This window comes from Rhodococcus yananensis (assembly GCF_020515525.1).
GTDB classification, from domain to species: Bacteria; Actinomycetota; Actinomycetes; order Mycobacteriales; family Mycobacteriaceae; genus Rhodococcus; species Rhodococcus yananensis.
Genome location: NZ_JAIYEP010000029.1, coordinates 1 through 49,592, shown reverse-complemented (window position 1 = coordinate 49,592; position 49,592 = coordinate 1). Strand labels below are relative to the sequence as shown.

General features: G+C 66.1%; 35 protein-coding genes. 12 read left to right on the top strand and 23 right to left on the bottom strand.

Annotation, left to right across the window (positions count from 1 at the left end):
* Positions 1-74: 74 nt before the first annotated feature.
* On the bottom strand, positions 75-818 hold the full coding sequence (locus LDQ05_RS09485) for an SDR family NAD(P)-dependent oxidoreductase (RefSeq protein ID WP_226436682.1): 744 nt from the start codon (positions 816-818) through the stop codon (positions 75-77).
* Between the two features lie 24 nt (positions 819-842).
* Entirely contained in the window at positions 843-1,766 is a 924-nt protein-coding gene (locus LDQ05_RS09480) for a 3-oxoacyl-ACP reductase (RefSeq protein WP_226436681.1), read from the bottom strand.
* A 157-nt stretch (positions 1,767-1,923) separates the two neighbouring features.
* On the opposite strand from LDQ05_RS09480, the gene LDQ05_RS09475 reads away from it, so the two are divergent.
* The 6 genes from LDQ05_RS09475 (at position 1,924) to LDQ05_RS09450 (ending at position 9,087) form a co-directional block, all read left to right on the top strand.
* Positions 1,924-3,087, top strand: coding sequence for a steroid 3-ketoacyl-CoA thiolase (locus LDQ05_RS09475; RefSeq protein WP_226436680.1), 1,164 nt, complete (start codon positions 1,924-1,926; stop codon positions 3,085-3,087).
* A gap of 100 nt (positions 3,088-3,187) precedes the next feature.
* On the top strand, positions 3,188-5,377 hold the full coding sequence (locus tag LDQ05_RS09470; protein WP_226436679.1) for an acyl-CoA dehydrogenase family protein: 2,190 nt from the start codon (positions 3,188-3,190) through the stop codon (positions 5,375-5,377).
* 12 nt (positions 5,378-5,389) lie between these two features.
* Positions 5,390-6,595, top strand: a complete 1,206-nt coding sequence (locus tag LDQ05_RS09465; protein ID WP_226436678.1) for a lipid-transfer protein — start codon at positions 5,390-5,392, stop codon at positions 6,593-6,595.
* A 5-nt stretch (positions 6,596-6,600) separates the two neighbouring features.
* Positions 6,601-7,470: a MaoC/PaaZ C-terminal domain-containing protein gene (locus tag LDQ05_RS09460; protein ID WP_226436677.1), complete on the top strand. Its 870-nt coding sequence runs from the start codon at positions 6,601-6,603 to the stop codon at positions 7,468-7,470.
* Complete coding sequence (locus tag LDQ05_RS09455) at positions 7,467-8,123, top strand: PaaI family thioesterase (RefSeq protein ID WP_226436676.1); 657 nt, start codon at positions 7,467-7,469, stop codon at positions 8,121-8,123. Before LDQ05_RS09460 ends, LDQ05_RS09455 begins: the two co-directional genes overlap by 4 nt.
* A gap of 175 nt (positions 8,124-8,298) precedes the next feature.
* The gene (locus LDQ05_RS09450; RefSeq protein ID WP_226436675.1) at positions 8,299-9,087 is read left to right on the top strand and encodes an SDR family NAD(P)-dependent oxidoreductase; all 789 of its coding nucleotides are present in this window, start codon (positions 8,299-8,301) and stop codon (positions 9,085-9,087) included.
* Positions 9,088-9,105: 18 nt separating this feature from the next.
* Here LDQ05_RS09450 and LDQ05_RS09445 read toward each other — a convergent pair whose 3' ends face one another.
* Positions 9,106-9,753 carry a TetR/AcrR family transcriptional regulator gene (locus tag LDQ05_RS09445; protein WP_226436674.1) on the bottom strand — a complete coding sequence of 216 codons (648 nt, stop codon included), beginning with the start codon at positions 9,751-9,753 and terminating at the stop codon, positions 9,106-9,108.
* Positions 9,754-9,815: 62 nt separating this feature from the next.
* Between LDQ05_RS09445 and LDQ05_RS09440 the strand changes: the two genes are divergently transcribed.
* Positions 9,816-10,997 carry an alpha/beta hydrolase family protein gene (locus tag LDQ05_RS09440; RefSeq protein WP_226436673.1) on the top strand — a complete coding sequence of 394 codons (1,182 nt, stop codon included), beginning with the start codon at positions 9,816-9,818 and terminating at the stop codon, positions 10,995-10,997.
* A gap of 47 nt (positions 10,998-11,044) precedes the next feature.
* Here LDQ05_RS09440 and fdhD read toward each other — a convergent pair whose 3' ends face one another.
* Entirely contained in the window at positions 11,045-11,857 is an 813-nt protein-coding gene (gene fdhD, locus LDQ05_RS09435) for a formate dehydrogenase accessory sulfurtransferase FdhD (protein WP_226436669.1), read from the bottom strand.
* 1 nt (position 11,858) lies between these two features.
* Positions 11,859-14,186, bottom strand: a complete 2,328-nt coding sequence (locus LDQ05_RS09430) for an FdhF/YdeP family oxidoreductase (protein WP_226436668.1) — start codon at positions 14,184-14,186, stop codon at positions 11,859-11,861.
* 232 nt (positions 14,187-14,418) lie between these two features.
* Between LDQ05_RS09430 and LDQ05_RS09425 the strand changes: the two genes are divergently transcribed.
* Positions 14,419-15,048: a hypothetical protein gene (locus LDQ05_RS09425; protein ID WP_226436667.1), complete on the top strand. Its 630-nt coding sequence runs from the start codon at positions 14,419-14,421 to the stop codon at positions 15,046-15,048.
* Positions 15,049-15,076: 28 nt separating this feature from the next.
* Here the strand turns inward: LDQ05_RS09425 and LDQ05_RS09420 are convergent, their stop codons facing one another.
* The 3 genes from LDQ05_RS09420 to LDQ05_RS09410 form a co-directional block, all read right to left on the bottom strand.
* Positions 15,077-15,523, bottom strand: coding sequence for a cupredoxin domain-containing protein (locus LDQ05_RS09420; RefSeq protein ID WP_226436666.1), 447 nt, complete (start codon positions 15,521-15,523; stop codon positions 15,077-15,079).
* A 115-nt stretch (positions 15,524-15,638) separates the two neighbouring features.
* A complete protein-coding gene (locus LDQ05_RS09415; RefSeq protein WP_226436665.1) occupies positions 15,639-17,732 on the bottom strand; it encodes a UvrD-helicase domain-containing protein in 2,094 nt (697 codons plus the stop codon).
* Between the two features lie 176 nt (positions 17,733-17,908).
* On the bottom strand, positions 17,909-18,373 hold the full coding sequence (locus LDQ05_RS09410) for a MarR family winged helix-turn-helix transcriptional regulator (protein WP_226436664.1): 465 nt from the start codon (positions 18,371-18,373) through the stop codon (positions 17,909-17,911).
* A gap of 184 nt (positions 18,374-18,557) precedes the next feature.
* Between LDQ05_RS09410 and LDQ05_RS09405 the strand changes: the two genes are divergently transcribed.
* A complete protein-coding gene (locus tag LDQ05_RS09405) occupies positions 18,558-19,265 on the top strand; it encodes an alpha/beta fold hydrolase (RefSeq protein ID WP_308013179.1) in 708 nt (235 codons plus the stop codon).
* A gap of 185 nt (positions 19,266-19,450) precedes the next feature.
* On the opposite strand, the gene LDQ05_RS09400 is transcribed toward LDQ05_RS09405, so the two are convergent.
* Entirely contained in the window at positions 19,451-20,218 is a 768-nt protein-coding gene (locus LDQ05_RS09400) for a hypothetical protein (protein ID WP_226436662.1), read from the bottom strand.
* Positions 20,219-20,612: 394 nt separating this feature from the next.
* Here LDQ05_RS09400 and LDQ05_RS09395 point away from each other — a divergent pair, with 394 nt between their 5' ends.
* The gene (locus LDQ05_RS09395; protein ID WP_226436661.1) at positions 20,613-21,698 is read left to right on the top strand and encodes an ISAs1 family transposase; all 1,086 of its coding nucleotides are present in this window, start codon (positions 20,613-20,615) and stop codon (positions 21,696-21,698) included.
* Positions 21,699-21,705: 7 nt separating this feature from the next.
* Here LDQ05_RS09395 and LDQ05_RS09390 read toward each other — a convergent pair whose 3' ends face one another.
* The 5 genes from LDQ05_RS09390 to LDQ05_RS09370 all read right to left on the bottom strand — a co-directional run bounded on the left by LDQ05_RS09390 (position 21,706) and on the right by LDQ05_RS09370 (position 27,598).
* A complete protein-coding gene (locus LDQ05_RS09390; protein WP_226436660.1) occupies positions 21,706-22,098 on the bottom strand; it encodes a hypothetical protein in 393 nt (130 codons plus the stop codon).
* Entirely contained in the window at positions 22,095-23,705 is a 1,611-nt protein-coding gene (locus tag LDQ05_RS09385; RefSeq protein WP_226436658.1) for a TPR repeat domain-containing protein, read from the bottom strand. Before LDQ05_RS09385 ends, LDQ05_RS09390 begins: the two co-directional genes overlap by 4 nt.
* Positions 23,702-24,010, bottom strand: coding sequence for a hypothetical protein (locus tag LDQ05_RS09380; protein ID WP_226436657.1), 309 nt, complete (start codon positions 24,008-24,010; stop codon positions 23,702-23,704). The genes LDQ05_RS09385 and LDQ05_RS09380 overlap by 4 nt, the downstream gene beginning before the upstream one ends.
* 197 nt (positions 24,011-24,207) lie before the next feature.
* Positions 24,208-25,404 (bottom strand): McrC family protein, encoded by a 1,197-nt coding sequence (locus LDQ05_RS09375; RefSeq protein ID WP_226436656.1) that lies wholly within the window; start codon positions 25,402-25,404, stop codon positions 24,208-24,210.
* Positions 25,373-27,598 carry an McrB family protein gene (locus tag LDQ05_RS09370; RefSeq protein WP_226436654.1) on the bottom strand — a complete coding sequence of 742 codons (2,226 nt, stop codon included), beginning with the start codon at positions 27,596-27,598 and terminating at the stop codon, positions 25,373-25,375. Before LDQ05_RS09370 ends, LDQ05_RS09375 begins: the two co-directional genes overlap by 32 nt.
* A gap of 128 nt (positions 27,599-27,726) precedes the next feature.
* Here LDQ05_RS09370 and LDQ05_RS09365 point away from each other — a divergent pair, with 128 nt between their 5' ends.
* Positions 27,727-30,321, top strand: a complete 2,595-nt coding sequence (locus LDQ05_RS09365) for an AAA family ATPase (RefSeq protein ID WP_226436653.1) — start codon at positions 27,727-27,729, stop codon at positions 30,319-30,321.
* Between the two features lie 9 nt (positions 30,322-30,330).
* Here the strand turns inward: LDQ05_RS09365 and LDQ05_RS09360 are convergent, their stop codons facing one another.
* The 8 genes from LDQ05_RS09360 to LDQ05_RS09325 all read right to left on the bottom strand — a co-directional run bounded on the left by LDQ05_RS09360 (position 30,331) and on the right by LDQ05_RS09325 (position 46,967).
* Entirely contained in the window at positions 30,331-30,888 is a 558-nt protein-coding gene (locus LDQ05_RS09360; RefSeq protein ID WP_226436652.1) for a hypothetical protein, read from the bottom strand.
* Between the two features lie 25 nt (positions 30,889-30,913).
* A complete protein-coding gene (locus LDQ05_RS09355; RefSeq protein ID WP_226436651.1) occupies positions 30,914-32,608 on the bottom strand; it encodes a hypothetical protein in 1,695 nt (564 codons plus the stop codon).
* A 58-nt stretch (positions 32,609-32,666) separates the two neighbouring features.
* A complete protein-coding gene (locus LDQ05_RS09350; protein ID WP_226436650.1) occupies positions 32,667-33,470 on the bottom strand; it encodes a hypothetical protein in 804 nt (267 codons plus the stop codon).
* Positions 33,467-37,405: an Eco57I restriction-modification methylase domain-containing protein gene (locus LDQ05_RS09345; protein WP_226436649.1), complete on the bottom strand. Its 3,939-nt coding sequence runs from the start codon at positions 37,403-37,405 to the stop codon at positions 33,467-33,469. Before LDQ05_RS09345 ends, LDQ05_RS09350 begins: the two co-directional genes overlap by 4 nt.
* Positions 37,402-40,218 (bottom strand): DUF8741 domain-containing protein, encoded by a 2,817-nt coding sequence (locus LDQ05_RS09340; protein WP_226436647.1) that lies wholly within the window; start codon positions 40,216-40,218, stop codon positions 37,402-37,404. Before LDQ05_RS09340 ends, LDQ05_RS09345 begins: the two co-directional genes overlap by 4 nt.
* A 5-nt stretch (positions 40,219-40,223) precedes the next feature.
* Complete coding sequence (locus LDQ05_RS09335; RefSeq protein ID WP_226436646.1) at positions 40,224-45,365, bottom strand: DEAD/DEAH box helicase family protein; 5,142 nt, start codon at positions 45,363-45,365, stop codon at positions 40,224-40,226.
* A 286-nt stretch (positions 45,366-45,651) separates the two neighbouring features.
* The gene (locus LDQ05_RS09330) at positions 45,652-46,578 is read right to left on the bottom strand and encodes a hypothetical protein (RefSeq protein ID WP_226436645.1); all 927 of its coding nucleotides are present in this window, start codon (positions 46,576-46,578) and stop codon (positions 45,652-45,654) included.
* A gap of 26 nt (positions 46,579-46,604) precedes the next feature.
* The gene (locus LDQ05_RS09325) at positions 46,605-46,967 is read right to left on the bottom strand and encodes a hypothetical protein (protein WP_226436644.1); all 363 of its coding nucleotides are present in this window, start codon (positions 46,965-46,967) and stop codon (positions 46,605-46,607) included.
* Between the two features lie 234 nt (positions 46,968-47,201).
* Here LDQ05_RS09325 and LDQ05_RS09320 point away from each other — a divergent pair, with 234 nt between their 5' ends.
* On the top strand, positions 47,202-48,473 hold the full coding sequence (locus LDQ05_RS09320) for a lipase family protein (protein WP_226436643.1): 1,272 nt from the start codon (positions 47,202-47,204) through the stop codon (positions 48,471-48,473).
* A gap of 19 nt (positions 48,474-48,492) precedes the next feature.
* Here LDQ05_RS09320 and LDQ05_RS09315 read toward each other — a convergent pair whose 3' ends face one another.
* Positions 48,493-49,284, bottom strand: coding sequence for a succinate dehydrogenase iron-sulfur subunit (locus tag LDQ05_RS09315; protein WP_226436642.1), 792 nt, complete (start codon positions 49,282-49,284; stop codon positions 48,493-48,495).
* Positions 49,285-49,592: the final 308 nt, after the last annotated feature.

The window sequence follows — 49,592 nt, the reverse complement described above, 5'->3', positions numbered from 1 at the left end:
CGCAGGCCCTTGAGGATCTCGATGGTGTGCTCGACCGTCGGCTCACTGTCACCGTCGTCGACAGGGTATGACTCCTAGCGGAGTTTGATGCTGCCACCGTCGACCATGATGGTCTGCCCGGTGATGTAGGAGGCGTCCTCGCTGGCGAGGAACACCGCGACCCGTCCGATGTCCTTCTCGGGATCACCGAAGCGATGCAGCGGCGTCTTCGCCAACAGCGTCTCCTCGATGCCGGGGTTGGCCGCGATGTACGCCTTGATCCCCTCGGTCGCGGCCAGCGGCGAGATCAGGTTGACGTTGATGTTCTCGGCGGCCCACTCGTTCGCGGCGACGCGGCTGATCGCGCGGATCGCCTCTTTCGCTGCGGCGTACGAGGTCTGGTTGACCTGGCCTTCGATACCGGCACCCGACGCGAAGTTGATGACCGTACCCTCGTGTGCGGCCAGCTGCTCGTGCGCCGCCTTCATCAGCCAGAAGGTGGGGTAGAACCCGGTGCCGAACGACAGGTCCATGATCTCCTGGGTGGTCTCGAGCAACGGCACCTGACGTGACGCGTGCGCGTTGTTGACCAGCACGTCGACCCTGCCGAAGGCGTCGATCGCCGCATCGACGATCACGGCGGCGTTCTCCTCCTTCGAGATGTCGACGTCGAGAAACTTGCCGGCACCGGCGAGTTCCGCTTCGAGCGCGCGGCCCGCTTCGTCGTTGATGTCGACGAACAGGACGCGCGCGCCCTCCTTGGTGAATGCGTGAACGATTCCGCGACCGATGCCACCGGCACCGCCGGTGACGATCGCGACCTTGCCTTCGAGCCTCATACTCCGCTCCTTCGTGGGAGGTGGTCAGTCGACGGCGAGCGCGGCCTTCTCGAGCTCTGCCACGCTGAAGGCAGAGTACGTCTCGTACTTGCCGCGGCCGGTGAAGTACGACGAAAGCTGCTGATCGAGTTCGTCGACGGTGAACGCGGAACCGGCGGCGTCGAAGCGGTTCTCCACCTTCGGTGAGGCCATGAGGGCGACCATCTTGCCGTAGACGACGAACACCTGGCCGGTGATCTCGTGCGAGGCGGGGGAGGCGAGGTAACTGACGAGGGTGCCGACACGCTCGGGGGCGAGCGGATCGAGACCGGCGGTCGCGTCGTCGGCCTCGCCGAACGCGTCGGCGGTCATCGCAGTGCGGGCACGCGGGCAGATCGCGTTGGCGGTGACGCCGTACCGGGACAGGCCCTGCGAGGTGGACAGGGTCAGCGCGGTGATACCCGCCTTCGCGGCGGAGTAGTTCGGCTGTCCGGCCGACCCGAACAGGAACGCCTCGGAGGAGGTGTTGACAACGCGACCGTAGACGGGGCCTCCCTGCTCCTTGCTGAGGTTGCGCCAGTACTGCGCCGCGGCGACGGACGTCGCTGCGTGGCCCTTGAGGTGCACGCGGAGCACGTCGTCCCAGTCGGACTCGGTGATGTTGAAGATCATCTTGTCGCGCAGGATGCCGGCGTTGTTGACGAGGATGTCGAAGGAACCGAAGTTCTTCACGGCCTCGTCGATCATGCGGCCGCCGAGCGACCAGTCGGAGACATCGCCGGTGACCGCGACGGCCTGGCCGCCGGCGGCGACGATCTCCTCGGCGACCTCGTTCGCGGCGGGACCCATGTCGTTGACGACGACCGCGGCGCCGGCGGCGGCGAGGGCGAGCGCTTCGGCGCGGCCCAGGCCGGCGCCCGCACCGGTGACGATCGCGGCGCGGCCGGCGAGGCTGACTGATTCACCCATGAAACTCTCCCGTGTCGAGCAACTAGTATTCATTCTAGTTTGAGGTGTGGCGAGCGTGTTCCGCGTGACGGTCCCGCTCGGTGGGATCCGGCCACGCTGCGGCTCCGGTCGAAAACTAGAATACATTTCAGTACAACCGTCACCTTCAGGAGTGGGCATGAGCAACGTCGTCATCGTCGAGGCTGCGCGGACGCCGATCGGGCGCCGCCGTGGCCAGCTGGCCGGAGTCCACCCGGCCGTGCTGCTCGGCGCCGCGCAGAAGGCGGTCCTCGATCGCACCGGCGTCCCCGCCGACCAGATCGGCCAGCTCGTCGGCGGCCTGGTCACCCAGGTGGGTGAGCAGTCCAACAACGTCACCCGCAACGCCTGGCTGCACGCGGGCCTGCCGCACACCACCGCCGCCACCACCATCGACTGTGCCTGCGGCTCGTCCCAGCAGGCTGTGCACATGGTCGCCGGGCTGATCGCCTCCGGCCAGATCGATGCCGGCATCGGCTGCGGCGTCGAGGTCATGAGCCGCGTCTTCCTCGGCCAGGCACTCGCCCCCGGCACCGGAATGCCCTACCCGGACGACTGGTCCCTCGACCTACCGGACCAGTTCGTCGCCGCCGAGCGGATCGCCGAGAAGCGCGGCATCAAGCGCGGCGACGTCGACGCGCTCGGCCTGCGGTCGCAGCAGCGTGCCGCGCAGGCGTGGGCCGAGGGCCGCTTCGACCGCGAGATCGTCCCCGTCGAGGCGCCGGTCGTCACCAAGGAAGGTGAGCCCACCGGCGAGATCGCGACCGTCACCCGTGACGGCGGCCTCCGCGAGACCACGGCGGAGGGCCTGGCCGCCCTCCGGCCCGTCGTCGAGGGCGGCGTCCACACCGCCGGGAACTCGTCGCAGATCAGCGACGGTGCCGCTGCGGTGCTGCTGATGAGCGAGGACAAGGCGAAGTCCCTCGGGTTGCGCCCCCGCGCCCGCATCGTGTCCTCCGGTATGGTCGGCTCCGAGCCGTACTACCACCTCGACGGCCCCATCGACTCCACCCGCGACGTGCTCGCCAAGTCGGGGATGTCGCTGTCGGACATCGATCTCGTCGAGATCAACGAGGCCTTCGCGTCCGTCGTGCTGTCGTGGGCGCAGGTGCTCGATGCCGACATGGACAAGGTCAACGTCAACGGCGGTGCCATCGCCCTCGGCCACCCGGTCGGTTCGACCGGTTCGCGTCTGATCACCAGTGCGCTGCACGAACTCGAGCGCTCGGACCGCTCCACGGCCCTGGTCACCATGTGCGCCGGTGGCGCGCTGTCCACGGCCACCATCATCGAACGCATCTGACGGGCCACCCCTCCACCCGTGCGCGTTTCTGGTAGCCAGGACTACCAAAAACGCGCACGGGTACGAAGTGCCCCTCCCTCCTACTCTCGAGGACGAACTCATGACCATCGGATTGAGCGACGAGGACCGCGAACTGCGTGACTCGGTGCGCGGCTGGGCCGCCCGGCACGCCACCCCCGACGTGATCCGCGAAGCCGTCGAAGCCAAGACCGAAACCCGGCCGCAGTACTGGGGATCCCTCGCGGAACTCGGGATGCTCGGCCTCCACCTGCCCGAGGACGTCGGCGGTGCCGGCTTCACCCTTCTCGAAACCGCCATCGTCGCCGAGGAACTCGGGCGCGCCATGGTTCCAGGCCCGTTCCTGCCGACCGCGGTGCTCTCCGCGGTCCTGAACGAGGCCGGGCGCACCGGCGAACTCGCCGCGCTCGCCGACGGCACCCTGTTCGGTGCGGTGGCCCTGCAACCGGGCGCCCTCACCGTCGACCGCACCGGCGAGCACGTGACCCTGACGGGCACATCGAGTCCCGCCCTGGGTGGGCACGTCGCGGACGTGTTCCTCCTCGCCGCTGCCGACGGCGACTCCACCGTGTTCGTCGTCGTCGACCGTGATCGCCTCCACGTGACCGACCTGCCCAGCCACGACGTGGTGCGGCGCAACTCGGAGGTCACCGCCGACGATCTCACCCTCGCGGACGGCGACATCCTGACGCTCGACGCGCAGCGGGTCGTGGACATCGCCGCGACCCTCTTCGCTGCGGAGGCCTCCGGACTCGCCGACTGGGCGACCACCGTCGCCGCCGACTATGCGCGGGTACGCAAGCAGTTCGGTCGCGTCATCGGCCAGTTCCAGGGTGTCAAGCACAAGGTCGCCCGGATGTTCGCGCTCACCGAGCAGGCGCGTGTCACCGCGTGGGACGCGGCACGCGCACTCGGCGACGACACGCCCGCGCAGGAGGTGTCGCTGGCCGCCGCGGTCGCGGCGGCCGTCGCCCCCGACACCGCATTCCACGTCACCAAGGACTGCATCCAGGTGCTCGGCGGAATCGGCTACACGTGGGAGCACGACGCACACCTGTACCTGCGTCGCGCGCAGTCTCTGCGGATCCTGTTGGGCTCCACCGCATCCTGGCGTCGCCGCGTCGCGAACCTGACGCTCGACGGCACCCGCCGCGTTCTCGGCATCGACCTGCCGGCCGAGGCGGAGGCGATCCGCGCCGAGATCCGCGCCGAACTCGAGCCCGCGACCGCCCTCGACGGAGCCGAGCGCAAGGCGTACCTCGCCGAGCGCGGCTACACGTCCCCGCACCTGCCCACCCCGTGGGGCAGGGGCGCGGACGCCGTCACCCAGCTCGTCATCGCCGAGGAACTCGCTGCGGCGCAGGTGAAGCCGCACGACATGATCATCGGAAACTGGGTGATCCCGACGCTCATCGCACACGGCAGTACCGAACAGCAGGAGCGGTTCGTGCCCGCGTCGCTGCGCGGCGACATCGTGTGGTGCCAGTTGTTCTCCGAACCGGGGGCGGGCTCCGACCTCGCGAGCCTGTCCACGAAGGCCGTCAAGGTCGACGGCGGCTGGAAGCTCAACGGGCAGAAGGTGTGGACGTCCATGGCGCGCGACGCGCACTGGGGTATCTGCCTGGCCCGCACCGACGCCGACGTCCCCAAGCACAAGGGCCTGTCGTACTTCCTCGTCGACATCCGCAACTCCGAGGGCCTCGACATCCGGCCGTTGCGGGAGATCACCGGCGAAGCGTTGTTCAACGAGGTGTTCCTCGACGACGTGTTCGTCCCCGACGACTGCCTCGTCGCCGAGCCCGGTGACGGGTGGAAGCTGGCCCGCACCACCCTCGCCAACGAGCGGGTGTCGATGACCGGTGGCTCGTCCCTCGGTGACGGCGGGGAGGCGCTCGTCGCGCTCGCCGACACCCTGCCCGGCGGCATCGACGACGATCAGCTCACCGAACTCGGCCAGATCCTGTGCGACGCGCAGTCCGGCGGCCTGATGGGGCTGCGGACCACGCTGCGGTCCCTGACGGGTGCGCAGCCGGGCGCGGAGTCGTCCGTCGCGAAACTTCTGGGTGTCGAGCACATCCAGCAGACGTGGGAGGTCGCCATGGACTGGGCGGGCCCGTCGTCCCTGCTCGGCGAGCAGGATCGTCGATCCGCCACGCAGATGTTCCTCAATTCCCAGTGCATGTCGATCGCCGGTGGTACGACGAACGTTCAGTTGAACATCATCGGCGAGCGCATCCTCGGGTTGCCTCGCGATCCTGAACCAGGGAAGTAGGCACGAACGCACATGAACCGCACCTTCGTCGTCGGCGTCGGCATGACCGAGTTCGAGAAGATCGAGAGCCGTGACTGGGAGTACCCGGACATGGTGACGGAAGCCGTGGAGAAGGCACTCGCGGACGCCGGGATCGACTACTCGCAGGTCCAGCGCGCCGCCGCGGGGTACGTGTTCGGTGCGTCCACCGCCGGCCAGCGCGCGCTCTACGAGACGGGCCTGACGGGCATTCCGATCGTCAACGTCAACAACAACTGCGCGACCGGCTCCACGGCGCTGCTGATGGCCCGCGAATGGGTGCAGGCCGGGTTCGTGGACTGCGCGCTGGCCGTCGGCTTCGAGAAGATGACGAAGACGTCGATGACCGGCACCGGCGAGATGCCGAAGGTCACCACCCTCGACGACCAGCTGAAGGTGATGGTCGCCAAGCACGGGTGGGGTACCGGCCCGATGACGGCGCAGCTGTTCGGCAACGCCGCCGTCGAGCACATGCAGCGGTACGGCACCACCGCCGAGCAGATCGCGTCCGTCGCGGTGAAGAACCACAAGCACTCCGTGAACAACCCGTACGCACAGTTCCAGAACGAGTACACCCTCGAACAGGTGCTGGGCGACAAGATGATCCACGCACCGCTGACGCGGTCGCAGTGCTCGCCCACCTCCGACGGTGCGGGCGCCGCGATCGTCGTCAGCGAGAAGTTCGTGCGCGAACACGGACTCGAGGACCAGGCCGTCGAGATCGTCGCGCAGGCGCTGACCACCGACACCACCGAGGCGTTCGCAGAGCAGTCCATGATCGACGTCGTCGGCGCACCGATGACGCGGGCCGCCGCGGAGCAGGTGTTCGCGCAGTCCGGGCTGACCATCGACGACGTCGACGTCATCGAACTGCACGATTGCTTCGCGATCAACGAGATCATCACCTACGAGGGCCTCGGCCTGTGCGCCACCGGCGAGGGCGGCAAGCTCGCCGAATCCGGCGCCACCACCTACGGCGGCCGGTGGGTCGTCAACCCGTCCGGCGGCCTCATCTCCAAGGGCCACCCCCTCGGCGCCACCGGCCTCGCCCAGTGCGCCGAACTGACCTGGCAGCTGCGCGGCCAGGCCGACGCCCGCCAGGTCGACGGCGCCACCGTCGCCCTGCAACACAACCTCGGACTCGGCGGGGCGTGCGTCGTCACGCTCTACCGGTCCGGAACCATCACCAAGGAGTCGTAACCACAATGCCGATCGACGTGAAGGCCGCGCTGTCGGCCGCACCCACCGTCCGCGAGGTCAGCTGGACCGAGCGGGACGTGATCCTGTACCACCTGGGACTGGGTGCGGGCGTCGACTCGCTGGACCCGGCCGAGCTCCGCTGGGTGTACGAGAAGGACCTCGCGGTCCTGCCGACCTTCGCGATGATCGCCGGACAGGGCGTCTCGGCCGGACCGGTGCGTCCGGCCGGGATGAACCTGCCCGGAATCGACATCGATCTCCGCAAGATCCTGCACAGCGGCCAGTCGCTGACGCTGCACGCGCCGATCCCGGCGTCCGGCACCGCGACGATCTCGCAGCGCATCTCCGACGTGTGGGACAAGGGCAAGGCCGCCGTCATCGTCCTCGAGACCACCGGCAGCGACGCCGACGGCCAGGCGCTGTGGACGCAGTCCATGCAGATCTGGGCGCGCGGCGAGGGCGGCTTCGGCGGCGAGGCCGGACCGGACGCGGTCGCGACCGTCCCCGAGCGGGACGCCGACAAGGCGCTGGTGTCGCCGACGTCCACCCAGCAGGCGCTGGTGTACCGCCTCAGCGGCGACCTCAACCCCCTGCACGCGGACCCCGCGTTCGCGAAGACGGCCGGATTCGACCGGCCGATCCTGCACGGCCTCGCGTCCTACGGCGTCGTCTGCAAGGCTGTCGTCGACGGCATCCTCGACGGCGATCCCGCCCGCGTGCGGTCGTTCTCGGTGCGGTTCGCGGGTTCCCTGTACCCGGGCGAGACCATCGAGACGTCCGTGTGGCGCGACGGCGACACCCTGACCCTGCTCGCCACCTGCCCCGAGCGGGACGGGCAGTCGGTCCTCACCCACGCGACGATGGAGATCCGATGAAGGTCGACCCCGATCACCACCCGACCGTCGACAACGCGTCCGACGGCACGGTCCTCACCTCGGCTCCCCAGGATTCGCCGATCGACCACGCCACGGCCGCGGCCCGCCGCGTCATCGATGCGCTGCTGCGGACCGACCGCGCCAATCCGAACCTGGAGCGTGTGGCGGAAGAACTCGACAGCATCGTCGGGCACCTCGAGGAACACGCCCCCACGGTGCGTGAGCGGATGGTCGACATGTGGAGCGGGGAGGGTGTCACCCGCCACGACCCGATCACCGGTCCGGAGAATGCGATTGCACCCCCGCTCGTCATCGAAGGTGTCGGCGACGGGTCGGTGCGGGCCGTCGTGACGTTGACGCTGCCGTACCAGGGGCCGCCCGGGTGTGTGCACGGAGGTGTCTCGGCAATGCTGCTCGACCACGTTCTCGGTGTCGCGAACGCGTGGGCGGGCAAATCGGGCATGACCGCGCAACTCAACACGCGGTACCACAGGCCCACACCGTTGTTCGAGCCGCTGACGATCATCGGACGGCAGGTCACGACGGACGGCCGCAAGATCAACACCGTCGGTGAGATCCGCAACGCCGCCGGAGAGGTGTGCGTATCGGTGGAGGGACTGTTCATCGAAGCAGGTGTACCCCGCCCGCGCTGAAAGGGACGTACCACGCCCGCGCTGAATGGGGTGTACCCCGCCCGCGCTGAATGGGGCGTACCACGCCCGCGCTGAATGGGGCGTACCACCGAGATGAACAGAAGCAGAAGCGAGCCCCGCACCGGAATGGCCGGTGCGGGGCTCGCTCGCCTATCAACGCAGATCAGGAGTGGGCATGGGAAAACTGGAGGGACGCGTCGCCGTCGTCACGGGAGCCGGAATGGGAATCGGCCGAGGTGTGGCCGGCGCGCTCGCGCGTGAGGGCGCCCGGATCGTGGTTGCGGAGATCGACGAGGACGCCGGCGCCGACACCACCGGATGGCTCACCGAGCAGTGGGGTGTCGGAGCGACGTTCGTGCGTACGGACGTGACCGACCGCGACCGGGTGCACGCGATGATCGACGCCGCCACCGACGAGTTCGGGCGCCTCGACATCCTCGTCAACAATGCGTGGCGTCCGCTCGGCTACGCGCGTTTCGAGAAGACGGCGGAGGACAACATGCGCGCCGGGTTCGACATGGGTGTCATGTCGGCGTTCTGGGCCATGCAGCATGCGTACCCGGCGCTGGCCGAGCACGGCACCGGGCGGGTGATCAACATGTGCAGTCTCAACGGGGTGAACGCCCACATGTATTCGGTGTACTACAACGCCGCGAAGGAGGCGTTGCGCAGCATGACCCGCACCGTCGCCCGCGAATGGGCGCCGAAACACATCTGCTGCAACGTGATCTGTCCCGGCGCGCAGAGTGCCGCGTACCGGCGGGTCGCCGAGGCGAATCCGCAGATGGCCGCAGCCCAGGAGGCCGCGAACCCGATGGGGCGCATCGGTGATCCCCTCGACGACATCGGGACCGTCGCCGCCTTCCTGGCTTCCGATGATGCTCGTTACCTCACCGGCAACACCCTCTTCGTCGACGGCGGCAGCCACATCAACGGCGTCCAGTGGGCACCCGACGTGGACTGACGGCGCCGGCCGGGACGGTCACCGGTTCACACGCGGTACACGGAGCATCGCGCAGGCCAGCGCGATGATCTCGTCCTCGAACAGATCCGGTGCAGGCGCATCACCGTCCTCCCGGGCACGCTCGTACGCCGCGTACGCGCCGATCACGAAACGCACCATCAGGCCCACCCGATGCCGCGCCGCGATCTCGGGTGGGCCGAGTTCGTCCGCGATCCGCACCAGCAACGCCGACAGTACGTCGAGGGACTCGTCGGACGGGTAGTAGTGGGCGCCCCGCGCCGCCGACGCGGGCGGGGACAGGACATCGAGTGGTGCCGTGGCCAGCCACTGCTCGTTGAAGCGCGCCCAGTAGCCGGGGTCGGACGTGTGGACCTGCGTGGCCAGTGGATGCACGTACGCGTGGACCAGACGGTCGAGCGTCGGCGGCGCATCGCGTTCGGCCGCGGCCACGAGCGCGGCACGTTCGGCGTTGATCGTCGGAGCGTGACGGGACCAGATTGCGTCGAGCAGCCCGTGCCAGGACCCGAAGTGGTAGCTGATGGCGGAGTTGTTCCGCTGACCGGCCTCCTTGAGTACGTCGCGGGAGGACACACCGTGGATACCGCGACGGGCCACGAGTTTCTCGGCGGCGTCGAGCAGAGCGAGACGCCCGGTTGACATCCTCATGTGACGCAGACTACTAAGAAGGTCATCTCTATGGTTAATGCACTCTTCTTATCGGAGGTCTCATGACCCGCTCCACACCCCACCGCGTGGCCGTCGCCGTCGCGTTCGTCTCGCTTCTCGGTGCCACTGCCTGCTCCGACACCGAGACCGACGGCGCCGGCGCCGCGCTCGCTCCGGGCACGCTGATCACCGAGCGCACACTCACCACCGCGGCTGCGCTACCCAGTGCCGCGCGCACCGAACTGATCACCTACACCTCCGAGGGCGCCGACGGCCGGCCGATCCTCGTCTCCGGCACGGTCGCCGTCCCCGAGGGCGAGGCACCGGACGGAGGCTGGCCGGTGATCAGCTGGGCGCACGGCACCACCGGGGTCGGCGACGCATGCGCGCCGTCCGCCGACACCGTCGGCGGTCCCGCACACGGCTACCTCGGCCTCACGACGGCGATGCTCGACCGGTGGGTCGCCGACGGCTACGTCGTCGTGCAGACCGACTACGAAGGGCTCGGCACCCCGGGCGGGCACCCCTACATGAACGGTGACAGTGCCGCGAACACGGTCGTCGACATCGTCCGTGCCGCACGCGAACTCGACCCGACGGTAGGGGAGGAGTGGATCGCCATGGGGCACAGTCAGGGCGGGCACGCCGCGCTCTACACGGCGGCGACCGGCGCCGAACGTGCCCCCGAACTCGACCTCCGGGCAGTGGTCTCGTTCGCGCCGGGTAGCCGTACCAGCGAGACCGCGGAGTTCTACGCTACCGGCGGCCCCGCCATCGCGCCGGCGCTCGGGTTCCTTCCGGTCCTGCTGCTCGGTGCCGAGGCGGCCGACCCGTCGCTGTCGGCCGACGCGATGCTCACCGACGCCTCTCGACCACTGCTCACCGCGGCACGGACCGGATGCATGGACGACATCCGTGAGGCCGCCGCTACCGTCCCGGTCGACCAGGTGTTCTCCCCGGACGCGAACCTGACTGCACTGCGCGACTACTACGCCACGCAGGAGGTCGAGCCGCTCACCCCGACGGTGCCGACGATGATCGTGCAGGGCGACAAGGACGTGCTGGTCGGCCGTCCCATCACCGACCAGGTCGCCGACGCGCTGTGCGCCAACGGTGCCGATCTGACCTACACCGTCTACGACGATGCCGACCACCGCGCGGTGCTGGACGAGTCGTTCGACGACGTCCGCGCCTACGTCGACTCGGTGCGCGGCGGTGAGGAACCCGCAACCACCTGCGGCTGAGGTCGGCGTGGGGCACGCTCCGGCGGTCGCGAGGGGCGAGCGGGTCGTCAGAGAAGCGAACCCGTGTAGACGTTCATCGAGTCGTCGCGCAGGAACCCGACGAGTGTCATCGCCGATTCCTCGGCGAGATCCACCGCGAGCGACGACGGGGCCGACACAGCGCCGAGCACGGGAACACCCGCCATCACGGCCTTCTGTACGAGCTCGAACGAGGCACGCCCACTGACGATCAACACGGCGTCGGACAACGGCACCCGGTTCTCGGTCAACGCCCAACCGAGCACCTTGTCGACGGCGTTGTGCCGGCCGACGTCCTCGCGCAGCGCGAGCAGGGCTCCCTCCGCGGTGAACAACGCGGCGGCGTGCAGCCCACCGGTGCTGTCGAACACCTTCTGGTGGCGGCGCATCGTCGCCGGTAGCGAAGCGAGGGTCGCCGAGGGCACCCGGAAGCCGCCGCTCAGCGGGAAGCGGGTGCGGGTGCGCACCTGATCGAGCGACTCCTTGCCGCACACCCCGCACGCCGACGTCGTCAGGAAGCTCCGGGCACCGGCACCCTCCGGTACCGCCGTCCCGGGGGCCAACCCGACATCCAGTACGTTGTACGTGTTGGCCCCCGTGTCGTCGGTGCCGTCGCAGTACCGCGCGACCGCCACGTCGTCGCGGGAGGCGATGATGCCCTCCGCCAGCAGGAATCCGTGGGCCAACTCGACATCGTGGCCGGGAGTACGCATCGTGACGGTCAACGCGCGACCGTCGAGCCGGATCTCGAGGGGTTCCTCGACCGCGAGTGTGTCGGGGCGCCGCGTCGTGTGCCCGGGTGTGACCCGCACGACCGCGCGGCGCGTGGTGACCCGACCCATGTCACCGACCACCGCTCTCCGGGGCGCCCGCTGCTTCGAGGCGAACCGTGATGGCTTTCGACGCGGGCGTGTTCGACTTCTTCGCGACGTGATCGAGCGGGACCAGCGGGTTCGTCTCCGGGTAGTAGGCCGCGGCGTTACCCTTCGGCGTGCTGTACGCGAGGAGGCGGAACGCCTCGACACGTCGTTCTTCGACGGTGCCGTCGGCGCGGGGCCATTCGGAGACGACGTCGACGAGATCGCCGGCACGGAACCCCAGTTCGACGATGTCCTCGGCGTTGGCGAGCACGACTCGGCGCCCGCCCTTCACGCCGCGATAGCGGTCGTCGAGGCCGTAGATCGTGGTGTTGTACTGGTCGTGGCTGCGCATGGTCTGCAGGATCAACCGGCCCGGTGGTGTCCGTACCCATTCGAGTTCGCTGACGGTGAAGTTCGCGCGGCCCGTGTCGGTGCGGAACTCGCGGCTGTCGCGGGGTGGGTGCGGGAGCGGGAAGCCGTCGGGCTGTCGGACTCGGGTGTTGTAGTCGTCGAAGCCGGGAACGACCCGCGAGATCGCGTCGCGGATGCGGTCGTAGTTCTCGCGGAATCGTTCCCACGGCACCGGGTGGTCCGGGCCGAGCAGGGTGCGGGCGAGACTGCACACGATGTCGACCTCGCTGCGCAGATGCTCGGACACCGGGCGCAACCGCCCGCGTGACAGGTGCACCATCGACATCGAATCCTCCACGGACACGGATTGTTTCTCCCCATCCTGGACATCGAGGTCGGTGCGTCCCAGGGTGGGGAGGATCAGTGCGGTGGTGCCGTGGACGACGTGGCTGCGGTTCGGTTTCGTCGACACCTGCACCGTCAACGCGCAGTTGCGCAGTGCGGCTTCGGTGGCGGCGGTGTCGGGGGTGGCGGAAACGAAGTTGCCGCCCATCGCCACGAACACCGACGCCCGACCGTCGCGCATCGCGCGGATCGACTCGACCGTGTCGAACCCGTGGGTGCGCGGGGAGGTGATGTCGAACTCGGAATCGAGTGCGGCGAGGAAGGATTCGGGCATCTTCTCCCAGATACCCATGGTGCGGTCGCCCTGCACGTTGGAATGACCCCGCACCGGGCACACCCCCGCTCCGGGCTTGCCGATCATGCCGCGGGCCAACAGCACGTTGACGGCTTCGGAGATCGTGGCGACCGCGTGTGTGTGTTGGGTCAGTCCCATCGCCCAGCAGATCACGGTGCGTTCGGATGCGATCAGGTCGGCGGCGGTGGCACGCAGCTGCGCGAGGGTCAGGCCGGTGGCCTCGACCACGGTGTCGAGGTCCACCTCACGGATGTGCGTTTCGTAATCCTCGAATCCCGCGCAGTGGGTGTCGAGGAAGGTGCGGTCGAGGACGGTTCCGGGTGCGGCGTCTTCGGCCTCGAGGAGCAGTCGTCCGAGCCCCTGGAACAGGGCCATGTCGCCGCCGAGCCGGATCTGCAGGAACTCGTCGGCGATCTCGACTCCCTGCCCGACCACACCGGAGATCTTCTGCGGATCCTTGAAGCGTCGCAGACCGGCTTCGGGGAGCGGGTTGATCGCGATGATCCGAGCACCGTTCGCCTTCGCCTTCTCCAGTGTGGACAGCATCCGCGGATGATTCGTCCCCGGGTTCTGCCCGGCGATGAGGATCAGATCGGCCTGTTCGACATCCGGTACCGACACCGACCCCTTTCCGATCCCGATCGTGTCGGTCAGGGCTGTGCCCGACGACTCGTGGCACATGTTCGAGCAGTCCGGCATGTTGTTCGTGCCGAAACTGCGGATCATCAGCTGGTACAGGAACGCGGCTTCGTTGCTGGTGCGTCCCGAGGTGTAGAAGACGGCTTCGTCGGGGGAGTCGAGCGCCGTCAGCTGTCCGGCGATCAGATCGAACGCGTCGTCCCAGCCGATCGGTTCGTAGTGCGACGCGCCCTCGCGCAGCACCATCGGGTGCGTGATGCGCCCCTGCTGCCCGAGCCAGTAGTCGGTTTTCGTGGACAGTTCCTCGACGGAATGCCGGGCGAAGAACTCGGGGGTGACGGTGCGCAGCGTCGCCTCCTCGGCGACGGCCTTCGCGCCGTTCTCGCAGAATTCGGCGGGCTTGCGGTGACCGGGGGTCTCCGGCCAGGCGCATCCGGGGCAGTCGAAGCCGTGTCGCTGGTTCAGTCGGGTGAGGGTCCGCACCGTCCGGGTGACGCCCATCTGTTCGTAGGCGCGTTCGAGCGACACCAGTACCGCGGGGACCCCGGCGGCGTAGGTCGCGGGGGAGGTGACCTCGAGGTCGGCCTCGTCGATGTCGGATTCGGGACCGTGACGCGTCATGGGTCCATAGTGGCCCGTGCCACTGCGCCGAGCCAACCGGGGATGCCGTCGAGGGTCGGCGACTCCCGCGGACACACCTGCTTCCCGCGTCCACTGTTCGAGCGGAGGGAAGACATCGGGTCCGCGGGAAGGCTGTCGGAAGGCGGATGCTTGCCTACGGGTGGGTAGCGGAGGAACGTGAACGACGTGGAAACCACCGGCGACGCCGCCGGGCGCCGCCTCGACGAGAGAGGTGCCGATCGTGTTTGCACGTTCCACCACAATCCTGTCCCATCCGTCGTTCATCGACGCCGGGATCATGCACATGCGCACCACCGTGATGCCTGCGCTGGCAGACATCGAGTCCTGCCTCGGAATGTCCCTGCTCGTCGACCGCACCTCCGGCCGATGCATCGCCACGAGTTCGTGGCGTGACGAGGAATCACTCCGCGCGAGCGAAGGGCGCGTCGGTCTGCTCCGTGACGAGGCCGCCGAAGTGTTCCACGGCCGCACCGAGGTGTCCCGGTGGGAGATCGCCGCGATGCATCGCGAACACCATTCCGGTCGGGGCGCGTGCTGCCGCGTCACGTGGTTCACGATCGATCCGGCCGACATGGACCGCGGACTCGACGTGTGGAATCTGGCGGCACTGCCGAAACTCGAGGAAGTCGAGGGCTTCTGCAGCGCCGGTCTCATGCTCGACCGCGCCACAGGACGTTCGGTCACGTCGTTGATCTTCGACAGCGCACAGTTGCTGGACGCCGGCAGCGAACGCCTCGACGCGCTTCGGGATGCCGGTTCCCGTGAGGCCCGCGCGGCGATGACCGACACGTGCGATTTCGAACTCGTGATCGCGCATCTGCACGTGCCCGAGATGATCTGATCGGATCGGACCCGCCGCAGATCCCCGGTCACTGCACGGTCAGCGTGCCCACCATGCCCGAGTGATACGTGCAGTGGAAATCGTACGTGCCCGGATCGATCGGTGCGGTGAACGTGACGGTCTCACCGGCCGCGACCTCGACATCGAAGGTGCCGTCGTTCGCGGTGACGGTGTGCGGTGCGCTGTCCAGGTTGACGACCGTGACGACCTGGCCGGGCGTGACGGTGATCGGGTCTCCGAAGGAGGAATCCTCGATCGTGATCGTCGCTTCGGACGCCGCGGCTTCCGGTGATTCGGTGGCGTGCGGTGTGGTCGTGACAGGCGCGGTGACCGCGGGGCTCGTGGTGGTGGCCGCACCGTCGTCCCCGGAATCTCCACACGCTGCGGTGAATCCGAGAGCGGTTGCGGCAGCGACGATCATGATGGTTCCGGGCACGCGACGGGTGTGGACGGTGGATGATGCAGTGTCGGACATGACTGTGCTCCTCGGGTATCCGGTCGATTCTCCCAGAAACTTCCCTGCGGTGGGCGGGACCCGACGGATTCGATAGTCGTGTATCCGGCCGCACCGCCGGTGGCCGTACTCATGTTCAGAGGAGCGGGGTGAGGAAGGGGCTGGGTTCGCCGTGCCACGTCACGAGCAGTTGTTCCCGCGCGCGGGTGCAGGCGACGAACAGCAGGCACCGTTCCCGCTGCAGGTCTCGTGCGTGGGTGTGTTCGTCCTCATCGGCGGACGCCACGGCATACGGCGCGGGGAGTTGCTTGCTGGAGACCGCGGCGACGGCGAGGCAACGGAACTCGAGCCCCTTCATCCGGTGCATCGTGCCGATGGCCACCCCCTCGGTCTTCCCGCGGGAATCGGCCAGAAACGTGCTGGGAATCCGGTGCTTGGTCAGTGCCGCGGCGACGGCGTCCCCGAGCTTCCTGGACCGCACGGCGACGCCGATCTCGGACGGTTCGATACCGCTGTCGATCCACCCCTGCACTTTCTCGGACAGCGAGGCGAACTCGACGTCGCGGGTGACGAACCCTTCGACGGTCGGAGCGTCACCGTGGACGTCCGACCGGCATCCGGCGATGGTGTCGAGTCGATCGTTCATGTCGTCGAAACGTGCACCGTGCATGAGTTCGAGACTCCACCGAAGGATTTCGGCGCTGGTCCGGTAGTTGATCGTCAGCCGGCGTGACCGCCCGGTGACGTTGATGCCGACGTCACGCAGGCTCACGTGGTTGTTGTAGATGCGCTGATGGGTGTCTCCGGCGAGGAACAGGTCGTCGGGGCCTTCCGGGACGGAGGCGCGTAGCAGCCGCCACTGGTCGGGGCTCAGATCCTGCGCCTCGTCGACGACGATGTGGCGGTACGGCTTGTCGGTCCGCTGTTCGAGAATTCTTGTGGCCTCGCGGCGCACCGTCTCGTGGGTGTGGACCGTGCGGGTGATGAGCGCGTGCTCGAACTCCCAGATCGCCTGCCACACCATCGCTTTCTGGGATGCGCCCAACCGCCGCCCACGACCGGTGCGTTTCGCGGCGAGGTAACCGGCGGCGTCGGAGACACGCTGGGCGAGCACCACCTGCCGCCACTCCTCGCCGAGGAACGTCTCGGTGAAGTCGATACCCAGATCGTCGATGATGCTGCGCCACAGCTTCTTCTCGTCCGCATTGGTGATCAGGTGAGGGCTGCCGTGTTCTTCACGGAACACACGGTGGGCGATCCGGTCGACGTGCTCGACGACGATCCGCGCTTCGACGGCGGGATCGTCGACGAGCATCAGGATGCCGTCTTCCAACGACTCGGCGAGGGTCGAGGTGAACGTGGTGACGAGAACCTTCCCGTCGCCGCGTTCGGCGAGGCGACGGGCGCGATGCAACGCGACGACCGTCTTGCCGGTGCCGGGTCCGCCGGTCACCCGCGCCGGACCCCGAAAGGAGGCGTCGACGACGGCCTGTTGCGCCGGATGCAGATAGATCCGCCACAGTGCGAACGGATTCGCGAACACCGCCATCAGCTCGTCCGGGCCGTCGACGAGCAGGACGCGGTGGGAGCTGCGACGGATCGCAGCGTCGAGATCGGCGGTGTCGACGGGCCCGTCGAGGATCTCGGCTCCGAGGTCGGCCCACACCTCGTCGGGTGTCATCCCGGCGGCGAGCCCGTAGAGGACCTGCCACTGGGTGCTGGGAAAGTACGGCTGGGCCGCGTCGAGTTGCGAATCGTCGGTGAGCAACCGCGCGAACCGCACGGCCTTGTCGTCGAGTCCGAGGCGGACCAGGTCGCTGTCCTTGACGTGTGCGAACAGGTGCGCACCCGAGTTGTCGGGGGCCTGCCGGTCGAGGTGGGCGAGATGTTCGTCGAGGGCGGCGTCGTCGCGGACCTCGATACCGCCGGTCGCCTGGTTCACCGACACGTTGCGGCGTTCGGCCCACACGTAGGCGTCGTCGTGGGGGAGCACCTTCAGGAGCGTGTAGGTGTCGCCGGTCTGCGGGGCGAGGACGATGCCCCGCCAGAACTGGGTGATGCGGATCGACCGGAACTGAGGGTTGCGTGCGTTCTTGATCTTTTCCAGGTGCAGCCCGGTGTGGGTGGCGGTGTCGAACTTGCCGAACACCTCGTGGACCCGGGTCTGCACCGACTGTTCGAGTTTCGCGAAGTCGAGGAGGAAATCCTTGTCGATCGCCAATGTCGCCACGTGCCCCCGCCTCTCGTACCGGTGGGTCGCGGATACGCGCCCGTCCTCTTTGTCGTGTTCCCCAGCGGCGACACTACCGGGGCGGAGTGACACCGGTGGGGTGGGTGGGGCGGAGTCGAGACTGTTGGAATGCGTGCCGTCCACACTCGACGTCGTCGCGGTGCGGGGGGCGACGCTCAGCGACCGGCTTCGTCCGGATCGAGGGTGTCGAGCAGGCGCTGCATCGTCGAACACAGCGCGGTGAACTCTGCGGGGCCGACGATCGCGGCCCAACGCTGCTCGATGTCGGCGACTCGATCACCGGCATCGGATTGCAGCTGTCGTCCCCTGGTGGTCAGCTCGATCAGTTTGGCTCTGCCGTCCGCGGGATCGGGGCGGCGCTCCACGTAGCCGAGGGACTCGAGGTCGTTGACCAGTTCGGAGGTCGCGGCCAGGCTCAGCTGCGCGCGCGTCGCGAGTTCGGTGAGTCGGATGCCGCCCGTGCGTATGTTGCCGAAGATCTGCAGGTGGGGGTCGCGGACGTCGCCGTAGCCGCGTTCGTCCGCCGGTGCGGCAAGGTCGCGCCGGAACTCGCGCAGCAACCGGACCAGCAGTTGCCCGATGGCGAGCCGATCCGCAGGGAGGTCTCTTGACGTGGCCATACCGACGGAGAATACTACGGTTACCGAAGTTTCGGATTCCGAAGTATTTTTGCGAGGTCGTCATGAGTACGCCGAGCCCCGATTTCGTCACCACCGCACTGGGCGGACTACATCTCGACAGCGTCGGTGCCGGCCCGCCCTGCTGTGGCACAGCCTGTTCGTCGACTCCCGGTCCTGGGGTGAGGTGATCGACGCCTTCGCGGCGTACCGCCGGGTGATCGCGATCGACGGACCCGGGCACGGCCGCAGCGAGCGCATCGACCACGACTTCACGCTCGACGACTGCGCCGCGGCCGCGATCGAGGTCCTCGACCGACTCGGCATCGACCAGCCGGTCGACTGGATCGGTAACGCGTGGGGAGGTCACGTGGGCATCGTGGTCGCCGCGACCGGGCCCGCTCGGGTGCGCACCCTCACCACCATCGGCACACCGGTGCAGGCGCTGTCCACCCGTGAGCGGCTGACGAAGGTCGCGCCTCTGGTCCGGATGTACCGCCTCGCCGGCGCCACGCGGTACATCACCCGCGCACTGTCGAACGCACTGCTGGGGGCCGACGCTGCCGCGGCCCGACCCGAGCGGGCCGAGACGATCATCGATGCGTTCCGCACCGCCGACCGCACGTCGATGCTGCACGCGATGCAGTCGGTGATGGTGCACCGGCAGGGCCTCGGAGACCTGCTGCCGCGGATCACCGCACCGACATTGATGCTCGCCGCCCGTGACGACGCCATGGGCTGGCAGCTGTCCGACGCGCAGTCCGCCGTCTCCACCATGCCCGACGGGCGCGCCGAGGTGGTCGCCGGTACGGGTCACGTGTCCCCACTGGTGATCGACGCCGACGTCGTGGTGAAGACCATCGTCGAATTCTGGACTTCCGTTCCGGAGCAGTGAAATCGGTGTCCGGGAAAGTGGTGTCTCGAAAATGCGTGGCATTCGGGCGATCACGCTTCCGGTGTGGGAGGGGAGTGGGGTCGGTTCGTCGGTGTCGTGTGCGCCGCGCCCGAATATTGCCGAGGGCGGCGATGGGAAGTGGCGTTGCCGGTGTTGTCTGATTCGGATTCGGTGTGTTGGCCCGGCTATTCGGGTTGTTCCGGCCAGCCTGGGTAGGGTGGCAGGGTGGGGTAGGGGACGGTGAGCACATCGCTGAGGCGTGTGGGTCGATCCTCCGGCGGATCGGGGAACTTGTATTCGCATGCAAGATGGTACGAGAAATCTTCGATGCTGAGGCGGTGCCGTGTGACGGTCCAGCCGCCGAACATGTCGGGTTGTGGTGCGCGGGCCGGACCTGCGGTGGGGCGGGTGTCGTAGATTGCGCCGTCCGGTCCGGGAGCGATCTCGACTCCTATCGCGTTGGGAACGCGGGTTCCGAGATTTCCGTAGCTGCCGTCCTCGCGGGTGAACATGAGTGAGTAGTTGCCTTCGCAGATGATGGCGATGATCCCGGTGTCGGTGGTGGTCATCTCCAGAATGTGCCCGTACGAGGTGCCGACGATGGGCTGGGGGTTGTGGTTGGTGCGGTCGTTGATGTCGCGTTCGCGGAATGGTTCGAAGACGAGGTGCTCGATGGCTTTCTCGAATCCGGGATAGCCGGCTTTGGTGGAGTGCGCGTCGGTGGCAGCGTAATACGACTCGACATAGGCGCGGATTGCGGTGGCGGGCCCGCTGAACAGGTCGATGTGAGGTTCGGCGCTCCAGCGGTAGTTGTATCGGACAAGGTCGGGAAGCTGGTATGGGCCTTTGTTCGAGGGAATGGCTGTGGAATCGACATGAGGTCGAACCGCAGCGCACCCTGCGATAGCCATTCCGGCAATGAGGAGAACTCCGATCAGGCGGTGGGCGATCATCCGCTCATCCTTCGGTCACGGATCGTCTGCCGTCGTCTACGGCCGTGTTGAAGCTGTCGATCGGGATTCCCCGTACGTTGAGTTCTCCTGTTACTACCGAAATGAATACAGGTATGGACCTATCAGGTCTGTCGGATTCAACCTGGGCGAGCGTCCCCAGGTTTCCAGCCTCGGTCTTGAACGGGTCCCACTGAGACCCATCCGGAAGAACACCCCCATTCTCCTCCCAGGGGCCCGGCAAAGTCGTGAGTGATGCCGCTTGACCTGCTATTTCACGGCGGTCGGGGTGCGGTTTGAGCGGGCACGGTCGCCTCGGTGATGATGCAAGTCTCTACTCCCGCGTCATCAGGAACGAACCGTGCCCGCTGTCTCATCTTGTCCTACTCATGCCCCGGTGTCTGACACCGGGATCCTCGAGGTCCTCGCCCGGGTGCCCGATCCACGATCGAGGCGTGGGGTCCGGCACCGACTCTCGGTGATCCTGTCGGTCGCGTTGGCGGCGGTGTGTGCCGGCGCCCGTTCGTTCACCGCGGTCTCCGAATGGGCCGACGACGTCCCGGTGGACGTGTTGGATCGGCTGGGTGTCGAGGGTCGGCCGCCGTCGGAATCGACGATCCGCCGCACCCTCGGACGCCTCGACGCCGCCGTGTTGGACCAGGTCATCGGCACCTGGTCGTGGTTGCGGTCCCGGGTGGTCGACGGGTATCGGGTGGTTGCGGTCGACGGGAAAACGTTGCGGGGCGCGAAGGACGCGGCGGGGCATCTCACGCATCTGCTCGCGGTCCTCGACCACAGCAGCGGGGTCGTCCTCGGGCAGGTCGAGGTCGGTCCGAAGACCAACGAGATCCCCCTGATCGTCGACCTACTCGGGCCACTCGATCTCACCGATGTCGTCGTCACCGCCGACGCGCTGCATTGTCAACGGGCGACCGCCGAGCACATCGTGAGCCGCGGCGGGCACTACGTGTTCACCGTCAAGAACAACCAGCGTGCTCTCCGGGATCTGTTGAAGTCGTTGCCCTGGAACGACATTCCGGTCTCGTCGTCGCTCACCGGCCGTGGTCACGGGCGGCGGGAGTGTCGCACGATCAAGGCCACCGAGGTCGATGCCGGTCTCGGCTTCCCGCACGCCACACAAGTTCTGCAGGTCCGCCGCACCGTCACCAAGAAGGGCCGCAAGAGTGTCGAGGTGGTCTACCTGATCACCTCGATGCCGATGACCGCAGCTGCTCCGGCGCAGGTCGCGTCCTGGATCCGCGGGCATTGGGGCATCGAGAACCGCCTCCACTGGGTTCGGGACGTGACCTTCGACGAAGACCGCTCGACCGTCCGCACCGGCAACGCACCCCAGGTGATGGCCGCCCTCCGTAACACCGCCGTCGGCATCCTCCGGCTCGCCGGCTGGAACAACATCGCCGCCGCGCTACGCCACCACGGACGTGACCCACACCGGCCGATCGGCCTACTTCATGCCGCCTGACATGCGGTTACACGACTTTGCCGGGCCCCTGATTCTCCTCCTGGATAGCCAACGCCAGGTTGTACATGTCGACGAACCGTGAAGTGTCAGGTGCCGCGTGGGGTTCGAGGTTGGAGGTGTCCACGTAGTCCTCGCGCATGGACGGTGCGAGCATGTCCACGCCTATCGCGACGACGACAGGGATTGCCGATGCCGCCCCGTACACACCGGCCTTGGTGGTGTCGAACAGGGTTCCGCGGTCTTCGATGTCCTGCACGCGATTCTCGTGTTCGATGCGCACTCCGGCTTCTGCCGCGCCGAGAAGGCTCCCGCTCCACGTTCCGTACTCGAGACGCGGATTGCCCGATGTCGGTTCGAGAGAGACCCACCGCTGCTCGAGTGACGCAACTGTCTCCGTCACCCGACCAGCCAGATGTTCGGCTGCTTCGGGTCACTCGCCAACGTCGCATACAATGCCGGGACGTTCTCTTTACCCAGCACGCCGAAGCCGTGGGTGCCGGTGTCTTCGCCGGGAACCCCCACCATCTCCGCGAGATACGGCGATACTGCTGTTGCCATGCTCCGGGTCAGTGTGGGGTTGACTTCTCCGATCGACTTGTTGTCGCTGTTCGGCAGGTCGAGGAGGTCGGTGTGGTGCTCGTGGAGCAGCTGCGACAACCCGAATGTGGTTTCGCCCGCGCGGGTGGCCCGAGCGAGGTCGGCGGGATCGTCCCCATCGGGAACGGCGTCGGAACCGATCCAGCTGAACATCTCTGCCACGTGCGCGTCACCGGTGTCGCTCCAGTCGTACTGCAACAGTGGAAGGATCGTCTCGTCGCGCGCGGTGGTGTCGACCATCAGATCGTGTACGCTGCCGCGGTCACGACCACCGGTCTCGACGAGGTGTTCGACGAGGCTGTCGAAGCTGGTGTTACCGGCACCTTCCAGCGCTACGTCGGCGCCCGGTCCTCGATCGACGGATGCCAGCTCGCCGGCACGTTCGATCAGGGCACGGTTGAGGGGGTTGTCCTGTTGCAGCGCTGCATCGCCCGCACCGTAAGCCTGTGTGAATCGGTCGAGGAGGCCCGCGTTGTGGACTGTGGTGACGGTGATCGGTGGATCGATGCCTTGGTCCACCGTCGTCGCGGGCCCCGACAGGAATTCCGTGATCTGCGGGGTCAGTCCACCGGTGTCGGTCTCGGCATCGCTGACGATCCGCGGGTCGACTGCGAGCGCGAGTCCGTCTGCGAGCCAAGCCCGGGCTTCGGGGTGCCCGCTGCCGGCGAGCTGGTCGGACAGTTCCAAAAACCCCTCGACATCGAGCGTTCCGTACAGTTCTTGCAGGTAGTCGAGGGTTCCCTGCGATACGACAACGTTCTCGCCGCGTCCCAACGCGGCGCGTTGCTCCGTGTTCAACTGTGCGCCTTCGAGATCGTTGAGCAGGCGGTCGATGGCGAGATCCCCGAGTTGAGCAGAATTTGCGATGCGGGTGGCGAGTTGGCGGGCTTCGATGCCGGACATGCCCGACGATTTCGGTGCGAGCGCCTCGAGTTCGTCGAGGGTGTTTCGGATCGCCTGCGCGGCCTGTTCGTCCACCTCGACAAGCACGCCCAGCGCACCCACGATCTCCCACCGCCAGTAGTCGACGATCGCGGGGTCCTCGATGGTCCAGGGGCCGACGGTCCAGTCGTCGGCGACAGTCGCACCGGCTTCGAGGGCCGAACCGACCTTGTTCTGCAGTGCTGTTCGTGCCGAGTCGATGTTGTCCGCGGCCGTCCGATAGTGCCCGGCGAGTTCGCCGATCCATCCCGCGCAGCGGATCATTCGCCGCGATTCCTGCTCGGCACAGTCCTCGGCTGCACGTTGGGCGTCGCCGACCCAGTGCCGTTGGTCGTGCATGGAGGATGCTTCGGAATGGATCGCTCGGGCGATCGTGTCCAGGGCGGACTGCGCAACGTCGATGGCATCCGCTGTTCTTCGGGTGTCGGCCGTATCCCATTCTGCGACCATCGAACGTGTAGGGGTCACAACAGTTCTCCTGTGGCGCGGATCCGCGCGGCGAAGTCCTCGACCGTGATCGTGTAGTCCGCGCTGCCTTTGCCCGAGATGTAGGCCATCTGATCGATCGGCCCCGAGAGGATGTCGCAGACATCGGCCAGAACCGTCGAGGTGTCGGTGGACATGGCCGCAACGGCCGAGCCGGGGAGGGCGTCCGGGAGGCGTGAAAGAGCACGCCACCGGTGGGAGTGAGTTTGGCATGCAAACCGGATGCGGTTGGCATGTTCGGTGAGACTCTGGGCGAGGTCGGCGAGCATCACCGGATCGACGATCATCGCGACAACCTCACGCACGGTGCAACGCAATATGACACGATTCCCCCTTCGGCATCCGGAATGCTCGACCCCGTGGCGTATCCCCCCGACCCACCGAGTGCAGAAGTCTAGCCGATTCTCGGACCGTTGCGGAGCGCCCGAACTCGGGGACGTCGTGTCGGGTGCTGTGATGATGCTGGGGTAGGTGTCCTGATGCGCTACCTGCTCGACGGTGAAGGAGCTGCGATCCGATCGGCAAGCCGGTCGACTTGTGTCAGGAGTGCGGCGGGCTCCAACGACAGGTCGAGCGCGTGGGTGTGAAGCCGTAGTTCTGCGCGTCGCACCTGATGGGTTCGTACAGGTTCGTTGCCTTTCGCGTAGACCAGATGGCCGTCCTGCAAGCCGAGGACTGTGCAGTAGGCGAGCATCTGGTAGAGGTCGGCGTCGGGGAACCCGGCGGGGCGTTCGGCCTTGTACTTCGCGTCGACGACGGCCTGCACTGTTCGATCGGTGGACAACCAGACGAGGTCGGGTCTCATGCGAATCTGTGAGGTTTCGTCGAGGTGAAGGGGGTACTGCGTGGCGCATCGCCCCGACCGGCGGGAGAGCGATTCGCCGAGCGCGGTGCACACGAAGTCCTCGAAGATCCGCCACATGTCGAACATGAAGCCGGTGACGACGAGTCCGCCCACACGGTGTTCGAACGATTGCGCTGCCAGTACCACCTCGGCCAGGCGTAGTGCGTCCTGGTAGCGGGCGTTGAGTCGGGTCGGACGCCAGTCGGGAAGCGATCGTCCCCGTGCCGGTGCGGTGACATCGGCCAGAACGAGGCGGAGACGTTGCAGGCGTCGGCGTGTGTCCGGCGTGATCCGTGGGATGGTGAGGAGCCGCAGTGTCGCCGCCAACAGCAGTCGGTTCTCGGTGATGTCGACGGTGAAATCGTCGTACTCGACGGCCAGCGGAACCGGCAGCCCGTAACGGCGCGTCATCTGTTCACCTACGCGAATCCGTCCGCGCAGAACCGGGAGTGTGTCGGCGACTGTTCGGTATCCCTGCAGCAGCCCCTGTTCGGTGGCGCGCGCGGCGAGCCGGGAGAACACCGCAGCCAACGCGGGGAAGAGATCGTCGGATTCGGTGAGACGTACCTTGTCGTCGCGCCAGACATCGCGGCTGTGCGCGTAGCCGAGCAGGAACACGAGACGGTTCAGATCGGTGATCTTCGGTCGAACGATCACCTGGAGGTCACCGACGGAGACCGCGCCGATCTTCTGTGTCGCCTTCACCGAGTATCGGCCGGTTTCGGCCGTGTGGGTCACATCGACGATGCCGAGTTGATTCAGCGCGTCGTACTCGCCGTGGGTCAGTGCGACGAGTTGTGCGCCGTCACCCTCGGTCAGCGACAGTATCGTCGTCATTGTCGGATTCGTTCTCGCTGGCGGAAGACACCTTGGCGGCCAGTCGTTTTCGCACCCTCTCGAGTCCGTAGGTTGCGTGCACGTCCACACCGCGGTCGCCGTAGTGGAACTCTTCGAGGAGCGGAAGGATGTTGTACTTCCACACTCGTTCGAGCCCGTTGGGTTCGAACACCGCGGGTCGCATGAAATACGACGGACCGATCTTGAAGTCTTCGTCGTCGATGAGAGTGTTGAGTTCGTCGAGTAGGTCGGCGGTGTCCACCGGACACCTCTGTGCGCGCAGCCAGCTACGGAGGATGCCGGAGGTGGGTTCTTCGGACGGGTGCAGGGGAAGGAAGGCGAAACGTCGGCGCATCGCGGCGTCGACGAGAGTGATCGACCGGTCGGTAGTGTTCATGGTTCCGAGGACGATGACGTTGCGCGGCAACATGAATGGTTCGGAATCCCCTGATCCGTACAGTAGATCGATGCTCTCGTTGCGGTATTCGAGCAGGAAGTAGAGTTCGCCGAAGATCTTCGCGAGGTTGCCGCGGTTGATCTCGTCGATGACGAGGACGTACACCGCATCGGGATTCTCGACGGCGCGGTCGACGAGCGTGCGCAACGGCCCGGGTCGTAGCTCGAATCCGACCTGTCCGGCTCCGTATTGTGCCGGACGGTATCCCTCGAAGAAGTCCTCGTACGAGTAGGCCGGGTGGAACTGCACGAGTTTGACATTGGATTCACCGGCGAGGTGTCGGGCGAGTTCCTTGGCGATGTAGGTCTTTCCGGTCCCGGGCGGGCCGTAGAAGATCAGCTGTGGACGGTCGCGCAGCAACTCGATGCATTCCTGTAGCCAGTGTTGCGGCACGTGCAGCCGCGTGGCGAGCTGTTCATCGGCGTCGGGCACGTTGAGGCCGGTGGCGGGGGTGACCTGGCGGCGCTGCCCCATGATTTCGCGGATGGCATCGATCTGTGTGGTCAGGTCGACGACGTCACCTTGCGTGGTGAGTCGGGACGCGATTTCCAGCGGCAGGTCGGAGGTGCGCTGTGATCGGGATTCCCATTTGACGGGCCGGCGGAGGTTGGATCGTCCGTCGCTGCTGTGCACGTACTCGGCGTCGCCGGTGACGGTGCCGAAATGCACCCTGCCCTGGCTGACGGTGACGATGAGATCGCCCGGATGCATGCGGGCGAGAAACGAATAGAACTCGTCGACCTTCTCCTGCCGGACGGCGTACCCGGAGGATCGGTAGTCCTGCTCGACGAAGCCCTTCAGTTCGTCTCTGCTGATGTCGGGCTCGATGGCCCGGAGGAATTTCGCGGCGAGGGAGACGGTGCCCTTCTTGCGCCAGGTGGGCACCATGTCCACGCCGGCGACGTTCGATCCGTACACCCTCCACGCGTGGGTGATCTCGTCGGTCGGTGCGGGGTCGCTGGACAGCTTCCATTGCTCTACCCACGGCGATTGGTAGAAGTCGATTGCACCGCCGGTCGCTTCGACCGCCTTCGTGTGGATTTCATGGAGATCGACGTCGACGTCGTCCGTGGGCGGGTGGTCGAGGTACTGCGTGGCGAAGGCGTTGCGGATGCGTCGTCGATCGTCCGTGCTCACGATCGGCAGGTAGTAGTCGGGGAACGCGAGGAAGAGCAGCGATTGCTGCTGTACGAACTGGCCGGTCGGAACTGACCGCACTACGTGGCGGAATGCAAGCGGATCACCCAGTGCCTCGAGGCGTTGCTGTTCGGTAAGCGAGCGGAATACGCAGGCGACCTCGATGAGGTAGCTGAGTTGCTTCCACCGGTAGTTGTTGAACGCTTGCCCACCGTTGAACACACCGCCGCCCGCCAACGCCTGCTCGACGTCGGCGGGGAGTTGGACAGGATCGTCGGCCATGTCGAGGATCGACCGGACCTGCTGCACTTTGAGTTTGCCCCCGAGGTTGAGGATGGGGAGCACGTTGAGGATGTAGATCTCGGCGAACAGCTGAACGGCTTCGGGTGAGGAATCTCGAAGTTGAACGGACAGCTTGTCGAAGAAACTCCCGGCGCCCGCGTCGGGTCGCGCCACGTAGTCTTGTTCGAGTTCGGCGAGATGCTCGACCGTCCAGACGGGGCGGCCGGGGGTCAGGAGTGAACGACCCTGACCGAGGCCGACATCGACCAATCGTCGACCGATTCGTTCGACTGCGCCGGCGTCTTCATCGAAGGGCATGGGGCTACCTTCGCATATCGGGGCGACACGGTTGCATCGAGCTATGACGAGGATCACGCGGGGCCGATGAGCACGAGCTGAGGCTCTGCGAAGCAGTGATTGTAGGGTTCCGCCCGGAGGGGGTTCACATGGAATGTGAGACGTGGGGTGTCACTGAGATAGTTGCCGCGATTCGGGACGAGATCGCACGAGCACGGAGTGCCGACGACTTCGATGCCGACGCGGTGATCGAGAGGTTCGTCAAGGTCGATCCGCCGGGTCCGAGCGCGGCGTTCGACGGCTACATCGACACGATCTCCATTGCCGGTGTTCGCTCGTTCGGACCGAAGCAGACACTGCGGCCGTCACGCGGACTGACGATCGTGTACGGGGACAACGGGACCGGCAAGACCAGCCTCGTCGACGGACTCGAGCTCCTGATGGAGGGCGAAACGACTCGTCGTCGGTCAGGGGCGGGGACCACAGGTGAGGTAAAGGACGCAGCCAATATCCCGCACGTGAGGTCTGACGGTTCCTCGGGTGCTGACGAAGTGTGCGTCGCGGTTGCCTGGGCAGACGGGGCCGAGTCGAGTTCACTGCTGCAGTCGGCAACATGGGACGGAAAGTTCGGCCCGAGACCTGCTCGATCGCTTCCCGTGCAGGTTCTCGCGCGGCGTCGACTGAGGGAGCACCTCGTCGGATCAGGCAGCGACCGCGCCGAGCATCTCGGCACCGTGGTCGGTTTGATGCCGGCGATCGCGGTGATCAGGGGCGTTCGTGCGGGTCTGATCGACCACCAGAAGAACGACGAGGCGCCGTGCACGGCTTCTCCACTGGCACCCGTATACGAGTTCGTGGCAGCGCAGGGAATTTTCGACCGGATATCGTCGATGGAAGAACTCCGAAGTTGGGCTGTCGGACGGCTCGACGGCACCGAGAAGCCTGCGGCGGATCTCGACACACCTCTGATCAATCTGCTCGATTCCTTCCCCCGCGCTGAACTGGAGCAGATCCTCGGCCTGTGGGGAGAGGCTGACCCGATTGCGAGTCTCGAGCCTGCCGACACCGACGACTTGCTGACGATGCTGACGTTGTTCGTCGAGGTCGCGTCACCCGAGCGGCAGTGCCCTGCCTGTGAGAACGGGACCGTCACCGAGTCCCGTCTCGGTGACATCCGCGCCCGGATCGAACGCGAGACCGAACGCATCGAACGGGTCCGCCGTCGTGAAAGCCTGGTGAACCGTACCCGCAGCCTGCTGACGCGGATGGGTGAGGCAACCCGTGGGCTTCCTGAGCTTCCACTCGCCGGCGCCGACGCCGCGGCCGATACCGTACGCAACTTCCGCACTCGATGTGACACCTTGCGGCAAACACGGTCTGCATGGCTCCGAGCCGCCGCATCGATCCAGCGTGCACTCGATTCGGCATCTCGAGGTGGTGCAGCCGAGGTGGAAGCTTTACGCGCCACGACCGCGGAGTGGACGCTGACGGACCAGCGGTTTCGTATGGAACTGGACGAAGTCGAAACTTTGCGCCGCGATGCATTGAACGAGTTTCGAAACAGCTCTGCACCTGACGAGGTCTCGCTGAGGGCGATCGTGTCGCACGCCGAACAAATCTGGGCAGAACTGGAGCGGAAGCGGCGTGAGCAGTTCGAAAAGGACTGCCTGGGACGTGCGGCCGACGCGTTGAAGCGTCACGAAACGCGCGTCGTCGATGCCTTGTTCAACGAGTTGGCCGAACCCATCAACGAATGGCTCACGCTCCTGTCACCCGGCAACACTCCGAGCATTCGTTTGAAAGCGAAGGCAACCGCGGGACGTCCGGCATTGAGTGTGCTGGTTGCCGGTGAACCCCGCCAGGTGCATGCGGTGGGCCGGCTCTCGGACTCGCAGCTCGACATGCTGGGGCTCGCAGCACATCTGGCGTCGATCGAGCGACAGCAGCCTGGTGCAACGATCGTGATCGACGACCCCTCGGACATGCTGGACGGGACGACCCGAGCAAAATTGGCATCGGCGGGAATCGCCAGGCTCCTGGACGAAACGAACGGTGCCGCTCACCAGGTCATCGTCATGACCCACGACGACGCACTCGTGCGCGAACTGTGGGACGCGCACCGAGCGCGGCGTCCCGCAACACTGCAGTACTACATCGAGACCGAATGCGATTCGGCAGCCGACGACAGATTCGCGGTGGTGACACCACGGAACACAGCGACAGCCCTCGAACGTGCATGGGGCATTCTTCATGGAGATGGCGGGAAGAGTCACAACCTGTTGTGGTTCAGAGCCAGCCTTGCGACGAGTGTCCGGCAGGCGATGGAAATGCTGTGCAAGGACATCGCGGCGATCTTGGGCCCGAGCGGACTCTCCCGAACCGAACCGATCAGTGAGGACCGAACACACGGTGCCGTGAGCAAGGCAATCACGCCCGAACTTCGCCGGATGGAAGAAGCGTTCAGCGTTTGTGGCAACCCTCGACATTCCGAGGGGCGTCGAATTCTCGCGGAACTGTTGGATGTCATCGATTCGTCAAGGCCGCGGAGTCTCAATTCCGCGGCGCACGCCGATGTCGTCTCCCCGACGGTTGCTGTGTCGAAGACTCACCTGACGTCTCTCGGCAAGGTGGCGCAGTTGGTCGTCCCTCCCGCCGGAACGTCGCAATGTAGCTGGACCACGGATTCGGAACTCGCGAAGGCACTTCAGGAATGCCGAGAATGCAATCGACCGGTGGGTTCGTGACACCGACCCTCACTGCTGGCGGGCGATCGGGAGCCGCTCCCGAAGTGTGCTCCAGGCGATGCGGATGTGGTCCTCCGTGAAGGTGCGGCGCTTGCGCGGTGTCCACTCGTGGACGAGGGACACCGTGCGCTGCCAGTCGTCTGCAGCGGCCGGGTCCTCGGTCATCACCCAGTGCACAGTGGCGAGCAGTTCCATGCTGTACATCGACTCGAAACCGTCGATCAGCTCGAGGACCCGCTCGACCCGCGCGGCCGTGTCGGGATGCCCGGTGAGGACACCGGTGGCCTCGTCGACGGCGTCGGGAAGCACCCGGATCGGGTCGGCGTCGAGAACTCGGGCGGTGCCGTCGCCGTAGCCGGTGAGGAAATGGCCTTCGACGCGGTCGAGGACGTGCCGCAGGTTGTCCGCGTACGGGCCGTACAGGTTCTTGGCGTATCGCAGGTTCAACGGTTCGCCGAGGACTTGCAGGAAGTACATGAGCCTCTGTGCTTCGATGGGTGTCGAGCCGAGTGCGACACCGTCATATCGGTCGAGGAGGGTGACGAGGGCGGCATATCGGGTACTCATCCGCATATCGGGGGCAGTTCCGCGCTCAGGATTTAGTGTTCGGCATGTGCTTGTGCGGTCCGTAGAATCCGACATGCATCGTGCAAGTGGTGTTGTCGAAGTGGAAGTAGATGCGAGGCGCGAGATTACCGCCGCCGGTGGCAATCTTGATATGGGACTCCATGAACAGCTGACCTGACGGATCGACATCTGTGGAAACCGGCAGGATCCGACATTGCTTGAGCTTGCTGTTGTTGCGTACGGTTGCCGATTCGTTCATAGCTAGCTTCTTTGGCGACGCCTTCCACGCCACTGGGTTTCCGGAGTTGAGGCACCATTCGTAAAATCCTCCCTTGTTCCACCCTTCCGCGGTAGCAGTGGCGAACGCGTGGAGTGATTGGAAAGCCAGCCAGGACAGGTTGCCCCACGAGCCTGCGTTGACGGTGCTGTCGAGGACCTTCAAATCTCGAAGTGCTGTGTCGGGAATAACCAGGCGATCGGACAGGTGGGTACGTGCAAACTGTGCCGCGGTCGACGGGTTTGCCGCTGTGGCGGGAAGCGTCGGATTGCTTCGGTCGGCGAACGAGTCGTGTCCACCCAGCTTCGCGAGTTGTCCTTCCAGGTAGCTGATGTGGCGTGCGAACTTCTCTGCCTGTGTGATCGCATGTAGTCGGTCTTCCAACGCCTCCTCAAGGTCGAGTGCTTGAGCCTGCGCATCTTCATCGGCTTGCCGGAGATGCTCGCGGAGCGCGGCATTCTCGTCCTCTGCCGCCCGCAGTTGGGCGTCCGCGTAGTCGAGAAGCTCGGCGTCTGTCGCCGAGCCGGTCGAAAGCTGGTCGAGAAGTGCTTTCGCAATGGTGAAGGACGTCGGGGGCCTTCGCACCGAGGAGACCGGGCCGAGGGTGCGGCCAGCGATATCCGCAGCGGTATTGCGGTGGGTGAGATAGCGGTCGGCGGTGACGTAGCGGTGCCGCCACCCGTCGGAGCTACTTGCCGGGTCGAGGTCCTTGAGGTAAACGCGGAGGGCTCCGCCCCACAGGCCGTGGCTCTCAGTCAATGCCTCGGTGAGTGCGCGCGCTGCAGCCCCGTCGACGGAGACGACGTTCGCGATGCCAGCGACAGCGTACGTTGCGGCCTGCACGATTTGGCCGAACGTTACGTTGTCGGGAAGGTTCTGGTTGGCGCTGATGCTATTGTGCAAAACCACATACGGTGTCGTGCGATCGAATCGGGACAGCTCCTCCGCGAGCTGTTCACCGGCGTCTGCTCCCTGACGGAATTCCGGTCGAACGAGGATCCGGTCATTGCCAATGCGGGGATTCTCTCCCGACTGAAGGAGATCACGGGTCAGGACAGGGGCTTTCGGGGCCAGGCTGCGGATGTCGACCTCACCCACAACCTCTACGTCGATCCATATCCAGGCGGTGCCGGTCCGGTCTCCGTTGGGTCTGGGCGCCTCCTGCCAGGTGCGGACCGTTGTATGCCAACGTTGCCCGCCGGAGCGGGTTTCGATGAACTGGGCGCGGTACGCGTCGATAACCGGGCCGCTCGCATCGCTGGCATATTCGGTGTGGATGTCGATGTCGACGCGCTCGCTACCACTAGTGATCGTGGTGTGGACGGTTCCGCAGATCGGCACCGCATCAGGTACGTGCTTCTTGTCATTGACCCATGATTCGAACACCGATGCCGCAGTGGTACACACCGAGTCGAGGTCGTCTTGCCAGATGGCGCGGTACACGAGCGACATGGTAAATCCCTTCGGGAAGAGTGCCGGTGCGGTCGAGTGTAAACCAGGGTTACCCGGTGACGTTCGAAACCGACATGGCGTCGTACGCCTCCAGGATCAGCCGCTTGGTGCGGTATTCGCCGAACGCCGCCTCATCCTTGCGCTTGACGATGGGGAAGGTGTCCATGATGTAGTCGACGTCGTCACGCTCGATGCCGTAGAGATGGAAGAACGCGGCGTCGAGTTCGGCGCGAACCTTGGCTCGGGACTCCATGTTCCAAGGGGTCTGCGGTGTGCAAGCGCCAAGATCTTGGGCAAGGGACTGCATTTCGTGATTGTCGATCACAAGCTCGAGCACTCGCTCGGTAATCCATTCTGCAACGGATTTCTCGGTCCAGGTCGGGATCGAATTGGCGACGTGTGGTGGGATCATCGGTAGTTGACGCATCGTGAAGTATTTCAGATGCGTACCACCGACCTTCTGGCGGGCAACAAAATCGAATGCGAAGCTGTTGAAGTTGGCGAGTAGGACCGGTGCTGCTTCCGGGGGATCGCAGAACGCCAGGAGTGTCCCACCCTCAGGTGAAGCGTGGTTGCCGCTGATCGTTGCGATGCACGTACGCTCATCCGTGCTTCGGCAGATGTCACGCCAACCGAGAAGCCAGTCGTAGCTCCACTTCTCCTCGAGTTTGGATGCAACATCGTCTTCGCTCACCCAGTACCGGGGTATGACGACGAAGTCCGGGTCCTGTTTCTCCTCCAGGGTGACATCGCGAACGGTGCCGTCCCGCTCGTAGGTCGCCCATCGGTGATCGTAGTGATGGATCATCTTCGCTTCATACAGCGGCAGCATCGCCTCGACGTCGGTGGTCACGTTGTTATCTCCTGTCCGTCCGGGGTGTCGATATCGGTGGGGGACTCGTAGGGAACGCCAGTGGCTCGTGCCTCGGACATGGCGTCGTAGATCTCCAAGATCAGCCGCTTGGTGCGGTACTCGCCGAACTCGGCTTCGTCCTTGCGCTTGACGATGGGGAAGGTGTCCATGATGTAGTCCACGTCGTCGCGGTCGATGCCGTAGAGGTGGAAGAAGGCTGCGTCGAGTTCTGCGCGCAGAATGGACCGGCGAGTGCTCAGATATTGGCCGGTGAGCGCGGCAACACGCGCGTCGATCCATGGGAGTGGGTACGACGCAGAGGATGCGAACGCGCGAGGGGTGGGTATCGGCAACTGCTCGAGGTACCCGTAGGTCATGTGGGTACCGCCGACCTTTTGCCGTGCCACGTAGTCGAATGCATACGATGTCCACGCGCTTTGCAGCGGCGCCGTAGGTCCGGTATGGAATGCAATCGGCATCGTGTGCCCTACTGCGGTGCAGGGGAATACGGATGCGATCATCGTTCGTTCGTCGGTGCTACGGCAGATGTCGCGCCAGCCGAGAAGCCACGAACCGTGTGAACGACCCTCCAGCCGGTCGTCGACCAGGTCCTCGCGAACCCAATAGCGCGGCATGACGGCGAACGTTGGATCGGCCTTCTCCTCGGGAGTGACGAGGCGTGTAGTGCCGTCGGGTTCGTAGGTTGCCCACCGGTAGTCGAAGTGATGAATCATCTTGGCCTCGTAGAGCGGGAGGAATCGGTGTGTGTGTGTGTGTGTGTGTGTGACGAACATGCGTTCGAATATATTGCCGTTGAGCACCCAACCGTCGGCTTCGAGCTCCTCGCGGGTGTGGAAGAGATGCGAATCGCTGGTCATGTTGAAGAGGCCCTGCATGAACGTGATTCCCCAGGGATTTCCGTTGGGGTCACCCTCGCGGATCAGGATGGGAACTCGCCTGTAGATCCCGAGGGTGATTTCCGCATCGCGCCGTGTGCGGAACACCGGGCAGGTCCCGGTGTTCGGGTTCAGAAGCTTGATCTCCTCCGGGGTGAGTGTGAACCGGGTGTTCGGGCGCTGGAGGTCGGTGGGGTCGTGCGCGAAGAACGCGAAGTCGGCACGAGCCTCGTGAGTTGTACGTCCGGCGAGCGTGAGGAGACAGAATTTGAAGCTGCGGTGAACCCCATCGAACAGTGGTCGTGCATTCTCGAAGTCGTACAGACTCGCGATCGCGCCGGTCTCCACGAGATCCTTGAAGAAGAACTGCGTTGTCGCGTCCGTAGCGATACCGGTTGGCAGGATCATGCCGAATCGGCCACCGCCTGAGATCAGATCTCGTCCCGATTCGGCGAAGAGCGGGTCGGTCTTTATGCGTCCGCGTCCGGTCAAAGGATAGCGACCGGAATTGGCGGCAAAATGGCGGAACCCGTCGATGTGCCGCTTCTCGGCGGCGTATGCCCGGTGGAGTACGGGGTTCTTTGCAGCGAGGTTCACGATCAACCGTTTGCGTTTCGCGCCGGCGGCGGCCGCGATCTCGGGGTCGCGAGGGGCGAAGTACTCCTGTTCCTTCAGCTCGACGTGCTCCCACGGCGGGTTGCCCAGCACCGCGGAGAACCCACCGGCCCACCCGGTCGCCGCATTCAAGGTGTCACCCGCCCGCGCCTCGGTGGGGAACAGATGCGGGAACTCCAGATGCCAATGGAAGAAACGATATTCCGCGGACAGACGCTCGATCTCCGCGACTTGGGCCGAGTCGAGTGCATTGCTGCCCTCACGCAACGCGACGATCGTCGAATGCGTCACCGGACGCGGCGCATCCACCTGCATCGGCCACACGAATGCCGCACACCACGCGTCGGCGGCCAGCCTGGCCCGCCGATACTCGTCCGAATCCGTGTACGCCTTCAAGCGCTGCCGCTGCACATGCACATCGGCCAGCGACAATGCATCGGCCCCGACCACCCGTTCCACGACCTTCGCGAGCCCGGTGTTCGCGGTGATCGCGTCACCCAGATCGAACAGATTGCCCTGCCCCTTGCGTTCGGCCTTGTTCGCGCGCGTCGTCTCGGTGGCGATCGTCTTGACGTCACCCTCGATCGGTTTGAACGCCGCGTCCGGAAGCCCGTCGGCAAGCAACGCCGGGGTCGTACCGATCAAGGTGTTTCCCACCTTGATCTGTGCATCCAGGTAGGTGAGGGGACGGCCCGGTTCGATCGCCTCCATCCACAGCGACACCTTCGCCAACTCCGCGGCCAGCGGATTGACATCGACGCCGTAGATGCACGTCGACACCACCTCCCGCATCGCCGCGCGCACCTGCTCCGGTGCCGGCTCGGGATCACCCGTGCGGATCGCAGCGACCCGTTTCGCGATACGCCGCGCGGCACCCACCAGGAAATGCCCACTGCCACAGGCTGGGTCGCACACTGTCACCGCGAGAAGTGCCTTCACTTGGCCTTCGGAGTCGTTTGCGGACTTCACGGCGTCGTCGAGCACCGGATCCAGGGCGGTGTCGAGCAGCGACTCCACCAGCGAGGTCGGCGTGTAGTAGGAACCGGTGTCCTTGCGTTGATTGCCCGACGTGATGTCGAGGGTGTAGGTCTTCGTCGCCGGATCCCACTGCGGCACGAACTCGAGCAGCGCCTCGTAGATGCTGCCCAACTCCTCCGCCCCGAGGTTGCGGTAGTCCACCACCCGCAGCACTCCGGACTTCGGTTCGCGTACCAGCGACAGCGACCGCACCGCCGTCATCAACGCATCGTTGGACAGCTCGCACTCGGTGAGGAAATCCAGCTCACCGGCGTCGAAGAGGCCGCCGATACCGGGAACACCCAGCTCCGGCAACCCGGCTTCGCTGCCGAGCCCACCCCACACCAGCGTCAACGCCTTCCATCGGTCGCCGTAGCGGCCACCGCGGCGTCGGCGTGCCGCCCGGCGCAATCGATCGGTCGAAAAGTACGACATGTACCGCTGCCGTGCGGTGGGATCGGCGGTGGGATCGAGCAGCGCCCCGCGATCCTCGGCTACGAACGTGAACAGCAGCCGGTACACCACGCGCAGCAGCGCGTGGTTGACGTCCGACACCGAGATGCGGCCGTCGGCGAGATCGTCGCGGAGCTGCCCGTTCGCCGGGTGGGTGAGGAATCCACGGCCCAGCGTGCGCAGCGCATCGACCACCCCGTCGCGCAGTAGATTCAGTGCGCGCGAACCGTTCTCGACCGATTCGGTGCGCCACTGTTCGATGCGGCACGAGGCCGGGCCGATCTCGTCGTCACGGGTCTCGAGACGCGACACCTGACACATCGTGTACAGGAGCAGGAAGTCGGCGAACAGATCACCGTCGAAGATCGCTTCGAGATCGAACTCGACGTACGCGGACCCCACGAGCGATGTGGAATCACGCAGCAGCCGAAGCACCTGGCCGTTCGACAGGAACGCCCACAGGTGGTCGTCGCTGCGGTTCAGGAGTTCTTGGACCATCGACTGCGGCGACGACCCCGCCGCACCCGCCACACCTTTGGTGCGGGTGTCGAGCGCGGTATTCCATCCGAGAAGATGGATCGGCACCGACTGCCACGTGTGCGAGACGGGGAAGGACTGCCCGTCGACAGTGATACCGCCGCGTCCGGTGGTGGGGACACGCCCGTAGCCGAGCTGATCGAACAGCACCAGCAGGAAACGATCTCGCGTCAAACCTGCGGTGGGGGAGTCCGAGGGCAGTTGCGCCAGCGCGTCCCGGTATCCGGTCCACGCCCCGCGCAGATACGCCCACACACGGTTCGCCGCGTCGCGCACCGTCTCTCCGGTGGCGAGGTGATAGTCCTTCGGCGACAGGGTGATTCCCGACGGATCGTTCCCCGCCGCGAGCTGGGACGGCAGATCGGCGGGCAGGAGCCCACCTTGAATCCGGACGCCGACGAACGAGACGTCACTCATTTGCTTCCTCCCGCCTGCGGCACGAACACGAACACACCGAGAACATCGGCGCCCGCCTCCGGCGTCACCTTCAATCCGCGCACGATCTCCGACGACGCCTGACGTACCCGCCGGTGCGCAGCGGACATGGTGTCGGCGAGATGCCTGCCGTGCTCCTCCAGGTGCGGTCGCAGGTCGTCGAGGCCGTCCAGTACCCGCGCAAGGAACTGTTCTGCTTGCTGCGGAGGCACATTCCCGGTCGGCGATGCACCGAGCAGGCTCGTGGCGGTATCGGCGGCGAGCCAGTGCGCGCGGTCGGGAGCGCCCTGGAAGGCAAGAGTTGCGACGTCCTCGGCGACGAGCTGGCGGGTACCGCTACGCGACGGCAGCGTCATATGGAACCGGTAGCGCGTCACCAACAGCGTCGTGCGGGTGGTCACCGTATCGGTGCGGATCACCGCGCAGCGCCGCGCGGGTCGCAGTGCCGCGTCCAGTGCGGTGTCCAAGGCGGATTCGAGCACGTACTGCGCGATCGCCTCGACGGACGCGTCGGTGCGGGTCAGCACCGCTTCGCCGCGCCCGACCGGAAGATCGTGGGCAAACGGGAGCGGATCCTTCCGGCCGGGAGGCAACGCGTCCTGCAGGCCCGGTGGGAGCGGCCCGAGTGTCGCGGTGAACCCGTCAACGGCCGGCGACACCGTCGAGCGTAGTGCCCTCAGTGCGTGCTCGACACACTCGGCGACTTCCGTTCGTGTGCCGAGGGCAGCGCGGGCCGCCCCCACCTCGGCCGATACTTCCTCCGGTTTGATCGCGTGCTGCGCGTACTTCGTCTGGGCCTGCTTCTCACGGTCGGCGGCGGACTGCCACTCCTCGTAGAGGGCGTTCTGTTTCTCCTGGACACCCAGATCGAAGGTGAGCTGCTCGGCGTCGTGACCGCGCAGCAGCAGTCCCTCCATCAACGCTTCGACCACCGCCGCATTGTTGTCCGGCACCGGCACCGATACACCCGTGGCCTTGCGGATGGCCTCGTGCTTACGCAACAGGACTTCCAGGACGATCCCGTCGATCTGATTGTCGCGCCCGTACAGGGTGATCGCACGTACCTGATCCGCGCGCTGGCCGAACCGGTCGACACGACCCTCACGCTGTTCGTGGCGAGTCGGGTTCCACGCCAGGTCGTAGTGCACCACCGCCTGGAAACTCTCCTGCAGGTTCACGCCCTCGGACAGACAATCGGTGGCCACCAGGACGTGGCGACCCTCGGTGGCGGTGAGCTCGCCGATCCTCGCGATCCGTTCGTCCGGCGGCAGTGTTCCCGTGACGGCCCGGACCGCAACGTTCTTCCCGAGTGCCTTGTCGAGATGATCGGCCACGTATTCGGCGGTGTCGATGAAGCGGCAGAAAACGATCGGATCGCAGCCCTCGGCGAGGAGCTTCTTGATCTCCTTCGTCAACGCCGTCAGCTTCGCGTCGGCCTTGCCCTCCAGGGTTTGCGCATCTGCCAGAAACCTGCGCAGACGCCGTTCGGTCGCGGTTGCACTGTGCTCACCGGCATCGGCACCGGGGGTGGTGTCGGCGGATTCCACGGACTCGTCGTCGCCGTGATCGAGCACGATCGCCCGGCCGATCGCGTCGGCCTCGTCTGCGGTGCCCGCTGCTGCCGACGCTGCGCGGGTCCGTAAAGTCTGCGCAGCCGCGCGCGGCGACGACGCCAACGCCCGCAGCAGGGCAAGTGCCGACCACCAGTTGACCCGTTTGGTCAGCTCCCCGTCACCGGTGCGCACCGATTCCCGCGCGTACTCGAGGACCTTGTCGAACAGATCCCGGTACTCCGGCGACAGCGTGTAGGAGACTTCTTTGGTGAGACGATCCTTCGGGAACGGGGTGTCCTCGTCCAGGTACCGGCGGATATCACCGCGACGACGCTGAACGAAATGCCGGGCCAGGGTCTCGCGCCCCTTCCGGGTCTCGAGGTTCACCGTCTCCAAGGCAGGGTCGAGCAGACCCAGTAGGTTGCGGAAGGACTCCTCCTTGCCGCTGTGCGGGGTGGCGCTCGCAAAGATCATGTGCCGCTTCGGGTCCTGCGCGAGATCACGGATCAGCTCGTAACGCTGGGTGCGGCCCGATCCGCCCTGCCCGGCTGCCGTCACGCACGTGTGCACCTCGTCGACGATCACCAGGTCAGGGCACGTGCGGAGGAACTCGTGGCGACGACGGGAGTTCTTGATGAAATCGGTCGACACCACCGTGATCGGATAGCGTTCGAAGATCGATTCGGTGCCGATCCGGCCACGTTCGAGCCGACGCACCGTCGACGGCAGCACCAGCTCGGCCTCCAGCCCGAACTTCTCGCGCAACTCGAACTGCCACTGCTCGGCCAGCGCCGGGCTGCACAGCACAACGAGTCCACGCGCCTCACCGACCGCGAGCAGTTCGGCGGCCACCAGACCCGCCTCGACGGTCTTGCCGATGCCCACGTCGTCGGCGATCAGAAGCCGCACCACATCCTGGCGCAGCGCCATCATCAACGGGACCAGCTGGTAGGCCCGCGGCTCGACTGCGATCGACGCGAGGCAACGGAACGGGCCGGCAGTGGAGCGGAACCCGATCCGCAGCGCCCCGGTGAGCAGGCGTGCGCTGAAATTGTCGCCCAGATCGTCCGGGGTCGGCGGCGGGAACGTCGCGGGCGTGACACCTTCGCTGACGAGTACTCCGGCGATGTCGTCGTCGAGACCACCGAGGGGACGCAACACCAGGAAGTCATCGGTGCTGTCGGGTAAAACCACCCATTCACGCCCGCGGGCGGTGACCAGATTGCCGGGAGCGAACCCCATACTGCCTACTTCCTTCCCTCACCGAACACGTAACTGTGCGAGCGCAGCACGCGCAACCAGTCGTCGCCGACACCGAGACGCACCACCGACCAGCCGAGATCCATCAGATCGTCCTCCGCGGCATCATCGCGTCCTGTACCGGGGGGTTCGTCGTCGACGAACACGACAGTGGGTCCGTTCTCGCTGTGGAAGACGAAGTCGGCCGAGACCGGACCGATGGTTTCGTGTACGCCGTCGGGGAGGACGAACCCGTGCTCCATCAGCAGTGCGATGAACATCCGGTCCGCCTCGGAACGGCATCTGCCGCGCAACGCGTCGGCAGAGTCGCCGAGATCCCCGTCCGTCGCGACGAGTCGAGTGCCGCCGGCGGCCAATTCGAGCAGCAACCCGCGCACCGCGTGCCGATCGATCCGCTGATGATCCGACTGGTTCCCATACGAGAGGAGGCAGTCATAGCATGCCTTCTCGCACCGTTCGCTCGCACCGTCGGCGTGCCCGAGATCGATGCCGTCCACATCGAAATGCGCGATCTGCAAAGCGCGGCGCGCGGCGCGCGACAATGCATCCGGCTCGCTGTGCAATCGACGCAGCACCCCGGCGCCACCTTCCGCGGACTCGGTGAACAGCATCCGGGCACGCTCCTGCATGTCGGGCATCGCCTCGCTGGACAGCTCCGAATCCTCGAGCTGGAACTCGGCCTCGATACCACGCTCGAGTGCATAGCGCAGTGTGGTCGCGACAACCTCGTCGACCGCGTTCACCAGACGCAGTACCGCGATGTTGCGGGTGTCCTCGACGAACGGGATGACCTTCTGCTTCGTCGGGGCGTCGGCTGCGTCCTCGAGGTCGTCGTCCTGCGGGGTGGTGTCGGTGGCGTCCTTCTCGCTGAGCCAGTTCCCTTTGACGGTGTCGAGCCAGTAGCCCAGGTCGTTCGGGTTCTTCCGCCGGCGTCGGCCCAGATTGGTGACCCGCACCACGGCCGTGTCGCCGTAGGTGAGGGATGCGATCGGGTGGTCGTCGCCGACGATTTCGGCGTCGATACGGCTCAGTCGCGTACCGGACTGACTGAACCGGAACGATGTTTCGAGCTCGAACCCGGCACGGCGGCGCTCTTCCTCGTCCGACGAGATCCGTTCACGTCGGCGGGTGAACACCGTCTGCATCCGCATCAGGTTGTAGCGCGGAACTCCCAGCGGCACACCGCAGTTCTCACACACATCGATTCCGGGCTGTCGGACATGGTGGTATCCGCATTCCTCACAGCGCCGGGCGTCCTGCAGATCGACGGTGCCGACACCACCGGAGGCCATCGGGACCTGTACGCGCCGCACCTCGTAGCGGGCACCCTCGTGGTAGATCAGGGCGCCGGGGCCGAACTCACTGATCGCAAGGAAGCGGGGGCGCTGTAGATAGTCACCGCCGTCCATGCCCGTGCCCGCCGTGCGGACACCGGGAATGTAGGCGGCCAGAGGGAGTCTCGGGAAGCTGTAGCCGGGCAGGAATCCTTCGGATGCGAAGTACCTGTACGTGTAGAAATCCGAATGGCCGTGGTCGGAATCCTCGTTGCGCAACAACCGGAGTTGGCTCTCCGCTTCCCGTCGGCGAGATTCTGCTGCTCTGCGTGCATTGGGGGAGACCGAGGTGTCGAGGACGATCCGGTTCTGTTCCTGCTGGTCGGCCAGTGCCGCCCGGTACAGTTCGCGCCACCGGTCGCATGCGCGGTCGAACGAGTGAGGAGCCGATTCGATCACGGACTCGGCCCATCCGTCGTGCCACCACGCCGACGCGCGCAATTCGTCGCGAAGAGGAGCAACGATCGACTGTGTGCGGTCGGTAGCACGCTTGATGGTGTCCTTGTCGGCGAGGCTGCGCGCGAGATCGGGGAGCACGGGCATGCCGTCCGCATCGAGATCGAGAAGCTGCGGCAGCCGGGTGTGTAGGTTCGCGCCGGTCTCGGCCAGCCACAATGCGTGCAGATGCGACGCGAGCAGAGATTCGTTGGTCAGGTCGAGTCGGGGCGCCGCGACCGCCCCGGCGACCATGTCGCGTGAACGTCGGAAGTAATACTGGTCGTGTGCGTTGCCGGTGGCGCAGTAGGTGACCACGAGTGCGGGTTGGCCCGACCGACCGGCTCGACCGCTGCGCTGCGCGTAGTTCGCCGGGGTCGGCGGTACGTTACGCAACCCGACAGCATTGAGGCTCGCGATGTCGACGCCGAGTTCCATGGTGGGGGAGCAGAACAGAAGCGGGAGATCCCCGGAACGAAAACGGTCTTCGCGGTCCTGACGGTCGAGTTGATTGACCTGTGCCGTGTGCTCGCGTGCCTGCAGACCCGCGAGCGTCATCGCGGTGTCGCGGTAGAGGTCGCGAAAGAACGGATTGATGCGGGTTCCCCGCTCCGGGTCGACGCTCATCCGCAGGGGAGACGGTGCTGCGGTGCGCCCGTCGCCCGCTGTCCAGATCAACGCCGATGCCTTCAACCGGTAGCTGAGGCCGTCCTGTTTCGGAAGATCGATCTTGGTGAGCAGACCGGTGCGTGCGAAGACGGCGAGGAGATGTTCGATGATCTGCTGAGCATCGGCGGTATCCAGAGCCGAGCCGTCCGGGTTTCTCAGGCCGCTGCGCTCCCGCAGATACCGGCCCAGCGCCGACCGGCCCGTCAACCGGACCTCGGCACGGGGGCGCCCGGGGGATCCGGTGCGGGTGGACACCGCAGCCAGCTGCGGGGCCGGCTCCCTCGGTGGCATAGACCACAACCCCGTCAAATGTTGCTCGGACTGGCGGCGTAGCCGGGTGTGCCCGTCCTCGGTGAGACAGAAGACATCGATGGCGAGTTCACGCCGGAACTCGTCCAACACGATCCGGCCCAGATCCTCGCGCTCCCCGGGACGTGCATCACGCAGCGCCGGTGGACACCCCGTCCACAGGTCGGTGTCGGCGGCGATCTCCGACAGCGACTCGTAATCGATACGCAGCAGACCGGTCTGCTCGAGATTCGGCATCGTCACCCGCCACCCGCGCTGCAAATCCGAATAGAGGCGATACTCGATGAAATCCTTGAACGCGCGCTGCGCCGAGGCGCGCGGCCCGTACACCGCGTCGGGGTGCTGCGCATAGTCGGCGAAGTCCAGACCCAATGCTTCAACCACACGCTGAGCGACATCGTCGTGACGGAGAGGTGACGTGCTCACCGCCCGATAGACGGCACCTCGCAGCTGGGTGATCTGCACGAAGTCGTTGAAATGCCCCGCCTGTAGGCTCGCATCCTGCCGGTTGTCGACGAACGTCAACAACTTGCGGGCGTCGTCGTCGAGTTCGTCCAGCGGCAGTTGCTTCAGTGCCCGCACGATCGCTGCGCTGATCACCGAGACCGCCGAACTACGCCCTTCCGCGTCCAGCGTCGACAGTTTCCCGAAGTCGGTGCCACGAGTCTGCTCGTAGGACACCTTGCACCGCAAACAGAATCGGAACGGGGCCGGGACATATGCGGCGGGGAGGCCGTCAGGGGATTCCGTACCGGACACGTCGACCCGCACCAGGCGCGGCTGATACTTGCGCAATCGGTCGAGCACCTGCCCGTCCGAGAGCCACGACTCGGGGAAGCGGCCCTCGGCCAACGGGTCGGTCGGCCACGGCTGGTCCGCGGACACGTACAGGTAACCGTTGGCGTCGTCGCCACCGCTGGCATCGCGGTCCCGGCGCGGACGATAGCGGATCGTACCGTCCTCGTTGGTGAGCGCCACCACCAGGTACTCCTGACCGCATTCGCGGCAGAACGCCAACGGCATCAGTGCCTTGTCGGCATCCCCGGGCACCGACACCTGGTAGGTCGAGGTGACGTGGCGCCGATCCTCCGGCTCGATCGACACGTATACCGTGTCGCCCTTCGAGAAGAACTGATGCAGCCGGAACGCGAACAACGGTCGGTGGGTCTCGGGATGCTGCACCGATGAACCCGCAAGCAGTGTGGCCCGGATCGCCTGGTCGCAGTCGTCGACCGTGCATGCCGTCAGCTCCGCGAGCTGGGCTGCCGACTCACGCACCCGGGCGGGTTGCTGTCGCACGATCCGGCCCGTTCCGGGTTCTTCGTCCAAGCCGAAGGTCGACTCGATCCACGTGGCGAGCGGGGATGCCGCCAGTGCGTCGTAGTCGCCGCGGGCACCGCCGCGTCGAACATCGGCGGTCAGACCCGCGGCATCTGTCGAGTCACCGCAGGTGGCGCGGTCGAGGGTTTCTCCGATGACCCGGTCGGCGGTGACGTCGGCACCGAAGATCTGTGTTGCCACCTGCGCGACCACAGTGCGCTGATCGTCGACGGTGCCGACACTGGCCATCGTCGCCGACGTCCCGACGCACTGCAGCTCCGGCGACAGACATGCGTCGCGGACCCGGCGCACCAACATCGCGACGTCCGCTCCCTGCCGCCCCCGGTAGGTGTGCAACTCGTCGAGGACCAGGAACTGCAGGCCGCGCGCGGCCTGCACGAGGCGTCGTCGTTCCTCGGGACGAGTGAGCACCAGTTCGAGCATGACGTAGTTGGTCAGCAGAATATCGGGTGGATCGCGCAGGATCCGTTCGCGTTCCTCGCCCTTCTCCTGACCCGTGTAACGGGCAAACGTCACCGGTTCGGCGCCGGGTGCATACCCGTACCGGAGAAACTTCTCGAGTTCACCGACCTGGCTGTTCGCCAACGCGTTCATCGGGTAGACGATGATCGCCTTCACCCCGGGGCGGCGCTCCGGCATTCGCAGCACCCGATCGACGATCGGAATGATGTACGCCAGCGACTTGCCCGATCCCGTTCCTGTGGTCAGGACATACGACAGGCCCGTGTGTGCGGCTTCCACGGCCTCACGCTGGTGCTTGTGCAGGGTGATTGCGCGACTGCCGCGGTCGGCCGGGTCGGCCTTCGGCCGGAAGATCCGTTCACACTCGGGGTGCAGCAGCCCTTCGGTCACCAGATCGCCGACCGCGCCGCCGCGGGCAAAGAGAGGGTTGAGCGCCAACCACGGTTCGGGCCATTGCTCGCCACGGGCGATCAGCTCGTCGACGTGTTGTTTCAGCCGAGGATCGCGCACGTCGACAGAAGCGGTGGTGAAGGAGCGGTAGTCGTCGACCACCTGTTCGTGCACGTCGAAGATGTCCATCTTCTACCCGTCGGCTCGCGTCGCGTATCGGGGACGTGAGGCACCGGCGGCGGTGGCTACACACCGCGGGGGTGAACAGGTCATCGTTCGTTGCTCCTGGTGTCGATCGGTTCTATGAAAGTAGACGAATGAGGCGTCCGGGGCATGACCCCCCTCCGGCCGTACAGCACATCGAGCATTCTGTGCTGTCGATTACAACAGCAGGCCGACGAAACGGACGTGAACGGTCGAGATAAGGGGGGATATCGGAGGAACTCGCGTCTGTTTCCACAGGGCGGCGCCCACGTCACCGCGGCCCCACCTCCGGGCACGGCCACCGCATGCCGTCGGCGTTCCAGTCCATCGGCGACACGCCCACCGGCAGCGACCGCCGCACCACGTTGAGGCGCGAGTACTCGTCCACCGGAACGATCACCGCATTGCCGTACGTGATGGTCCAGCGCGCCGGTACGAGTATCCACTGATCGGGTTGGACGGCGATCGTGCGCAGGCATTCGTATCGATATCGGAATCGGTGGGTGGGGTCGACGCCGAGCGCGGTCGCTTTCACGAGGTTCGACGGAATGGCAAGGGGATCGGCTGTTTCGAGCACCACCGTGTTGTCGGTGTCCCACAGTCCGGCGGCCTTCTCGACGGCTCGCGCCTCCCCGTATGCGGTGGCATAGATGTTCGCACCCCAGAACAGTGCGAGAACGAGGGTGGCGGCGCTGAACAGCAGGGTGAACAGTTCCGCCGACGTCGCGTAGCGTGGTGCGTCGCCCGAGCGGACCTTCGTGAGGACCTCCGTCCCCACGGCGACGAGAACAGCACCCGATCCCAACGCCACCGGAATGAGTGTCGCGTTCACCTCGGGGCTCGCGACACCGCTGATGAACCACACCGACAGTGCGGTCAACACGATGCCGGTCGCGGTCACCGCCCATCCCGCGCGCCGGATGTGCCGTGAACGAAGGCGCGTGCGGAGCGCTCGTCGCCCGTAGGCGACCACCCACAGTGCGATGCAGACCGTCGCGGGGAGGACGACGAGCAGCGGAAAGAGCACGGCGACGCTGCCCAGCACGTAGTACTGGGTGGTGAAGCCGAGGGCGGACGCACCGATACCGAAGTACTCGAAGTATGCGTACGTCGACACCGCGCCGAAGTAATAGCACAACGCGGTGATCAGTGTGGTCGGTGCGACGATCGCGGCGACCACCCCGAGCCACTTGTTCATCGGAACCTCCCGAGTCGGTGGAAGCTTCAGCCCGACGAGGGTGCGCCCACGATGTCGGTGGGCGGATCGATGGTGAGGTCGACGGGAGGATCCGCGGGCACCGTCGGCTGCGGCCCCACGGGCACAGGTGTGGGGAGCAGGGCGATCGTGGGTCCGGTCGGTCCGAAGTCGCCCGGTTGCGGTTGCGAGCCCACGTCGATCGTCGGTTCCGGTTCGAGGGATCGAAGTGGGGTGATCGGGTCGGTGGGCACGGATGGCTCGTGCGGTTCGATGGATGGGGTGTCCCGTGCGGGAGGGGGAGCAGCGGTGGTGTCGCAGCCGGACACGAGCAGCGCCGCAGCGAGCATTGCCAGACCACAGGGGGTGTAGCGGTGAGTCCGGGTGTTCACGGTGTTCTCCCGGTCGGGTCGAGTGGGATCGTGGGCTCGTCCTCTCACTGTCCGTCGCTGCACCCGGGGCTGCATGCGTAGTGCGCTACCCGACCGCCCGGTGGACGACCGACGCCACCGTCGCGGACCGACCGGTTCTGCCCGCGATTCGGCCGGGACCGTGCGGTGCGCGGCGGTACCGTTGACGACGTCGGGGAGCGTTCCGGAAGGGTTCATCGCGAGCGAGGAGTCCCCATGCGTCGTTCGACTCCCGGAGTGTCCGTCCGAGTTCTGTTGACCGCGGTCGTCTCGACGGTGTGTGCGCTGGTGGGAGCGGGGCCCGCGTCGGCGTCGCCCGTCTCGGGGATCCCTCTCCCGCCGCCGGTGACGCTCGACGGCATCCTGCCGACACCGATCACCGACGATCCGTTCTTCGACCGTCCCGGAGATCTCGCCGCCCACCCCGTCGGTGCGGTACTGCGCGAACGCCCGACACGGATGCGGGCCCTTCCGGCGTCGGTCGTGCCACACACGGCGCAGCAGTTCATGGTGCGCTCGACGGACTCGACCGGACGGCCCATCCCGGTGACCGCCACACTCGTGTTGCCGCGCACCCCGTGGCACGGCGGGCCACGACCGGTGGTGGTCTACAACATGGCGATCGACTCGCTCGGTGCCCGATGCACGCCCTCGTACCGCATGGTGCACGAGGCCGTCGACATCGACGTGCCCCCGATGCTGCCGATCCTGCTCGCCCGTGGCTGGGCTGTGCTCGTGCCCGATCATCAAGGGCCGCACATGGCGTACGCCGCCGGCCCCCTCGCCGGGCATGCGGTTCTGGATTCGGTGCGGGGAATGCGCTCTGTGGCGCCGGAACTCGCCGAGTCGCCACTCGCGATGACCGGCTACAGCGGCGGTGCCATCGCGACGGGGTGGGCCGCGCAACTGCAACCGACGTACGCACCCGATGTGCAGTTCACCGGAGCCGCCGCCGGTGGCCTGCCGGCCGACCTGGCGTTGCTGCGGACGACGTTGAACGGGCAACTGGGATCGGGGCTGTTCCTGGCGGCGACAATGGGCCTGGCCCGCGAGTACCCGCAGCTGTTGGTGCTCGCGAACCCACTGGTCGCGGTCGCCGCAGCGAGCCCGTTGAAGGATCAGTGCACGATCGTGCTGGCCGCGGCCGGCGCGGCGATGATTCCCGTCGAGTCGTTCACCACCGTGCCCGATCCGTTCGACGAGCCGGTGGTCCGGCAGGTCCTCGACGCCAACCGGCTCGGCGGACAGATCCCGCAGGCCCCGATGTACCTGTACCACGGGTCGTCGCAAGTGTTCCTCGGGGACGAGTTCATCCCGGAATCGGGAGTGATCGCCGTACAACAGAAATGGTGTGCAGGTGGTGCGAACGTCGCGTACGTGCCGGTGTGGGGTGAACACCTGACGGCCGCCGTCGCCGGCGCACCGGGGATGATGGAGTGGATCGCCGATCGGCTCGCGGGGATACCTGCCCCGCAGGGATGTCCGTGACGATGGTGTACTCGCGCTGCTACCGGACCACGGCCTTCCGGTGGAACAACAATGCCCGCTTCACCTCGGTGATCGCCTGCGTCACCTTGATTCCGCGAGGGCATGCCTCGGTGCAGTTGAACGTCGTGCGGCAACGCCACACACCGTCGACACCGTTGAGGATCTCCATGCGCTCCTCCGCGCCCTCGTCTCGGCTGTCGAAGATGAACCGGTGGGCGTTGACGATCGCGGCCGGCCCGAAATAGCTGCCGTCCGCCCAGTACACCGGGCACGAGCCCGTACAACACGCACACAGAATGCACTTCGTCGTGTCGTCGTAGCGGGCACGGTCGGTCTGCGACTGGATTCGTTCGCGAGTCGGTTCCTGCCCGGATGTCATCAGGAACGGCTTGATCTGCCGGTAGGAGTCGAAGAACGGTTCCATGTCGACGACGAGATCTTTCTCCACCGGCAAGCCCTTGAGCGGGGCGATCGTGATGACGGTGTCTTTGCCATCCTTGCGCAACATATCGCGCATCAGCACTTTGCAGGCGAGTCGATTGACGCCGTTGACGATCATCGCGTCCGACCCGCACACCCCGTGAGCGCAGGACCGGCGGAACGTGAGGGTGCCGTCCAGATATCCCTTGACGTAGATCAGGAGGTTGAGCAACCGGTCGGTGGGTAGGCACGGGACCTGGAAACTCTCCCATCCGGCCTTGTCCGGGGCCTCCGGGTTGAATCGGAGGATTTTCAACGTCACCGTGACCGCACCGTCGGGGGCAGGAAGATCGGCGGTGGAACCCGGTTCATCGTTCGTGTGAACGGACATGCCACTCGGCTCCCGGCGTCGACGACAAGGGCTGTCGGCCCCGGCCGACCCGGCTCGGGCCTGTACTCCAGGCTAACGCCGGGTGGTGGACTTCGTCGCGGGTTCGAGGGTTTCAGACGGTGGTGAGAGTGGGGACGGGGACGGGTTCGGTGGGGGAGCGCCGCCAGCGTCCGGGTGCGTGGGCGCGGAGTCAGGGTCCCGTAGTTGTTGACCGTCAGGGCGGTGACCTGCTATTTCATCCTTCCAGGATCAGGCCGACGGCCTGATACGGGTCTGCTGCCAGGCGTCGGCAGGCGCGGGCGATGTTC

What these genes read in the sequence shown, in the direction of transcription:
- LDQ05_RS09420 (WP_226436666.1), bottom strand. Translation starts at nt 15,523, where the DNA reads ATGTCCGACACTGCATCATCCACCGTCCACACCCGTCGCGTGCCCGGA.
- LDQ05_RS09345 (WP_226436649.1), bottom strand. Translation starts at nt 37,405, where the DNA reads ATGAGTGACGTCTCGTTCGTCGGCGTCCGGATTCAAGGTGGGCTCCTG.
- LDQ05_RS09440 (WP_226436673.1), top strand. Translation starts at nt 9,816, where the DNA reads ATGACCCGCTCCACACCCCACCGCGTGGCCGTCGCCGTCGCGTTCGTC.
- fdhD (WP_226436669.1), bottom strand. Translation starts at nt 11,857, where the DNA reads ATGGGTCGGGTCACCACGCGCCGCGCGGTCGTGCGGGTCACACCCGGG.
- LDQ05_RS09465 (WP_226436678.1), top strand. Translation starts at nt 5,390, where the DNA reads ATGAACCGCACCTTCGTCGTCGGCGTCGGCATGACCGAGTTCGAGAAG.
- LDQ05_RS09455 (WP_226436676.1), top strand. Translation starts at nt 7,467, where the DNA reads ATGAAGGTCGACCCCGATCACCACCCGACCGTCGACAACGCGTCCGAC.
- LDQ05_RS09320 (WP_226436643.1), top strand. Translation starts at nt 47,202, where the DNA reads ATGCGTCGTTCGACTCCCGGAGTGTCCGTCCGAGTTCTGTTGACCGCG.
- LDQ05_RS09485 (WP_226436682.1), bottom strand. Translation starts at nt 818, where the DNA reads ATGAGGCTCGAAGGCAAGGTCGCGATCGTCACCGGCGGTGCCGGTGGC.
- LDQ05_RS09340 (WP_226436647.1), bottom strand. Translation starts at nt 40,218, where the DNA reads ATGGGGTTCGCTCCCGGCAATCTGGTCACCGCCCGCGGGCGTGAATGG.
- LDQ05_RS09335 (WP_226436646.1), bottom strand. Translation starts at nt 45,365, where the DNA reads ATGGACATCTTCGACGTGCACGAACAGGTGGTCGACGACTACCGCTCC.
- LDQ05_RS09370 (WP_226436654.1), bottom strand. Translation starts at nt 27,598, where the DNA reads ATGCCCTTCGATGAAGACGCCGGCGCAGTCGAACGAATCGGTCGACGA.
- LDQ05_RS09480 (WP_226436681.1), bottom strand. Translation starts at nt 1,766, where the DNA reads ATGGGTGAATCAGTCAGCCTCGCCGGCCGCGCCGCGATCGTCACCGGT.
- LDQ05_RS09475 (WP_226436680.1), top strand. Translation starts at nt 1,924, where the DNA reads ATGAGCAACGTCGTCATCGTCGAGGCTGCGCGGACGCCGATCGGGCGC.
- LDQ05_RS09445 (WP_226436674.1), bottom strand. Translation starts at nt 9,753, where the DNA reads ATGAGGATGTCAACCGGGCGTCTCGCTCTGCTCGACGCCGCCGAGAAA.
- LDQ05_RS09450 (WP_226436675.1), top strand. Translation starts at nt 8,299, where the DNA reads ATGGGAAAACTGGAGGGACGCGTCGCCGTCGTCACGGGAGCCGGAATG.
- LDQ05_RS09470 (WP_226436679.1), top strand. Translation starts at nt 3,188, where the DNA reads ATGACCATCGGATTGAGCGACGAGGACCGCGAACTGCGTGACTCGGTG.
- LDQ05_RS09375 (WP_226436656.1), bottom strand. Translation starts at nt 25,404, where the DNA reads ATGACGACGATACTGTCGCTGACCGAGGGTGACGGCGCACAACTCGTC.
- LDQ05_RS09315 (WP_226436642.1), bottom strand. Translation starts at nt 49,284, where the DNA reads ATGTCCGTTCACACGAACGATGAACCGGGTTCCACCGCCGATCTTCCT.
- LDQ05_RS09365 (WP_226436653.1), top strand. Translation starts at nt 27,727, where the DNA reads ATGGAATGTGAGACGTGGGGTGTCACTGAGATAGTTGCCGCGATTCGG.
- LDQ05_RS09430 (WP_226436668.1), bottom strand. Translation starts at nt 14,186, where the DNA reads ATGACGCGTCACGGTCCCGAATCCGACATCGACGAGGCCGACCTCGAG.
- LDQ05_RS09410 (WP_226436664.1), bottom strand. Translation starts at nt 18,373, where the DNA reads ATGGCCACGTCAAGAGACCTCCCTGCGGATCGGCTCGCCATCGGGCAA.
- LDQ05_RS09380 (WP_226436657.1), bottom strand. Translation starts at nt 24,010, where the DNA reads ATGATCGTCGATCCGGTGATGCTCGCCGACCTCGCCCAGAGTCTCACC.
- LDQ05_RS09460 (WP_226436677.1), top strand. Translation starts at nt 6,601, where the DNA reads ATGCCGATCGACGTGAAGGCCGCGCTGTCGGCCGCACCCACCGTCCGC.
- LDQ05_RS09330 (WP_226436645.1), bottom strand. Translation starts at nt 46,578, where the DNA reads ATGAACAAGTGGCTCGGGGTGGTCGCCGCGATCGTCGCACCGACCACA.
- LDQ05_RS09400 (WP_226436662.1), bottom strand. Translation starts at nt 20,218, where the DNA reads ATGATCGCCCACCGCCTGATCGGAGTTCTCCTCATTGCCGGAATGGCT.
- LDQ05_RS09360 (WP_226436652.1), bottom strand. Translation starts at nt 30,888, where the DNA reads ATGAGTACCCGATATGCCGCCCTCGTCACCCTCCTCGACCGATATGAC.